We start from the raw sequence: 55,125 nt of genomic DNA on the forward strand, positions 1-55,125 counted from the left end.
AAGGCTGCTTCCTGTTCCTCTGTCTCCTCCAGCCACCTCTCCAGACGTTCCTCCAGCTTTACTGGCCTGCTTGGATATTTCCCGTTTAAGTACTGGCTCAGCATGGAGCGGGAGCACTTCATCCCTTCCTTATCAAACTGCCAGGCCAGCTCCGCCTTGTTCATGTTTATGATTCTTAATCTGAGGCACACACGTTCTGCCAGACTTTTCATTTACGATACCCTTCCTTTCCGTTTGATTGGTTTATGTGTTGGGACTTAACCCATGTTGCGCAGCTTCTCCAGCGCCTCGCGGCCCTGTCTGGCGATATATTCCGACTGCCGCGCCGCCTTCCTGTGTTCCCGGTAGCTCTCCTCCTTCGGCAGCGTGATGACCTTCCGGCTGTTCCCTGCCCCTTCTATCATCATGCTTCCTATGATACTGTTGGCCTGCGCTGCGCCGGCAATCCGTTCATCTAATGGGGTATTTGCCTCATCCAGGATATCCAGGACTTTCTTATACTGCCGTTTCTGGTTCCTTATGTGGCTCTCCACCGTCTCTTGTGATACCCTGTGGGCGAACTTCAGGAGCTCCTGGCATTCCGCTTCGCAGATTTGATGGCCGTCCTCCATATCAAACACCCATAAACGCTTAATGTCTGCCGGGTCATACTTGATGTTCACCATCTTATCCTTATAGTAAATCAGTTCCGGATGGTTATAAAACTGCCCGAACTTCTGGATTCCTGTATTGTAGACCCTCGCCTGGTCGGACTTCATCAGCTGCATGACGGCAAAATCCTTTGGCGGCAGCGCCTTCTCGTAATGTTCTTCTTTTTCAAACACTTCCAGGGGAGTGCAATAGGTTTCTCCCTGGGCCTTCAGCCCCCGGTGCAGCTTTACCGCATAGACGTTATTCAGGTAGTGGTTGAACCGTTCACAGAACTCCTCAAAGTCCAGCAGCTTCCCCTGTTCCAGAAGTTTCTTTATATTTTTATCAATCTTGTCCGATGTCTTGGAACCGGTCAGGGTTCCCGTATAGGAACCAAACCAGCGGGTAAACCGGTCACACACGGTTTTAAACCAGCGTTCAACCTCCCCCTTGTCCCATGGTTCATAGGGACGGCTCCTGTGGTAATCCGCAATGCCTATCGTATGGTAAAATCCGTTGATGACCTCATCAAAGCCCGGATACCGCTCCTTCCGTTTCACACCGGTCATTTCCTCAGCAGTGAAATCCTTTCCATTGTCGATATACAGAATCTGTGGCATTCCCCCCGGTGTACCATACAGGACCTTTAACAGGGATTCCTTCAGGACCTGGGCATTACAGTGGTGGCATATGACTGTCCCTAACGGCATCCGGCTCCTTCCATCAATCCAGGCCACCAGGGTGGGCCTGATGGCTGTCACTTTCCCATTCGGTAAGCGATAGGAGACCCAGCAGTCAAAGGTATGGGCATCGCCAAACAGGATTTCTAAAACTTTTAAGGACTTTGTATCCCGTCTCCCCTTCAGCATGTGTTTGTTTTTCCAGGACCGTGTTCCCTCCTCCGCCAGATATCTTGCACTGTCCAGATGCTCATGCTCCATCAGATGGGTAATGTAGCGGCACACGCTTTGGTAAGATGGGACTGACCATCCATTCCCCGCACTGATTTCCAGCAGCTTGTCATACAGCATCTGGCGGTTGCCCTTGTTCTGGGCAAACCCCTTATGCATCCATATCTTGGGGATGGTTTCCTTTATTTCTGGACTGAAGGTGGGGAAGGTATTGGAATCCTTGGGCTTGCGGCACAGACACAGGACCTTGTAATAATCGTAGTTGGCCCCGGTCTCCCGCAGCATCTTTAAGGCCCATCCTGCTGCCTCCAGGTATTTGTCCATGTGGCGGTACAAAGTCCTTTGGCTCATTCCCAGCTCCGCCGCCTTCCGGATGATGTACTCCGTCTTGTCCTCTCCCTGATAGTTGATGATGTCCTGCAGGAGCCGGGACAGCTCCACCGCCTTGTAATATGCCTGGCTGTGGTTCTCTATGTACCAGTTCACATCGGTATCCAGGTACCAGGGTTCCTCTGGGGGCAGGTTCTCCATCACGATATCACCTCCTGTTACTTCTTCTGTAATCTTGCCTAATTTTCTATATTTTCTCTGAGCCGCTGCTGTAAGGGAATCCAGGGCAATCAAAACACGTTCTTTTCCACCGGTATCAGGCTTTTCAGTCTTGATATCAAACGCTTCTGGATTTCTTCCCATTTTTTTAGATAATGTTTTATATTGTATTCCCTCCAGTTCGGCAGCCTCACTAAGCGTTATATATATCTTCATAAACTACCCCCTACGACACATCCTCTAGTTTTAATATCCTTCGGATTTCATCTATATACTTAACTCCTGGACGGATTCCATATATTATCTTATAGAGGTATTGCTTATTGATTCCCAGTATGGAAGCTAATTCCGTTTGTGTCATTTCCTGCCGAATCAATTCAATCTTTACCCTTTTTCCAAAAGCGGTAGGCTTTGGTTTCTTTATGCCCCTTTTCACAGCCATCACTCCCTGTATAATCTTCTGGTCCGTTTCTTTCCTGTTCCAATCCGCTTAAGTTCCATTCTGCTTACCACTTCCAAAAACTCTCTGGTGTCCTTTACCACCAGCCAGTTCTCTGGTTGCAGTCCATGAAGTTTCATCTCCTTTTTCTGGATTAAGGTTGGCTTCTTGCCATTTTTCATGAGAATTATCACCTCCTCTTTTCTAAAAGAACATCCTTAGCAGGCTCACCATCACCTGAATCAGCATCATATCAACAAGTGATAATCTTTTTGTGTAAAAGCCCATATGTTTTTTTCCCATCCCCTTTTCAATCCGGTTCACCCCTGCTTCTTATTGCTTTTATTTTCCTGTTACTTTATACTATATATACAGGCTATATCATGGCCGAGTACAAACCCAAGGAGGGGTCTTATGTTTTCTGATTTTGTTAGGAATTTTACTATCACTTGTCCAGAATGCAAAACCTCTGTAACATTTAGCATTGACATGGACAATACTCATGCACTATACAGCGCTGTTCATGATTTTAAGTGTCCTAGATGTGCAAATGAACTGTCCTACGAGGCTCAGAATATGATAAGTGCAATTCGCGCATATAACGATGCTCTTTCAGAGCTTCAGAACGCGGCTGAACAAAATTATGTAAAACTTTCCTAATCTTCATTCAAACGAGCTCTGGCTGTAAGAATCACTCCAAGTGCTTCTGCCAGAGCCACCATTTTGTCTGAGTTAACCATCTTCATCTCTTCACATATTTTTATAACAGTCTGGTCAATGTGTTCCAAAGTCTCTTTTTTCATTTTCAACTCCTCCTCTTTCTTAAGGTCTTAATTTTTAAATAATCACACGACAAAGCTCCCAACGTAAGTAAGCAGAATGTAAGCTAAAATTGATAATACAAGAAAAATACGTTCAAGCATTGTATTACCCTTTCCAAATACCCCCCAATCTCTCCACCAGGAATCAATCCAGACCACAATGGAAAGAGCCATGGGCCATAATAAAATAGATAATATTTCACGAACTGTCATATTTACCTCCTGTTACATCTTACTTAATTTCTTAAAATACGTTGTATGACTATTCATAATCATGTGTTATAATTTACTAGCCAGCATAGATATGAGCGGACAGATACATTTACTTTGCAGAGTTTGGGTATCTGTTGCTATGGCAGTTTCGAGGGGAGGCGCTGGTCCCTTCCCTCTTTGGCGATTGCCAGGACAAACTTGATGTTTGGCCTGATGTGCATTTGCTTAGAATATTAAAGAAGTTTCAAACGAATGTTCCTGATTGTGAAAATTAGGATGACGTGGTATTCTATTGTTACTTGGTGTGTTATTTGTAACACTGTAAATATTATAGTTGCTTTCATGCAACTTGTCAAGCAGTAAGTTGTTTATACGCAACTATAGTATTTACATTTATGAAAGGAAGGTTTTAATGAATTTGTTAGCAATAAGATTGCAAAGTCTACTTGATAAGAATAATATAAAGCCCACAGTATTAGCTAAAGCCATAAATGTGAACAAATCAACCATCAGCAGAATCCTCAATGGTTCTACTATTCCAAGTGTAGATACTGTTTACAGAATCTCCCTTTATTTCAATGTGAAGATGGAATATTTCATGAATAGCGAAAGTTGTTTATATGCAACTAATGATTCTGATGAATTAAAATTACTCGATGCATATAGACAACTTCCACCTTCAGACCAAAATGAAATTTTTGAACTTATCCAATTTAAACTTTATCGTGTCTCGCAAGAGAAAATACACATGGGAAAAACAAAGTTATCAGAATCACTGACTACAGAAGAAAGCGCGACCATTGAGAAAATGGCTTAATTTTTTACAAATTTGTGTTACAAGTAACACAAATTTGTCGAATTGCTTTTGTTTGAATATTATTATTCAAAAGCCGAGAAATCCTTATATTTACGGCAATTCGACAATCCCCAAACACTTTTTCATCTTTGTCGAATTGCTAATTTTTATTTTTTATGAAAAAATCCTTATTTTTCGGAGTGATTGTAACGCGTCAATTCCTTGATTCTACGTACTTTTTATATTATTTTATAACATTGATTAACGTTAATTTTTAACGGTGCAGAAAAAGGACCTTTCCATCAATTTTCTTGGAAAAGGTCCTTTTTCTATATTATTCTTATTTTATTTGTCAATAGCAATTTTCCTCTAAAAACCGCCGAAACCCTTGATATACCGTCACTTCCCGCCATATCCCACTCACTCCTCCTCTGTCTCGGTTTTGTCAAATATCTTGGTAACCTACAATAATCATTTGATACATTATATAGTGTATAAAGCTTAATTGCTTTTTCATTATTCTTTTTCATCGGGACCGGCGGAAACTGCCGGTCCCATTTTGTTACTTTCCCCGTTCTTCCTGTATCTTTTTCCAAATAACTTCAAACTCATCCGGAGCCGGCTTGGGAACGGCATCATCCGGGATGTGTTCCTTGGCCCATTCATATTCTCTTAAAAGTTCCTCTTCGTCAGGTTCCTCCGGTGGTTTGTCCTTTTGTTTTTTCTCCATGGCCTATATCCTCCTTATACAGCCATTGTACGACTTTAAACCGGAAAGTGTATGTGGTATATTATGGTATTTATTATGTAAACCGCCGGGAGAGTCATTAATGTCCTTACTCGGGCAGCCGTGAGGGAGGGCCATTCGTTCTGAATCTTGACAGAAAGGATGGTTGCTTATGAGTACATATGAGGAGTTTCAGCTTATATTAGGCGTTGCCTTATTAATCATTGCAATCCTGAACATAAAAAATAAGTAAGCCGCCCTGTTCCTTGGCCGGATGGGCGACTTACTATATTCAGCCCATTGCAAATTCAATTAAACAGGCATCAAAAAACCTCGTAAAACCAATGTTTACGAGGTTATATAAATATATTAAGCAATTTTGGACTTAGCCAGTTCAGCTAACTTTGCAAATCCCTCTGCATCATTGATAGCCATATCGGACAGAACCTTACGGTTTAAATCCACCTCAGCCAGCTTTAAGCCGTACATGAACTTGCTGTAGGACAGACCATTGATACGGGCTGCTGCGTTGATACGGGCAATCCACAGCTGTCTGAACTGTCTCTTTCTCTCTTTTCTGCCTGCGTAGGAGCTGGTCAGCGCACGCATAACGGACTGCTTTGCTACTCTATACTGTTTGGAACGGGCGCCTCTGTAGCCCTTTGCCATCTTTAAGACTCTATTGTGTTTCTTCTTTGCATTTAAACCGCCTTTAACTCTTGCCATCGGTATTTCCTCCTTCTACAATTCAACTTACAGATATGGTAAAATCTTCTTCATTACCTTTGAGTTGGTAGCATCGGTAACGATATCTTTTCTAAGATTTCTCTTTCTCTTAGTGGACTTCTTAGTTAAGATGTGAGACTTGTAAGCTTTATTGCGGACTAACTTACCGGTTCCTGTCTTTTTAAAGCGTTTTGCTGCTGCTCTGCTGGTTTTTAACTTTGGCATTTTAATTTCCTCCTTAAAACTTTCTATTTTAACGTTTTGCAGTTAAAAACATTACCATGCTTCTTCCTTCTACTTTGGAGGGCTTATCGACCACTGCAATATCTTTAAGACTCTCAGCGAAATCATCCAAAATATACTTGGACTTGAACATATGGGCCATCTCACGGCCACGGAAACGAAGGGTTACCTTCACTTTGTCGCCCTTTTCCAGAAACTTTCTGGCAGCCCCTACTTTGGTATTCAGGTCATTGGTATCAATGTTGGGGGACAAACGAACTTCCTTTATTTCGATTACCTTCTGTTTTTTCTTGGCTTCTTTTTCTTTGCGTGCCAGTTCATAACGGTATTTCCCGTAGTCGATAATCTTACATACCGGCGGCTTCGCGGTAGGTGCGATCTTAACCAGGTCCAGTTCTGCTTCCTGAGCCATCTTCATCGCATCCTTCAAAGGCAAAATGCCTAACTGCTCTCCGTCTTCACCAATCAGTCGTACTTCTTTATCCCTGATTTGTTCGTTAATCATTAAATCGCTAATAGTCGTACACCTCCATAATAATTCATAATGTTTAGGAATCAGCACACCCCGGCTTCGCTCCCCAGGGCAAAAAATAAAGCGGACAGTCAAACCATCCACTCTAACACACATAAAATCATCTGCTGCTCCATCTCCCACAAGGGAAATGCCACAGCACATCATTCCATCTATGAACCCAGGTCACTTACTCGTGCCAGGGTGAGGCGGATACCTGCTTTCCTGTCAGTCGTTCTCACAACTTATATTACATTACTATATTTGAGGAGATTTGTCAACTGTTTTTTTGAAATTACATTTACTAAAGCATACACCTTAAAGCATACACAGAAGAAACGGGCTTAATACGCCCGTTTCACGATCTCCTCCATATGGATCTGAGCCTCATGCCGTATCCTCTCCTCGTCCAGGGTGAGGACCTCCCTGTTTTTCATGACGATCCTTCCATTGATAATGGAGTCCGTCACATCATGTCCATTGGCCGCCTCCACAATGGTGTTAATAAGGTTCTGTGTCGGGGTCAGGTGGGGCTGGTCAATATTCAAAAGGATCACATCCGCTTTTTTTCCTTCCTCCACGGTTCCCAGGACATCTTTCTTTCCCAGGGCGCAGGCTCCGCCCAAGGTCGCCATTTTCAAAAGGGTGGGGCAGGGCATGACCACCGGATTAAAGGAGGGAGGCAATTGGCAGGGAAATGAAAATGGTCCCCAGGTTGCCGAACTCCTGAAGGATCAGCGCCGGGCCAACGGCTGCCAGCTTTGCCAGGTTGGCTCCTGCGGAAACTCCCATCTTGGCCATAAAGGGTGCCAGTGCCGCTAGCACCAGGCTGCCTCCCAGTTTGGACTCTCCCTGATTAAACAGCCTGATGGCATCCGACCCCAGGATTCCCCCAAGTTTCTTCTTAATTCAAGATAAATTGTAACGGTTCAGGACATCCGGTGTGAAACCGGGTGCAAAAACTGTTACGATAAATCCATCATATCACAAGCCTGCAATGTGCTGTAGACAGAAAAAAACGATGGAAACCCATCGTTTTTACTGATACTCCCGCCTATAAAGACTTGCCTTGTCCGCCAGGCCCCGCACACAGCCGTGTATAGCGCTGCAGCGGCCGCGTAGTTCCTGCATCATTTGGCCTTTGCTCTGCTCTGCCAGGAAAATGATCCCCAGGTCTGCCAGCCCCTTCTCCACCTGCTCAAACACCTCAGATGTCTTACTCTCCCGAAAACCAACGTGATATTCCTCTGCCTCCACTGACTTAAGGATGGACACAAAGGAATCCATCCCGCAGATATGGTGCTGGGCGGATACATAGAGCCCGTGGTTATTTTCCTTCCTGCCCTCATACCGCTCATCCAGATAGTACAGGCGGTTTAAGATCCCCTTAAACTCAATGAGAAGCTGCAAACAAGCGCTTGGCCGCCTCACTGATCGAGCCAGAGTCTGCCACCGCAACAAAACACTTCATCTGCTGTAATGTCATAATCCCTTATCTCCCCTTGTCCTTTTCCTTCCCCTCCGCCCGTCCCACATGGAAACAGGGGATACCCCTGAGCCACGGCATCCCCTGCATCCCTATCTTGCCTTAAATGTATTGCACTTTGTCTCTGCACAATCACAGGCCCCATCCCCGCTGATGTCAATGCGCTCAGCAGAACAGCGGTGCTCCTCATTGTAGACACATTTAACAGCATCACATGCGATCTCAAGCCTTGTCTCAGGAGTCTTGAACAGGTTGGTAAACCTGGCGCCCTTGTTTTCGTCAAAGCTTGCACAGCATGTCTGTTCGGATGATTTAGCCTTGTTTCCGTCCACGGCAATGGCAGCTTTACAGCAGCAGTTGTCCGCATTGTGCACACAGTTCTTTACACTACATTCCAGCTTAGTCATAATCCCATTCTCCTTTTCACCGTTTAAAAATTTAAAGGAACCTTTGCCTGAAAAACAGGCACAGGTGCTTAACGCACAGGGATAGTATGTACTAAGTTATAATTTTTGATTCATGGAGCGAAGGGCTTCAATGCAGCTTCCCTCCGTGCCGTCCATGGCGTAAAGCTCGCCCTGGGTCACAAAGGTAAACACCTGGATATCATCTACATAAACCGTTCCGCCTTTTGCCTCAATAGAGAAATCGGCCGCATGGCAGTTGGTAAAATTAATATCCACGATCCTGTTTTTTCCAACCTCCACGGTCCTGGTCTGGGTTCCTGCGCGGATGGTCAGTTTACATTTCCTGTCTCCTTCTACCTTAAAACGCACATGGGTATCATCTCCCGTGTTTCCCGTCATACGGTTGCCGATATTCTGCTGGATTCCTGATCCGTCCTTGAGCATAGCCATCTTGTTTCCGTCCCGTTCCGCCACGGAACTGTCTCCGAAAAACCGCCAGCCCTCCTGTCCCAGGCCAAACTGGGCATTATAAAGTTTGTTGTCCCCGTAATCCCGATAGGTCCATATCCCATAACCCATGGTCATATTTTTTAAAACAGGCACCACGCCTTCCAGGTACAGGGCCTTCTGGTCGTCACGCAGCTGGGCATTGTGCTCAAATCCCACGGTGTTATCCGTGAACAGGAACTGGTCCACATAGATGGGCTTTCCTCCGCTATACACATGAAGCCGGTTCAGGAATACAGGGATCTTATCCAGGGCTTCCTCTGCAGTGACCCGCTCATGTTCATTGATAAATCCCATGGGCAGGCTGTACATGGTGCTTGTGTACGCCGCATCCCCGGAAGGAAAGGTGGAGGAATGCATAAATCCCTCCTGACTCCCGTCCCAGTGGTCCACCGGGTCCACATCCAGCCTTACCTCCATGGAAAGGCCGGGGAATACGGTCTGGCTCTCAGCCAGAAGGTCATTTAAAAACTGGTCGTAAAACTCATAAAACACCTTTCTTGCATAGGAATCCTTTTCAGGAAAATACAGGTCGTCATAGGATTCCAGGGAGTGGTCATACATTTCCTCCAGTTCTTCCAAGGTGTAGTTTTGCTCCGCATAGTCCGTATAACCGCACTGACGGGCCATTTTCTTACCGCTGCTTCCCTTTCCCAGGGATGCGCTGCTGTCGGTAAAATTCCAGAAATCCTCCCAGGTGAGAAAGCCACCGCAAAAATTTTCATGGGCCACGGCCCGCTCGTAAAGGCGTCCCACATATTCCAGCCAGGCAGACCGCATGTTCTTGTCATACATTAGTCCCCTGTAGCGGTTCAGCACATTGTCGCTGCCATAATAATCCCAGGTATAACCTACCCGCAGCATAACGCTCAGATCCTGGTCTGCAGCAGTCTCCATGACCCGGTCCAGCTTGTCCCATGCATAATCATTATAGGTACAGGGTGCGGTTTCCGGCTGAAACTCCCTCCAGGGCACTACCAGTATGATATTGTTAAAACCGTCAGCCGCAATCCGGGCCAGTTCCTCCTCCATGTGGATGCTCTCACTGTTCCAGAAATTGATGATCCAGTCATCGGAATAATAAGTGGCTGACTTTAGATATCCCGCTTTCCCCGATGCATGGTCCTCGGCCCTGGCAAATCCTGTGGCAAACAGAAAGGCAGCAGCCCCCAAAGCAGCAGCGGTCCTCAGCATTCCATTTCTCATTGGTCTGTCTTCTCCTTGTTTTGTTTTAACTCCGGCCATACGGTGAAAAGCATGGTGCCAAAACAGGCAACGCCTCCGATAAAGTTGGATATAGGCTCTGCCATCAGTATACCCGTTGTTCCCAGACCAAATACAGTGGGCAGCATCAGGATCAATGGTATCACAATAATCACCTTACGGAAAATGGAAAAAAACACAGCCTTTTTAGATTTCCCCAGTCCTACAAACACGGCCTGTCCCGAGAACTGAAGGGACATCATAAAAAATCCAAAAAAGTATACGCGCATGGCCGGGATACCGGCCTCCACCAGTTCCCCTTCCCTGTTAAAAATACGGATAAAAAATTCAGGGCACTCATGGACAAACAGCCACATGATCACCGTATATATGATACAGGCCACGGAAACGAACACAATGGATTTCCTGACCCGTCCATACTCCCCTGCCCCGTAATTAAAGCCCATCACAGGCTGGGAACTGTTGGTCATACCATTGACAGGCATGGAGATCACCTCCCGCACTGAGTTGATCACGGTCATGATCCCCACGTACAGATCCCCGCCAAACCGCTGGAGCATGGCATTGTACATGACCTGGACCGAACTGTTGGTGATGGCCATGGTAAATCCCGACATTCCCAGCCCCACGATACGCAGAATACGTCCGCCCTCCAGCTTCATGGCGGAAGGTCTCAGTTTCAGAATGGCCCTCTTTCCCGTGAGGAAGGTGAGGATCCATATGGCGGATAGGCATTGGGACAAAATGGTTGCCAGGGCAGCTCCCCTGACTCCCATGTGGAATACAAAGATAAAGATGGGATCCAGAATGATATTGGTAATGGCTCCTAACAGTACGGTCATCATCCCCACGGTCCCGAATCCCTGGGAATTGATAAAGCTGTTCATCCCCAGACCGGTCATGACAAAGATATTGCCCAGAAGATAGATGGTTATGTAGGAATCCGCATAGCTGATGGTTGCATCGCTGGCGCCAAACAGGTACAGCATGGGGCGTTTGAATATCAATCCCAGTATGGTGAGAAGGATACCCACTGCCACCATCATCACAAAGGCATTACCCATAATGGCCTCTGCCTCCTTTTTATTGCCCCTTCCCCTCTCAATGGAGCACAGGGGCGCGCCGCCCATACCGAACAGGTTTGCAAAGGCAATGACCATGGAGATGATCGGAAGGCAAAGGCCCAGCCCTGTAAGGGACAGGGTGGCGTTCTCAGGGATCATGCCAATGTAGACCCGGTCCACGATATTGTACAGCACATTGATCAGCTGGGCCAATGTCATGGGAAGGGCCAGTTTTAGGATATTGCTGATCACACTTCCCTTTGAAAAATCATTTTCCTTTTTTGCAGCCTGTGGTTTTTGGCCTTCTTCTATCACATCACTCATTGTTCCACCGCTTTCCTGCCTGCATTTTCGCCGGCTGCTCCTGTTCCCGGTCCAGATCTGCCTGCACATCAATATCCTTTAATTCATTCTCGGAAACCTCCATGGACCACACGTCCATGGGATGTTTCTTCATGATCACGCTGCCGCCCTTATCTCCCCGGAGCGACAGCAGTTCCTCCCTGTACAACCGGGAAAATGCTGCAGGATTTCCTCTCTTTCCCATACTGCACACACATCCCATGCCAAAACCGCTTTTTATAAAGCCACGGACAAATTCCGTCAAAGTAGCGCTTTTCATATAGGGCTGGTCAGCCACAAAGAAGAGGAATATATCCCCGTCCTCTCCCCCCGCCTCTGTCCCCAGCCGCAGGGATGCCGTAATCCCCTCATCACTGGCGCCATTGTACACGGTCTCAAGTCCAAGGCGCTCCCCGTCCTCAAGGATCTTCCGGTACTGGCTCACCACCACCAGGCGGACCTGGTGCCCGTCCTCCTGCCTAAGCCTTACGGCCGTTTCCATCAGGCATTCCAGGCCATGGCGGTACAGCGGCTTTCCCTCCAGGGGTACATACAGCTTATTGGCCCCAAACCGTTTTCCAAAACCGGAAGCCATAAAAACAAATGAAAGATTCATATAGATCCCCCCGCACATAGATTTTCATAACCCTTTGTGTATGTCCGGAATATCATACATCTTAAAAAAGGGATGCCGAGACATCCTGGTGGAGTCCCCCCAACGCGATCCCCAAGTCCTCGTTCATTTCCCTGAGCAGCCTGAGTGACACCTCTGCCAGTTTTAGGGTATCGGCCTGGTTAAACACAGGAATGACCGGAATACCCATATATCTGGACCGCAGGGGATTCAGGTACCCATGGAGCATCAGACATCCCAAATCCTCCGGCCCTATGATCCACTGTCCCCCGTCCATGTAATCCCTGCGCCCATGTTCCTCTATGATTTCCAGGGCGAAGTCCAGACGGCAGCACTTGTCAGCGGCAGGGAATCCCAGGGCTGTCAGGCCGCTGACGCACAGGATCATATCCGTATTCCCGGGTATCACCGGTTCTCCCGGCCTGGGCACCTTCAGGGGAAGGCGTTTGGATCCGTCCGCCTCCACCAGGACCAGGTCTGCCTCAGGGCAGATGGACTCATAAAAGTCAGGTTCCAGGGATGAGATCTTTCCTTCCCCTGTCAACCGCCCTGCCACGGCCACGGATTCCCGGTCCAGCATGGACTTCACATCCCTGACCTGCTGTGTAAACACTCCCAGATGCTCCGGCCTGGCCATGTGGGTGGTGGTGGTCACCAGGACCCGGCGGCCCAGTGATGCTCCCTCCCACGCCAGGCGGCGTATGAAGGAGGTCTTTCCCCCCGCGCCGGTAACCGCCATCACATAGGGCAAAGTCCCCTTTTTTCCCATCTGCTCCTCCAGTCCCAATCCGTCCCACAAGCCGGCCGGACAACCCCATTCTTTTCTTTTATAAGAATAAACATACATACGCACACACCTGACATGCCTTCACAGGCACTCCTTCCGGATCCCGTCATTTTCCTTTTATTGCTCAAATAATCTTATCATAAAATACAATTTAAGGAAAGCCATAAACGCACAAAAACAGCCCGGAGCACACGGATCATCCCTGTATTCCTGGCTGTTTTTCCTATCTCACTGTCAAATTCCCTGTTCTGCTTTTCCTTTATTTCTGACCATCTATTTTACTTTTTAAACCCATTCCCGCAGCCCTCACACTGATCAGTTCCCCGGCAATGCTGATGGCGATCTCCGCCGGTGTCTCTGCGTGGATCTCCGTTCCAATGGGCATGTGGCAGCCTTCGATCTCTTCCCTGGAAAAACCGTCTCCCAGAAGTTTGTCGGTGACCACACGTATCTTGTTCCTGCTTCCCATGATTCCGATATAGCAAGGCTTAAAGGTCATTGCCTGTTTTTGGACATAGTAGTCAAACTGGTGCCCCCTGGTCATTACGCATATATAATCGCAGGGCCTGATCTTAATATAGTCCCCAATTCTCTCCAGATCCCCCACAATGGTGTCCGCCGCTGTTGGAAATACCTGGGGATTGGCAAATTCCTCCCGGTCATCCATAACCACGCACCTGAACCCCACATGGGTAAGCACGGGAACCAATTCCTGGGCCACATGTCCCCCGCCAAACACATAGACTGTGCCGGCCTGCACCAGGGGCTCCACATAATAGCGGCGTCCTTCTGCTTCCCTTTGAAGTGTGCTGCATCCAAACAGATCCAAATCCGTAAAACGTTCCGGCATATTCATGCCAAGAAGGCCTGTACTCTCGCTGTAAAGTCCCATTTGCCAGCAGGTCTCATCCGTGATATCCAGCAGCAGCCAGCTGTCCTCATCCCTGGAAAGGGCCGTTCGCACATCCGCGCAAAAGCCTGCGAATTCCTTGTTATCCGGACTGATATACTGGAAATAGACCACCACATTTCCCCCGCACACCATGCCGATGTCAGCCACCTGGTTCCTGGTCAGGGTGAATCCCTTTGTGTGGGATGATTTATGTTTTATGGCTTCCACGGCAGTGAGGATAGCCTGGTACTCCACGGCGCCGCCGCCCACGGTACCTTTAATGGTGCCGTCTTTTTTAACCAGCATCCTGGAACCTGCGCCTCTTGGCGTGGAACCTGAGCTGGCAATAATGGTAACCAGCACAGCCTCCTCCCCTTTTGCCAGTACATTTGATAGTTCTTCAAATAATGCTTTCATTTCCCTGCCTCATCCTCCACATAAAAATATTTTTGATACAGCCTTTGTGCATCCTCCATTAATTCCTTCTCCATTTTCAGGAACCGGTCCAGAAAATCCTTTGCCTTGGGCGTAAGCTGGGAAGATCCTCCCTCCGCACCACCGGACTGGGTGATCAATAGAGGGTATCCCAGTTCCCGCTCCGCTGCCTTAAGGATCTTCCAACCCTTGGTATAAGACATATGCATCTGCCTGCAGGCAGTCTGCATGGAACCTGTATGGTCGATCAGAGACAGAAACTGGGCCACGGACGGGCCGAAAAATCCCTCGTCCCTTTCCAGTGTCAGCTGGATCTGGGGATAAATATCCAGCTGTTCGTTCTTCAGATCCCCCCGGGAACAGTCCTCATCCGTTTCCACGGAAAAGATGATCCCCTGGTCTTCCACTGCGATCTCCTCCGCACAGTTGTCCACGTCCACCTGCCTGACCGCCCCTCTTAGTCCCCTGTCTCCTTTATAGCTTAAAAGTTTCCCTATGATATTACTGGATACCAGCACCGGATGGCCGCGCCTTCCCTCAAACACAGGGCAGACCACCGTGGCATCTGATTCCAGCATACGCTTTATAGTTTGGGGCAGAAACAGGGGGAATTTTGCCGGAAGGATAAATACCCGGTCACATAGATCCTCAATGTAGTTTAAACCCATGCAGATGCTGTTATACATCTGTGTATGCTCATATTCCTTGTTGCGCAGGCAGATGACCCGCAGGCCCGCAATATGCTTTTCCACCTCATCCCCATTTTCCCCGGTCACCACCACCACCGGGTCCACCCCTGAGCGCTTTAACGTAATAATGATTCTCCGGATCACCGTGCTGTCCCCAACGGGAAGCATGGGTGAAAAGGTGCTCACCGAGCTTTTGTGCCCTGCTGCAACTACCACTGCTCCTGTCTTCATCTTTCCCTCCGATTGAGACTCCCACCGCTTTAGGTGGTGAGTAATAATACCCTTTACTCCAGATTTCCCGTGAGCAAAAGCAATGCCGATGGTTCCACCCGAAGCCAGGCCGGAACCAGACCTGCCGTGTTATGGGTGTGGATATCCTTTTCCTTTTTCCACCACAGACCGTTGTCCAGGGTGATATACCATTCAAAGGGCATCTCGGTAATACTTGGTGTTCCCACCTGTATCAGATTTCCGTTCTCAGCCTGTCTCCATGTGTCCGCCTCCCCGTCTGAGAGGGGTTCAAAATCATGGGCCCTGATGCCCACTGCCGTGATCGTGTCATCCACCTTTCTATCGGTCACCAACTCCAGTCCTCCCCAGTCCAGGGCCTTGATGCGCCGATCGCCCAGGCGTTCAATTCTGGAAATGTTCTTACAGCCCGTGAGCCTGGCTGCCTGACATGTGACCGGCTCCTGGAAAATATCCCTGGTACGCCCCCCTGACAGAACCCGCCCCCGATCCAGCAGCAGCAGGTTGTCGCAAAGCTGGTAGGCCTCGTCCCTGTCATGGGTCACCATCACGGTCACACCATCATAATCGCGGATCACCTTGGCCAGCTCAAGCCTGAGCCCTTCCCTCAGATATGTGTCCATGGCGGAAAACGGCTCGTCCAGCAACAGCACCTCCGGTTCATAGGCAAGGATCCTGGCCAGCGCCACGCGCTGCTGCTGTCCGCCGGACAGCTGGGACGGGTACCGCCTCTCCAGTCCCTCCAGACGAAACCGGCTGATCATCTCCCTGACTTTATCTCCTTTTTCCGAGACCGTAAGGGGCTGACGTTTTCTGGCTTCCGACAGCCTGCCGCCTGTTGCATTCAGCCCTGTTGCAATGTTCTGCTCCACTGTCATATTGGGAAACAGGGCATAATTCTGAAACAGATAACCCACGCGCCGTACCTGTGGCTTTTGGTTTACCTTCAGTGACGAATCATAGAGCACTCTTCCCCCGGCAGCCTCGCCCTGGGCATACTGGATGGCGATCCGGCCTGAGTCCGGCCTGACAATTCCTGCAATGGACTTTAATGTCATGCTCTTGCCGCATCCCGATGGCCCCAGGATCCCCAGGCATCCCTTACCGGCCTCAAATTCCATATCCAGGCTGAACTCTTTCAGCTTCTTCTTTATATTCACTCCCAATCGGAGATTATGTTCTGAACTCACGATCATGTCTTATACCCTCCTGCTCCCGGTCCTGAGAGCCGCCCAGTTCATCAGTATGACTGAGATAAATGCAATTACCACGATAATTGCCACATATCTGTAAGCCGCGTCCATGTTGCCCGCCGCCACCTCTGAATAAACCGCCATTGGCAGGGTCCTTGTCTTACCTGCAATATTGCCCGCGATCATAGCTGTTGCACCGAATTCACCCAGACCTCTTGCAAATGCCAGCACGCCGCCGCTGACCACTCCGGGCACTGCGTTGGCGATCAGTACCTTCCAGAAAATACTCCACTCACTCATCCCCAGGGTTCTGGCCGCGGCCACCAGGTTCTGGTCCACCTGTTCAAAGGCGCCTCTGGCTGAGCGGTACATAAGCGGAAAGGACATGACAACCGCTGCGATCACGGTCGCCGCCCAGGAAAATGCGATCTTAATACTGAAATATTCTATGAAAAACTGTCCGATGGGCCGTTTGACCCCAAAAATATAGAGCAGGAAGAAACCGGCCACAGTTGGAGGCAGCACCAGGGGAAGAGTCAGCACTCCGTCCCAGAACAGCCTCCAAGCCTCATTCTTCATGCTCACCACTGCCCAGGCAGCAAAAATCCCGAGGAAAAATGTTATGAAAATAGACAGACCGGCTGTCTTCATTGAAATCAGTATGGGTGACCAATCCATATACGTACCCTCTTTCCCATTCTCATACCTGCCCGGCCGCCCTTTTCATGGGAGCCGGCCGGGCAGGAAGCTTATCAGATTCATCAAATCCGCTTATTCACCCTTGGTAAATCCGTATGCCTCAAATACTTTCATTGCTTCATCTGTCTTTAAGAACTCTACAAAATTCTTAGCCTGCTCCTCATGAGCGGTGTTCTTTACCACTGCCACCGGATAGATTACCTTTTTTGCAAGGCTGCCTTCCGGAGCCTCTGCAACCACCTCAACTTTGTCTGCCATGCTTGCCGCGTCTGTGGCGTACACAATACCTGCATCAGCGCTGGCTGCGGCCACCTGGTTCAGCACTTCCGTCACATTGGTTCCAAAGCTTACCTTATCCTGAATTTTATCCCAAATTCCCAGATTCGTCAACGCTTCTTCCGCATACTGTCCTGCCGGAACACTGGCCGGATCTCCCAGGGCAATGCTCTCTGCATTTTCAATGTCCTCAAACTTGGCAAGCTTGGAGTCACTTCCTGTGGGTACGATCAGCACGATCTTATTTTCCAAAAGATTGGTTATGGTGTCCGAAGCGATCATTCCCTCCTCATCCAGCGCAGTCATCTGCTTGGTGGCAGCTGACATGAACACATCTGCTTCCAGTCCCTCTTCAATCTGTGTCTGAAGTTTGCCTGAACTGTCATAGGTACCCTTTACGGTAACGCCGGGATATTTATCCTGGAACATGGGGATCAGTTCTTCCTCATAGGCATTTTTCAGGCTGGCTGCTGCTGCCACCAGGATTTCCGTCTCTTCACCAGCTGCCTGGGCTGCCTCGGTTGTTGATTCAGTCTCCGCTGCTGTGGTCTCTGCTTCAGTCTCCGCCGCTGTGGTTGCCGCCTCAGTGGGGGCTGCTGTGGGGGCTGCTCCTCCCGATGCCCCGCATCCTGCCAGTACAGTTGCCGCCATCATGGCTGCCATCATCATGGAAATGTGTTTTTTCATAATCTTCTGCTCCTTTTTATTTGATTTATTGTAAACGGATCATATTCGTTCCGTTATACTCATATAGCTATATCGAAGTTCAAACAAATACCCGCCTTGAACAGGCGGGCCTGTTCTGCCATATCTTTACAGCGATCTGTTCTGCTATGGCTTTCCCTCCAGGATTCTCCCGGCTACTTCCTGGCGCACTCGGATGCGCTTCCTCTTAAAATCTTGATCCCGTGCTCCAGGGAGTCCATAATAAATCCAAGGCTTTCCCTTACCGCCTTGGGACTGCCCGGCAGGTTTACAATCAATGTCCTGCCCCTGATAACGGATGCGCCTCTGCTGAGCATGGCACGGTCTGTTATCTGCAGTGATTTAAAGCGGATGGCCTCCGCAATTCCGGGAGCATTCCGATCGGCAATTGCCAGGGTGGCTTCCGGTGTCTGGTCCCTCAGGGAAAAGCCGGTTCCTCCGCTTGTAAGTACCAGGTCCAGCTGGCGTCCATCGGCCAGACGGATCAACTGAGTCTTAAGAAGTGCTGGTTCATCAGGGATCAGCAGGGTTTCAACCACCTCATATCCCGCCTGCTCCAGCATTTCCTTTGCCGCGGGACCGCTCTCATCCTTTCTCTCCCCTCTGGCTCCCTTGTCGCTGAGGGTTATGATCGCTGCGGTCAGCGGACGGTCCTGGGCCGGCAGTTCCATACGCATCACATCTCCGGGGCGGATGATCCCTTCCTTTACAACTTTGGCAAACACGCCTTCCTTCGGCATGATACACTCGCCCATGCGCTTGTATATGGCGCAGTGGCTGTGACATTCCTTGCCGATCTGGGTCATCACAAGTTCAGCGCTTCCCGCATACAGCCTGGTCCCCACTGGAAGTGATCTGAAATCCAATCCTTCCACCACCAGGTTTTCTCCAAAAGCACCGTCCCCTACATTGGCCCCTCTCTCGTTAAATGCTTTTACCTTGTCATAGGAGAGAAGACTTACCTGGCGGTGCCAGTTGCCTCCGTGGGCATCCCCCTCTATTCCAAAATCCACCAGAAAATGGCCTTCCTCAATGGCCCTTTTCTCGATTCCTCTCACATCACTGATGCATATGGCCTTTACCACGCCTGTGGGAAGTCCTTCCTCCCCCCCTGCCGGCTGTCCTGCCGCAAAACATTCCCTGTTTTCTATCCTATCATCCATAACCCTTGCTTAACCTCCAATGGAAATCATATTATGCGATTCCGTAATCTGTCCCGGGCGCTCAAAACAGTGGGCGGCGGGCTTATGTTCTATGGCCTGTCTCATAGCATAGGACAGGCGCTTTTGCAGCATCTCATCATCCGGACAGTCCTTAAGGGGCCAGCGGTAATGGCCTTCCCCCTCCGGCATATCCATCCCCTCCCGCAGGATCGCGCGAAGGTCGGTCCCGTCCTCATAGCACAGACAGGTCTTTAAATATCCCTGGGAGGTCAGGCGGATCCGGTTACAGTCATTACAGAACTTTCCATGGATGGCGCTGATCAGCCCTACACTGCCCAGTGCCCCCGGTATCCTGTAATAAACGGCAGGTCCGTACCCATGCTGCCTGTGGTCTTCCTCCAGACCGGGATATTCCCTGTACATTTCCTCCAACAGGTCTTTGTGATTCATTGTCTTAAACTGTTTTCCGTATCCAATGGGCATCATCTCTATGAAACGCACGTCAATGGGATACCTTCCGGTAAGGTCCACCATCTGTTTCCAGCCGGTGCTGCCTGAGACAGCTGCCGGTTCCCCGGATTCATCCATAGAACTAAAATCAATGGAAACAGCGTTGATCTTCACCGGAACCGGCTGCCCGGCCGCCAGTTCCATTGTCTCCATCACCCTGCCCAGACAGTCAAATCCGGTGATCTTCTTATACAAAAACGGATCCAGTGTATCCAGGCTGATATTGATCCCATCGATCCCAGCCTCCAGCAGGGGGGCCAGACAGCGGTCCAGCAGCACCCCGTTGGTGGTGATAGTCACCTTCTCGATCCCAGGAATGGATTTTAACATCTTTACCAGCTGGCAGCAGTCCCTGCGGACCAATGGTTCTCCGCCGGTAACCTTAATACGGCTGATACCCAGCCTGGCCGCGCATATTGCAACAGCCTCGATCTCCTCCAAGGTCAGAATCTCCCTGCGGGCCAGACATTCCACCCCGTCAGGCATACAGTACCTGCACCGCAGATTGCACCGGTCCGTGATGGATATCCTCATATAGTCAATGGATCTTCCAAATGAATCCTTCATACTGAATCCCTCCCATTCCTACATCTCTGTCCTGGGATTGTGGAAGTCCCCGCTCTTGCCGCCGGATTTGCGGTCCAGATAAATAGTTCCTAGTTCCATGGTCTTATCCACTGCCTTACACATATCATAAATGGTAAGAAGGGCTACTGTTACGCCTGTAAGGGCCTCCATTTCCACTCCTGTCTTTCCCGTGGTCCTGGCAGTGCAGGATGCCTGGATCTCGCAGTTCTCCTCCACAATTGTAAAATCAATGGAGAGCTTTGTCAGATTCAGGATATGGCACAGAGGGATCAGGTCAGAGGTGCGCTTGGCGCCCATGATCCCCGCCACTCTGGCAACTCCCAGCACATCCCCTTTTGCCATGGTGCCCTCCACAACCTTTTTCAGGCACTCACTGCTCATGAAAATGCTTCCCTTTGCCACGGCCTCCCGCTTTGTATCCGCCTTCTCTCCCACATCTACCATAAGGGCGTTGCCCTGTTCATCAAAATGCGTAAATTCCATTCTGTCCATTTCCTCCCTACAGCCCTTTGCCGAATCCGCAGTTGGGGAATGTACAGACAGGGCAGTTAAGGCACAAGCCGCCCTGGCCCAGTGCCGCCAGGTCCTCTGCCGTCACCTCATCATCAGCCATGACCCTAGGAAGCACCAGATCAAAAATAGTGCGCTTTGCATACATGACACATCCGGGCAGGCCCATGATGGCAGCCGTGCGCCGGTCCTCATCGGCCGTCACCTCATAGTAGGCCAGAAGAAACATGGCTCCCGGAAGCACCGGCGCGCCGTAAGACACGATCCTGGCTCCTGTGTTCTTAATAGCAAGAGGCGTCTTGTCGTCAGGGTCAACGCTCATGCCGCCTGTACAGATCACCACATCCGCACCTTTTTGGATCATGTCCAGAATGCTGGCAGTCACCTTGGTATCATCATCATCCCAGATCACATGGTCAATGACCTCAGTGTCAAATTCACTGATTTTTTCTTCTATGACCGGGGTAAAAGTATCCTTGATGCGCCCGTGGAACACCTCGTTGCCCGTGGTCACAATGCCCACCTTTTTATGTACAAACGGCATCAGCTCCAGGATCGGCTTCCCCCCTGTTGCACGGGATGCGGCAGTCCGGGCTGCCTCCATCTTCTCTTCCTCTATGATCAGGGGAATGATCCTGGTTCCCGCCAGTTTGTCCCCCTTTTTTACAGCAAAATTACCGTGACGGGTTGCAATCATCATCTGGCCGAACCCGTTGACAGCCTTCAATCCCCTGTTATCCACCTTCAGAAGACCATCGCAGGAAGCAGTGAGTTCAATCTTCCCTTCCTTTGCCTGTGACCGGTCCATATGATCTCCCCTGCACATGGCGCACAGGACTTCGGCCGCCTCGTTCTCGTGAAGCATGCCCTCTTCCTTCTCCCACACATAGAGCTGGTCTTTTCCAACACTGAGAAGGACCGGTATGTCCTCCTTTGTCACAACATGCCCTTTACGGAACACTGCGTCCTTTGTAACTCCTTTGATGATCTGTGTAATATCGTGACACAAAACCGTTCCTTCTGCGTCCACTGTCTTGATCAGTTTCATTTTATTTAACCTCCACCCGTTATTTATTACGAAAAATAACGCCATTTACAGAATATCACTAAATACACGGTTTGTAAACACTTTTCAACCAATTTTTATCTCCCCTCCCCTCGTACATTGACGGCATCGTTCTACCATGTCTTGAATGGCCTTGGCCTGCCTGTAGCGGCGCTCATGTGCATCCATGGCCTGCGCATTCCCCTGGCATTTGGCCCTGCTTCCTGTAAACCGCTCATCCAGGGACACTTCTCTCTCCCCCTGTATCAGTTTATCGGCCAGATACACAACTGCCGTCTCGTCCAGTATCTCCTCCGCCAGGTCGTGGTGATGCCTGATGACATCGGCCACCATAGGGTAGCCTTCCCTTACAAGTATCCCGGCCCCCTCCGCTGCATGGTCCTTCTTTTCTCTGACCACATCATGCAAAAGTGCCGCACTGCGGATCAGGCCCATATCCATGGGATATCCCGCCTTGGAAAGAAGGGCTCCCAGTCCCACTGCATGACAGGCCACTGCCACACAGTGACGCCTTACGCGTTCAGGCGTGCCATAGTGGTCCCAAATATCCCTGCATTCCCTGTCACACGGTGAGATCCTGGGTTTTCTTCCAAATTCCGTTGCAAAAATTCTTCCATTATCATCTATGATGATCCGGCTGATCCCGCCATAAGGCTGGGTCAATGCCCTGGAGGTTGCAAGGGGCTGACCTGTGAGACCTGCCAGATAACAGCAGTTGATCCCTCCATGGGCTACCACCACCACGTCTCCGGACGTGCGGGCCAGAATATCCCTAACAGCCCGGTCCATCCGCCGCACTCCCTGTTTACGTCCCTCACCCAGGATTGGTTCTGATTCCAGGCCCTTCTTTAAATCGCAGAGAGGAACATTTTCCCACTCCCCCATATACAGTTCCATAAGACCTTCCGATTCCTGTACGGGAAGCCGGTCCCCAGCCAATATACGGGCCGTTTCCAGGGTTCGCTCCAAAGGACTGGTAAACACGGCCTCTATGGGCCGGCTGCGAAAATACTCCCTCAGATCCTCCGCCTGCTTTCTCCCCACATAATTAAGAGGCAGGTCCGTGCGCCCGATACACCGTCTTTTTCCTCCGGGAAAGTCCACCATTCCATGCCTTACCAGATATACCGTCCTCATATATCCTCCTTCTGCTTTCTGCAAGAACATTCCATACGGCAACGTCCCCAACAGTCAGCTGCTGATACCTTTTCCAAAATACTTGAGAAAAATCTGTTCCGTGCTTTGCCGGACTTCCGCCACCATCCGCGCGTAACTGTCCATCAGCTTTTTACCCTCATCTGTCAGGCTGGAGCCTCCTCCGCCCATTCCTCCGGTCCTGCGCTCCACCACAGGTATTCCCAGCTGGCGCTCCACTTCCCGTATCATGCGGCTGCCCTTGCTGTAGGAGAGACCGATTCTACAGCAGGCCTCCTGAATGGAGCCGGTTTGGTGTATCATATCCAGAAGCTGTCCGGTACCCGGCCCAAAGAATACATCCCCGGCCTTTAACCGCACCTGTACCAGTGGGGTGATAGGATGGCCCCCTCCCCTTTTATAATTCCATTCAACCAGTTCCCGGTATTCCTCCCTGGTATCCACATCCCGGTAAATCCCCTCATCCTCCACCTCCAGGTCCGTGATACCGCCATCAAAGTCCTCAATAGCTCCCCGAAGCCCTCCTTCTCCCTGATAGGCGCACAGCTGTTCAGCGATCCGGCTTTGGAACATAATAGGGTGTCCCGGCTCTCCCCTGCATATGGTCCGCACAATCCCCCCATCGATCATCAGTACCTGACGGATGGTATCCGGCATGATGGCCGGTATGTCCATGGGCAGGACCATAATCCGCCCACACTCCTTGGCAGCAGCCTCTATCCCCAGTTTCACAGAGTCAAACATCTGAGTTTCCCGGAACCGTTCGTTCCTCACGAACCGAACGCCTGCATGTGACAGATGTTCCTCCAGCTCCCCGGCCCTGTACCCGGTCACCACCACCAGCGGAGACACACCCAGACGCTTTAGCATGGTAACCATATGCAGAGCAATGGTGGAATCGCCAAAAGGAAGCATTGGTTTAAATTCCCCCATCCGGGATGAGAGTCCTGCCGCCACCAATACGGCTCCTGTCTTCTTCATCTTTCCCTCCGTTTGAGCCCCCACTGATTTAGGTGGCGGGCCCGCCTTTATGATGGCTTAATTATACCTGGGGCAGGGCAGGGATTACCAGTAGTGTGGGATACACCCTTTGCATGTGTAACATATAAAATATTGTAACAGTTCAGGACGGCGGGAAAATGGGTGCAAAAGCGGACGTTAAGCTTGCTTATAAGGCAGATAAAATGCCGGGAATCGGCGCAGAAAAAGGCCTGCCGGAAGGCGGCAGGCCGGGATATATCTATTCTTTTAAATACTCTTCATTATATCTATCTCCCTTTTTCCCAACTTTCAAACCAGTTTAAAACCGTATCCTTGCTTTCCTCCAGGAGGCCGGCTGTATCCTCGGCTGAAAAACCTCTGGCATACATGTTTTTTGCTGCCGTATATGCTTTCTTTTCCTGGCCTTCTGCTACCCCTGCTGCCCGTCCCCGCTCAATCATCCCGCGGATTGCTTCACACATATTGATCTTACCTCCTTCTTCACGGTATATCTCCTTTACCTGCGCCAGTTCCGTGGAACCGGTCATGGAAATAATGACATCATACGCATCCTCATCCATTTTCCTGAACTGTTCTTCATTTTCAAAAGTAAATCTCTTTTCTGCATCCGGATCACCGGAACGCTGTACAAATCCAAAGACTTCCCTTAAATCTGTCCTGAAAAAGTCAATGTCCTGAAAATCCCTGATTTCCAAAACATGTATTTTGTAGTTATTCAGCAGTTTTCTAAACTCCTCCGGCAGTTTTTCATAATCCATCATATGATACAGTTCCTTTGCCCCATCATAAGGCATTTCCCCGTAATAGATACAGATGGTGACAACCGGATAGAGCTTATCTATTCTGGCAAATCCACTTAGGAATTCATCTCCGCGCAGATCACGCCGGTTACGGTGATCACGCTTGATCTGCCGCATCTGTTGATCGTAGCTTACCGCATCCTCCACCATAATCCGGACCGGCATGCCATGGTGTACCTTGTCCTGATGTTCCAGGCCCATGATCACAAATCCCATGTCAAATATGATACGCCTCACACAGTCGCGGTACTTCTGGACCATCAAGCGCCGATGCAGTTTTCCAAACGCTCCCGCCGCCCGGGAATCCATCTCCTGTACATCCTGTTCAGAAACGATCTGCTTTCCCTTAAATACAAAACCATTGATCAAATCCGCGTAACGCCTCTGATCCTCAAAATAGGTGATCAGAGAAATATCCTTCTGCCCCATCAAACCTTCCTTTCCATCCTAAGGCAATGGAGTACGGCAGACATCCTCACCGGACATTTCCAACGGCAGAAAAAAGGCACTAACAACATTGCTGTCTCTGATACCATTATACCGGGACTGTACCTAAAATGCAAGAATTCCTCACTCTCCCCATTACCGCTGCTGTGATCTTACCAGCGAATCTGCCGGTGCTTGAAATTACTATGAAATGATAGACAGAGCAAATGAGTTGCCCTGAATTGGTGGTTTAAGCATAGCACAGATCGCAGCACAAAACAATGGTAAATTGTCTATCGTAAGACTGAAAAAGCCTGCCGGTTTCCGGCAAGCTTATAGAATGAGTATGACCCTATGGTTGTTTTCCAGTATCCTTTTATCCTAATTCCGCTTATTCGTTTACAGCAGATTCTGGCACATCCGTACTTGTCTCACCAGGCTCTGATTCACCTTCTTTCATTTCACCCGGTTTTGTCCCACCTCCTTCTTTCTTCTTGCTTCTTATCTCCTCATCACCTCTGTCTCCGGAATTTTGATTGCTCGTTATGGTAAGCGCCAAATCAGCGCCATCTGTCTCCACAGTGACCAGGTCACCTGTTTTTATATCAGATACTGTAAGGGCATTTCCGTCTTGGTCTATAATCTCCGTATCCGATGATAATTTTATGGTAACTGTCCTGCTTCTTTCCCCGTTGTACGGTGTATTTTCCTCCGGAACATCCCGCTGATCCGTCTGGCTTTTAGAGTTTTGGCCGCCAGGCTCCTGGCCCTCGGTCCCCTGCCGGTCCGGTGCCTGATCCTCTCCCAACCCTTTGTCTCCCTCCGAATCCGGCCTGCTGTCTCCCTCCCGTCTATCCCTGTCTCTTCCCGGTCCGTTCCCCGGTCCGCCTTCTTTTCCCCTGCTCCCGGAGCCTGGGCCGCCTGCCGATACAATGATCTCTGTTTCGGAAATCTTTGTTACCAAACCGGTGACCACCGTCACTTTATCGTCCTCATCCGTACTTACGGTATCACTGACTGTTGTCTCAGGCGCTGATGCATCTGTGGAGCTCCTTTCGCCTTTGTCTCCGCAGCCGGACAGTAGAAGGGCTCCTGCCAGAACGATCCCTAAAATCACATCTCTTTTCAATCCGATCTCTCCTTCATAAATGAAACATTCTAAATGCCCTAAGCGATCCGCCGAACACCCCACCTTATTCCAGAATGTCAATACTTACAACCGTGGTCCCATCCAGCACAAGCCTGACAACACTGCCCTCCGCCAGATGGGATACTGATGAAGATTCATGGTCCGTTCCTTTTGTAACAACAGTATCCGATGTCAGGGTCAGGGAGCTTTCCTCGTCTGAGAAATTCATCTCCTTTTGTTCCATTTGTCCCTCCTGACGCTGAGGCGGCGTTTCCCCGTCTGCCGGCTTCTCCGGCGGGTTTTCTCCGTCCGCCGGCTTCTCCGGAGGGGTCTCCCCATCCGCCGGCTTCTCCGGCATGGTTCCATCATTCTGCATTTCGGGTTTTTCAGCCATGACCACGGTTAATGTACTGCTGGTGACAGCGGTTATTTTCGCCATGACGCTTCCGTCATCCTGTCTCATCCCCCGGCCCTGCATCTGCTGCATATTCCCGGCTTCTGTTGTGTCTGCAAATCCTGTCAGCCCTGTTCCCGCCATGACTGCCGCGCACAATCCTGCGCACAGGAATACCCTTGCTGAATTTTTCTTCATATACATTCCTTCTTTCTGTCAGTTGTTTCAGATGATCATCTGATGGCATGAGTATAAAGGGCTATTCTGAAATAAAGCTTAAATTCACAGGATTTCACAGAATGTTCAAATTTCAGTCACCTTTCAGCATGGTATAATATACTGGTAAATAAAAACAGGAAGGAACAAAACGTACCCATGCGCATTTTAATTATTGAGGACGAAAAAAGACTGGCCGACACCCTTGCCGACATGATCGGGGAATCCGGCTATTGCACTGATATCGCATATGACGGGCTGGAAGGGCTGGACCTTGCAAAAAGCAGCATCTATGACGCCATTGTTCTGGATGTCATGCTTCCCGGGCTCAGCGGACTGGATGTCTTAAGCCGCCTGAGAGGCAGCCGTATTATGACGCCGGTACTTATGCTCACCGCCAAATCAGCCCTGGCCGACCGTGTCAGGGGCCTGGACGCGGGAGCGGATTATTATCTGACCAAACCCTTTGAGAATCAGGAATTCCTGGCCTGCCTTCGGGCGGTGCTGCGCAGGCAGGCCGACATCACCCCTGACTCATTTACATATGGTGATCTGCTCCTCACCCCCTCCACCTCACAGCTGTCATGCAACGGGCGGGCGGTTTCCCTAAGCGCCAGGGAACTGGAACTGATGCGTCTCCTGATCCAGAACTGCAGCCAGTTTCTTCCCAAAGAAATGCTGCTGATGAAGGTGTGGGGATATGATTCCAGTGTAAATGCAAACAGTGTGGAAGCCTATATCTCCTTTCTCCGCAAAAAGCTTTCCCTGCTGGATTCTTCTGTCCGCATTACCGTTGTCCGGAATATCGGTTACCGGCTGGAGGTGTCATAATGATAAGAAAGCTGCGTTGGAAATTCGTTGGCATCATGATGACCATCATCACCATTTTTCTGGTTCTTATTTTGACGACCCTTTATTACTCTGCCCAGCTTAACTACCGCAGTCAAAGCATGGACACCCTGCACTCAGCCATCAAGGAAGTCAAGGAAGCCTCATCCGGCAATCCCCCTCCTCCTGCCCCAAGATCCGGGCCTCCTCTGCCCGCAAGAGAGGCCTCCCCCATTCTGGTGGCGGATGTAAAAACAGACGGCTCCATTTCCATTGTAAAAAACAGGATCTTCAGTGTGGACAACAGTGAATTGGAAATGCTTATTGCCCTGGCTGATCAGCAGGAAGGATCATCCGGCACTATGAAGGACCGGCATCTTCGGTTTCTCTGTGATAAGAAACGGCCGGGCGGCGCTGTGCGGTACGCATTTGTGGATATTTACGCGGAGCAGAACTCCCTGTACTGGCAGGCCATTCATTCTGTCATCATTGGCGGCTGCGCCTTTGGAGCATTTTTCATCTTCTCCGTCCTCCTGTCAAAATGGGCGGTAAAACCTGTGGAAACCGCCTGGAAACGACAGCAGCAGTTTGTGGCGGACGCTTCCCACGAACTTAAAACCCCTCTGACCGTCATCCTGTCCAATGCCAATATGCTGGTCCACACACCCGATATCCCCTCAGGCAGGAACCACCAGAGAATCGAGCACATCCAAGCCGAAGCCATACGCATGAAGCAACTGCTTGAAAGCCTTCTCACCCTTGCCAAAAGCGATTCCGGTGAGCAGCCCTGGGAACACTCCCGCATAAGTCTCAGTTTCATTGTAAACAGCAGTATCCTTTCATTTGAACCGGTTGCATTTGATATGGGCAAATATATTTCCAGCCAGGTGGAGGATTCCATCGAGATGGACGGGGACGAAAAGAAATTAAGGCAGCTGACTGATATTCTTTTGGATAATGCCTGCAAATACAGTGCCGAAGGCAGCACCATCCTGGTAAGCCTATCACGCAGCGGCCCCAAGGAGGCCCTTCTCTCTGTCTCCAATGAAGGATGTCCCCTGTCCGAGGATGAAATGCAGCATATTTTTCTAAGGTTTTACCGGGCCGACCCCTCCAGGGGCGGTATCCCCGGCTATGGACTGGGACTATCCATTGCCCGCAGCATTGCATCGGAACACGGAGCCCGGATCGATGTGACAACAGACGGCGTAAAGAGAAACTATTTTTCAGTCAGGATCCCTGTACGCTTACCTAATACATTGGGCTGACGCTGCGGGACCATGGTATCAGATAAAAACACCGGACCAGCAGCGTTCACTGCATAAATCCGGTGTTCCATTTATTCATACTTTTTGTGTTTGTTTAATATCTGTTTTTATATCTGCTCACACTGATTGATTTTTACCTCCCCTGCTCCTCCGCCTCCTTGGGCAGCCAATCCGCTTTCACATAATAGATCAGCATACCGATGGCGCAGATGACCCAGGTAACCGGCCAGCCTGTAAGAACCACAAACATGTTGTGGGTCATGGGGACCGCGATCATGAGATAAATCTGTCTCAGGACCACAAAGCAGCCCAGCATAAAGAACATTGGGATCTTGGAAAGCCCTGCCCCTCTTAATGCACCGTTGAGTATCTGGATCACAGGAAGGATGATGTAGGCTGTGGAGAATATCCGGAGCATACCGCTTCCATTGGCGATCACCTGGGCATCATCCGTAAAGATGCTGATGAGGAATGATGCAAAGAAATACATACAGACAGAACCCACAAGAATCACCAGGGAACACATGGCCCAGGCGGCCCAGATTCCCTTTTTTACCCTTTTATACTTGCGTGCTCCTATGTTCTGGCCCACAAATGTTGTGATGGCCATATTAAAACTCTGAAGCGGAAGCTGCAGGAATCCATCGATCCTCAGCATGGCGGAATACCCGGCCATGGCTGCCGCGCCAAAGAAATTAATATAGGACTGCACCACCACATTGGAAAAGGATGTGATGCTCTGCTGAAGGGCTGCGGGAAATCCCAGGGACACGATCCGGCGGACCATTTTTTTATGGAAACGCACCTTGCGCAGCTCGATCCTGTAATCCTCCTGAGTGTGCATCAGTTTATACAGGACCATGGCCGAGCTGACTGCCTGGGCAATGATAGTGGCAATGGCCACACCTGCAATCCCCATGTGGAACCCACATACAAACAGAAAATCCAGGGCAATATTCACGAGACTGGCCACAGCCAGATAGATCAGGGGATGTTTTGAATCCCCCACTGCCCGCAGGATGCCTGCGCCCATATTATAGAATAGGGAAAATGTGATTCCGCCAAAATAGATCAGCAGATACAGGGAAGAATGGGGCAGCACCTCTTCCGGCACCCCGATGGCCCGCAGCAGAGGTTTGGTGAGAACCATGCCCGCTCCCGTGAACACTATGCTGAGAAGCGCTGTGAGAGCCACAGAGCTGTGAACCGCCCTGCTCATCTCCTCTTTTTGCTTTCCCCCAAAATATTGCGATATGACCACGCCGGCGCCTGCTGAAAGCCCCATAAAGAACCCCACCAGCATGTTGATCACCGGCGTGGACGCCCCCACAGCGGCCAGCGCATTGGTATTCACAAAATTTCCAACCACATAGGAATCCACTGTGTTATAAAGCTGCTGAAAGAAGTTTCCTATGAGCAGTGGAATTGAAAACCATAGTATGGACTTAAATATACCACCCTCAATCATATCCGTATCTGACTGTTGCAATACTACACCCCATTTCCCCGGTCTGCCATGCCTATGGCCTACCTGTCTTTCTGTTTTTGCCATTCCTTTTATCATACATCATTTTTCCAGTATTTTCTATCCCCATCTTACTGTTTCAGCCATACTTCCCGCTATTCCTAGCTATTTACAGAGAAATTCAGCCCTCTGCATTTCCCCCTATTCCACTTTGATCGCATACTTGATCACATGATCCTTTTTGTTCTCAAATACATCATATGCTTCCATTATATGATCCAGCGTTGTCCTGTGGGTGATCAGGCAGCCGGTATCCAGGCGGCCCACCCGGATCAGCTCCATGATCTGTCCGCAGCAGGACGCATCCACGCCGCCTGTCTTAAACACAAGATTCTTACCGTACATATCCGGCAAAGGCAGTGTCTGGGCCTCCCCGTACATGGCCACCACACACACCACTGCGTTAGGTCTGGCAATCTTCCAGGCGGTCTGGAATGTGTCCCTGCCTCCGGCCGCCTCTAAAACAGCATCCGCCCCCCGTCCATCTGTCAGCCGTAGGATCTCCTGCTCCACATTCCGGCTGAGGGGATTTAAGGTCACGTCCGCAAGCCCCCGGGCCTTGGCCAGCTCCAGACGCTCATCCGACACATCCACTGCGATCACCCGGGCCGGGCCATACAGCCGGGCGCACATAAGGGTGCACAGCCCCGTGGGTCCTGCCCCTAAGACGGCCACGGTATCGGCAGGCTTGATCTCAGCCAGGGCAGCGCCCCAGTAGCCGGTAGAAAGCAGATCCCCGGTAAACAATGCCGCCTCATCCGTCACAAGGTCGGGTATCTTTGTCAGCCCATTGTCGGCAAAGGGGATCCTTACATACTCCGACTGCCCGCCGTCTATGCGGCATCCCAGCGCCCATCCGCCGTGTTCGTCCGTGCAGTTGTTCACATAGCCCCTTTTGCAGAAATAGCATTCCCCGCAAAAAGTCTCCACATTGACAGCCACCCGGTCTCCCGGCCTGACCCCCTTGACCCCTGCTCCTATCTTCTCCACGATCCCCACAAACTCATGTCCCAGAATAGTACCCGGCACAGCCTTTGGCACGGCTCCGTGTTTGATATGTATGTCGCTGGAGCAGATGGTGGTAAGGGTTACTTTGATAATGGCATCCTGGGGATGCAAAAGCCTTGGAACCGGGCGCTTCTCCAGGACAATATTCCCTTTGCCTTGATATACGGCTGCTGTCATTAATTGTTCTGACATATGTCTCCTTTCATGGTGCTGCACTCTGTTATTACAGATACCCCGTCCACAATCACAGTGATCAGGGAATCCTCCCGCCCCAGAAGGCGGTCCGCTGTGCGGATCCCTTCCTCCACGCTTCCCGCAGGTATCATGTGCATTTCCCTGACCAGCTGACCGGGCATATCAGAAATATATACCACCCTGGCCTTCTTAAGCACCCTGGCAAATATCTGTGACTGCCACTGGTCAACAATGGTCCGCTCTGCCGGCGTTTTCAAAAATTTTTCCAGAATCCTGTCCTCGTCCGCTTCCTCCCTGAAGGTGCAGTAAAACGCCTCCCCGCCATGGCCGTCCTCTGATCTGGCTGCCATGATGATCACTCCGCCTTTCTTTACAATGGTCTCTGCCGCCGTCATTCCCTTTACAGCCTGATACATGTTCTGATCCAGGGGATACCCGCCATTGGTCACGATCACAATATCAGACGGATCCGCACTGACCTTACAAAGCGGCAGCAGCCATTTCCTCCCCTCAATATGGGCCTGGTCGCAATCCCCGCTAAAGCAGTTGAGAATGATATGATCTGAGTTAAGGACCACATTAACAATAAAAGCCAGCCCTGCCCTGCGGGCAGCGTAAAGCATGTCACGGTGCAGGGGATTGCCCTGGATCCGGCCGGTCCTGGCACAGCTGTCAGCAATAAAGGCGGAATTGTGGTTATACAGTACTGTTTCCCTGGCCGCCACGCCGGGAAGCACGCTTTTTCGTCCCCCTGAAAATCCGGCAAAGAAATGGGGTTCAATGAACCCCTCAGCAACCAGCAGATCCGCCTCCGCTGCCAGCCGGTTCAGAATCAGACGCCCTCCTGAAGGAAGATAACCCAGATCCACCAGCTGTTCCCTGTCGTCACAGTCATGGACCACGATCTTTTCCTTTCCCACAATGTCCCCGCCGAATTTTGCGCTCATCTCCGCCTCCGTCATGCCACGGTGGCAGCCGGTGGCCACCAATATGGTTATATCCGCCCCGGGATTCCCTTCCCGGATCTCACTGAGGATCAAAGGCATGGTGATCCTGCTGGGCACCGGCCTTGTGTGGTCCGAGGTAATGACCACGATCCTCTGCCTGCCCCGGGCCAGTTCCCTTAACCGTTTGCTCCCTATGGGATGCTCCAGGGATTTCCTGACCAGCTCCTCCTCAGAAAACTCCGGCACATACCGGTTAAGCTTTGTGTTCAGCACAGCCCTGATCCGTTTCTTGGAAATGTCTGCCTGCAGCAATCCCCTTCCATAGGGAAGGCTGATCTGTTCTGTAATTTCTTCCATACCTTCCATACCCCTTTTCCTTTATTGCGGCGATTCCCGGACCGGATCTCACTCCTGCCCTTTCCAAATTCATACCTGTGTTCAATTATAGCATTAAATCCCGTATTTTTATAGATGATATGTCATCAGATTACATCCGTTCCATCCCTATGGCGGGAAAGACAGGGACAACAAGATTGCCGGATCCATATCCTGAAAGGGATATGAACCCGGCATCCGCAATATCTGTATCAGCTTATCTCTTCTTATAAACGCTCCATCCGGCTTTACACCTTAATGCGCGCCGCGATCTCACTTCCGATGGCAAGGCGTACATCATCCCGTCCGATGATGGTGCTGTTCCATCCCTGGCCAAACACGCTGATGGTGCTTCCTTCCTTTATATCATATTGGTTCATGAGCTCCATCACCTGGGGCGCCCCAAACATCCACTTAATGGTGCATTCAGTTCCTGCCTTAACTTCTGTCAATGACTGCATAGCCCTACCTCCATGTATCTTGATCTGTCAGATTTATTGTGCCCTGCTTTTCCGGTATTATCCTGGTCTGATTATAGTTTAATTCTCACAACGGCTGTTAGTCAATGGCAATATGGGTTAGGCGATTTTAATCTTTTTTTGGATATCTTGGCGGCAAAAAGGCAGCGCCTTCCGGCTGGTTTTCCAGCCATTGGGCGCTGCCTGTGTTTTATTTCACTCCATGTTTGATTCCATTTTTACCGATTATCAGGACTCTTCTTCCTTCCGCTTCTTGCTTATGGCTGTCAGCATCAGTAAGATACCGGACATCACCATGGTTAATGTTGATTTGGCATAACCCTGACCGGTTTTGGGCAGTGGTGCCAGCGGTACTTCATCATCCTCGATGGTAGTAAATGGTGTTTCGGGAAGTGGTGCCAATGGTACATCCTGGGGATTAATGCTTACTACTCCCGGTCCTCCGTCTGTCTGAGTATAGCGTCCGGCTCCGCCGGAAGTGCTTCCGCCTCCACCGCCGCTGCTTCCGCCGCTTCCACCGGTGGATCTAAAGTTTGCAATAAATGTGGTATCCTGTACAAATGAATCAGCTTTCACTGCATCTGTATTAATGTAGGTCTTACCTGCATTTCCATCAATACTCCAGTTGTTGAACGTGTATCCGCTGTTGGCGCCTGTGGTAACATCTGCCCTTGGGTGAGCCGGTGTTACACTGCCAACCTTGATGATCTCATTGGTCTCCGGATCCCTGGTGATCTGCTGGATGGTGTGAACCTCACTGGTGGTCCCGCTGACGGTTCCGTTATTGCCTGCCACATACGTAAAGGTGATCTGATATTTATCAGGTATTCCATCCGGGGTCTGCGGGTCCTTCCCGCCAATATCATCTAATACATAATATACCTTCACAAGATTGGCGTTGCTGTCAGAACCTGCTGTCCTGGGGCCGTTGGCGCTTTCAAAGATATAGTTCCTGCCGTTAAAGTCTCTTGGCACTGTGGTAAATGGAATTTCTGTTCCGAATGTTACATTGTCCTTGGTATCAACTTCACCTAAGACTCCGTCATAGTAGTATTCAACCCTGTAGCTTAAATCGCCTCTCATGGCAAAGTGGGCTGTATAGGTATCTGCTTCAAATACCTGAGTTTCAGAATTCTTCTTTGGAATAAAGGTTTCATCCACTCCTACCTTCTCACCGGCCTCATTAGTCCAATGGGTAAATACATATCCATCTTCCGCAGCTGCCTTTGCGCCTTCCGGTTTGCCGGTTGCTTTTCATTTTTTTGTAATATTATCAGACAGCTTTTCTTTGGATTTTTCCATACTTCTTCCGCCTGTTTCTAACGTCAATTCTTAAGATTTCTTGCGAGATTTTTCCTCATTCCATCTTGCATTTTCTCCCCTCTCCATGGTACAATGAATCCAATGGATTATTATGAGTTTTTTTCTCGCAGATATGGAGGTGTCTTATGCTGGTTCAGCTGATTTTAAAGAATTTCAAGATTTTCAAAGAAGAAACTTTATTAGATTGTTTACCTGGTCCCATAAACGAACACAAAGCATCCCTGATCAAGGATGCTTTGGATGGGGAACAGTTTCTCCCGGTTATTGCTATCTACGGCCCCAATGGAGGTGGCAAATCAACGGTGCTGTACGGCTTACGATTCCTAACAGATCTTCTTACCGCCGCCAGGCCGGAAACCGTTGCTTCCCGGCCAGTCCATCACCGCATGTCACCGGTCTGCTCGGGCATGCCCTCTGAGTTTGATGTACTGTACCGGCACAGAGGCTTCCTGTTCCGTTATCAGCTTCGCCTCCTAAAGGGGATCATTGCAGAAGAGACCCTTTTTTACGGCCGTGTTGGAAAGGATGATGCCGGAATACTTTTTAATAGGAAGGAATCCGATTTTCATCTGGGCAAGATCGTATCATCCTGTCCGGTTAATCACGTGTCTCCCTCAGAGCCGCTGCTCTCTCTCCTGGCACGTTCATCCCAGTCCGAAACCATCCAGGCCGCATACTCCTGGTTTGAGGAGACGCATTTTCTTTCCTCCTCTCCTTCGGATGCTCCGTTACCAAAATCAGCGGAACAGGCCGGCAGGATCGGAAGCAATATATGTGATGCTATAGGCGGCAATACATACGGCGATATCAATGGCAATGCATATGGCCATATCGGTGACGGTATCTCCGGCGGCATCTATGACGGCATCTGCAAAGACATCTGTACCCTGCTCCAGTCCATGGGACTGGATATCACCGGTATCAGGTCCGTTCCCCAGGGAGGCGTAACCGCTTCCGGGCTATGGCTGACCCATACGCCGGAAGGTTCTGAACCTTACGAACTCCCATATGAGGATGAATCAGAGGGCACAAAAAAACTTTTATCCGTCCTCCCCCCTGTCATCGCCAGCTTAAAGCAGGGCAGCCTGATCGTGGCGGATGATCTGGACAGCCGGCTGCATCCCCATCTGCTGCGTTATATCATAAGCCTTTATACAAATGCAGAGAAAAATCCTCACGGTGCTCAGCTTATATTCTCCAGCCATAATACCGCTGTTTTGATGCCCACTGTTCTCCGCCGGGATGAGATCTGGCTCTGCTGCCATCCATCAGGAGAGGATGCGCAGCTCTATCCTCTTTCCTGGTACAAAAAAGAAAACGGCCTCATCCCAAGAAATGATGAGGCCTATGGCAAGCAGTATCTGGAAGGCCGTTATGGGGCCAGTCCCAAGATAACCGGTTAATTCTTAGCGGAATATCCTATAGCAGACTTTCAGGCATTACCTGATAGTTCAGTTTCACCTTGCGCCCTCCGTCCCACAGATGGAGGGTGCGGTCTATCCGTTCAAATATCCTGAGACAATACTCCTGGGAGGTGCCGTTGAGCATTACCAGGTACTGGCTTGGATTGTAGCAGGTAAATAAATCTCCCTTTCTCACGGACGTTCCGATGGCCTCATGAAGCCTGGCCGAAGCTGTCTTCAGCAAATCCCCAGCGGCATCCAGGGGTTTTCCCTTTGCATCCAGCAGCGTACAGCACAGCATCACGCTGGTGAAGTCGATCCGCTCCGACATGCGTACCAGCAGTCGGTAGCAGTCGATAAAGGCAGGATAAGAACAATAGTAAGGTCCATTGACCCGGTCCCGCTCCTGCAGGCTTTCCCTTACGTCCTTAAGGGTGTCTGAAGTATAACGGATCTGGCCGCTCATGGTCCTAAACCGCTCCAGCATCTTCTCAGAGGGAGGAAGACCCTGTTCCTCAAAATACTGGGCAACCGCCTGGTCGTAAACCTGCATGGCGTCCTTAAAGCGTTTCATGGCGATCAGGCAGTCGATCTTCATGATCTGACACTCTTCATAGGGATAAAGATTACAGGCAGCGGAGCACAGCTCCAGCAGTTCCGTGTACTCGCGGTTGGCCTTCATCAGATGGCTGGCCACCCTCAGACACTGGAAGTACAGTTCCTGGCACCGCACCTCGATAACAGACACCCACTTTTCTCCTGCCAGCTGGGCCATAAATTCCCCCTGGTACAGGCGGCAGGCCCTCTTTAACAGGTTTTCATCCCTTGTCTTCAGCGCTTTCCTGGCAGTTTCCTCAAAATCCTTTGCATCTATGTACACAGAAAGGCTGCCCTTGTCAAACCGGTACACCCCGCCCTCGGTCCGGATATACTCATGTTCCGGCAGACCGCTGCCCTCCAGTATTTTGCGGAGCCGGAACACAGCCGCCCTAAGGCTTCCCGATGGGTTGGTGTTCTCACCGTTTCCGTAGAGCATATCCAGCAGTTCTTCCCTCAGAACCCCCTTCTCACCGGCATATAAAAGGATAAGAAAGAGCTGAAGCATCTTACCCAGCGGATTTGCCATAACGGACAGCGGTTTCCTGTTATACTCCACCATAACCGTTCCCATCATAAATACATTTAAGCCTTCACTTTCGCCCAATATACGGGCATTCCCCTGATCTGCGTTCATCGTTTCCCCTACCCCCGTTGCAAGAGCGTTACACGCCTCATAACGCTATTTTACAACATTCCATCTGATATTTCCACAGATTTTTCCAATTTTCCACATATTCCCCACAGACTTCCTATGGACTTCCCATAAATTTCCCATGGACTTCCCCACAGACTTCCCATGCCCCATCACTTTCCTCTCATAAACCAGAAATAGTACGGAATCTCCACCAGGAGCATTACACTCCACCCAACAGCGCAGGCATAGGCAACGCCCTGCATTCCCATAACAGGCGCCAGAAGATACACAAATACCACACGAAGGCTGGTCTGTACAAAGGTTCCCAGAAGGGTTATGCTCATATTCCCCATGCCGCGGAAAAAGCCCTGTATTCCATTGGTAAAGGCCGGAAAAATGTAGAATAGGGCCATAAGTCCCAGATAGCTGCTGCCCAGTCCTATGATGCCCTGGTTCCCGGCAGTAACAAACAGTCCCATCAGCGGTTTTCTAAACAGCAGGATCACAAGAGCAATGCATACCCAGTAGCAAAACTCCAGGGTCAGCCCATGGCGAAAGCCCTTCCGGATCCTCTCCTTTTTTCCGGCTCCCCGGTTCTGTGCCACGAAGGTGGTGATGCCATGGGAAATGCTCTGCTCCGGCGTAAAGGCATAATCATCAATCCGGTTCACTGCGTTAAAGGCCGCGATCATATCAACCCCCAGAGGATTGACCGCTCCCTGGATCAGCAGCTTTCCAATGGGCTGGCAGGATTGCTGCAACGCTGTGACGCTGCCGTAGCGCAGTGTCTGGCGCAGCAGCTGGCGGTCCATGGTGAACTCCCCTTTTCTCAGCTGCAGCATGGGTATCTTCCTATATACATAGGTGATACACAGAATCGCAGAGGCCGCCTCTGCGATCACCGTGGTGGTGGCCGAGCACACGATGCCAAAGCCCAGGCCGCCTATAAAGATCAGATCCAACAGGGCATTGAGAACAGATGAGAATGCCAGGAATTTAAGGGGCGTCTTGGAGTCCCCCACACTTTTTAAGGCAGCGGAAACTGCATTGTAAAAATATGTAAATGGAGCTCCCAGGAATATAATGGACAGATAGGTGGAAGCCATGCCCAGTATTTCTTCCGGCACCTGAAGCGCTTTAAGCAGCGGTCGTGAGAAAAAAACTCCGAGAAGCGCAACAATAACCGAGAAATAACAGCCGAATATCACGGTGGTGGACATTTCCCTTTTCAGTTTATCCTGGTGGCCTGCGCCAAAAAACTCACTCATCAGGACGGAGGCCCCCATACAGATACCGGAAATGCCCAGGATCACAATATTCATGACCGGGCTGGCAGTCCCTTCCGCCGCCAATGCCTGTTTTCCGATAAACCGCCCCGCTATGATGGAGTCCACAGCATTATAGGTGAGCTGGAACAGGTTTCCAAGGATCAGCGGTACCGAGTACCTGACCAGATGATTTGTTATTTTTCCTTCTGTCATATTTACAGCAGCCATAATGATCTCTCCTTATACCGGTACTGATTTTTTCCTGTCAGAAGCTGCGGAGCTTGTCGTCCTCATCTGCCGCAGTCTTATCAATGGAGCGTATCTCCACTTCATACCCAAAGCGGTCGTCCACCTTAACGTGGACCCGGTCCCCCACTTTATGGCCCCTGATGGCCTTTCCCAGAGGTGAATCTATGCTGATCAGGCCCTGAAGGGAATTTCCCCGGACGGTTGTAACCAGTTTGTATTCCTCCGTCTCGTCATCATCCGGAATGTATATGCTCACCCGGTCTCCCAGCCCTACCTCATCTGCCCCGGACTGGTCGGAGATGATCCTGGCCGTCTTTATCATTTTCTCCAGGTAACGGATGCGGCTTTCATTGCGGTTTTTGTCCTGCTTGGCTGCTTTGTATTCAAAATTCTCGCTCAGGTCCCCGTGGGCTCTGGCCTCCTTCACCGCTTCCAGCGCTTCTTTTCTCACCACCAGTTTCCGGTACTCTATCTCCTCTTCCATTTTCTTAATATCACTTTTCGTCAGATTATCATACATGATTTGCCACTGCCTTTCCCCAAAAATGTTTCCATCAGTTTTTATTGGTATTCCCGGTACTGCCATCCGCCTTTTAGCTGGTATACGGCTCCGGGAGCCAGACTGTCGTATTGGATGTGTTTGATGTGAGGATTTTCCTCATTATAATATGCTTTCATGATCCGTTCCACCTCCTGGTTGGCCATGTCAGTAAAGCAGCGCCTTACCATGGCCTGGGGGGCCAGGCCTGTAACGGACAGATCCACCTTGTACCAGTTTCCATCCGCCTGTACATAGACAAACATATGGTCCTTGTCCTCATCATCCGGAGCACAGAAGCAGTTCAGTCCCATGGACCTGGCAAGAAGCTGGTAGGCCACGGAGATCCCTTCACACACCGCCTTATGGTTCACAAGGCACCCATATGCCGTGAAGGAGGGATCGCCCGTGGTGTCTTCTCCCGCCACAAACCGGTTATAAAGATCCTTATCATAGGTACAGCCGGAGGCAATATAAAAGGCCGCATTCCTGGCCCGCTCCAGTTCGCTTGCATTTCTCCACTGATAACTGTTAAGATACTCCCGTATCACCAGGGCAAGACGGTTGCGCTGCTGCTTATAGGTATCGCTCCCCACCCCTTCCTGGTAGAGGGGCACCCCGGCCAGCACCAGAAGGCTGTCGCCATCCACCGCCATTTCCCCGGTCCCGATCTGGTCGCTCTCCCCGTATAACGCTTTGCACAGGTTATCGGAAAGGCCGAAGTAGTTGTACAGCCCATAATTGTAGTCCTGTCTCAGGCGGCGCTCCATCACGGGATCCCCCTTTGAGTTATAGCTCATGATCACATCCACATACTGCAGCCCGGCCTTGTCCGCATAATCCTTTAGGGGATAATCCGCATCGTACGAAGCATATGGGTCATGGTTCACCCAGGCTCCGTCCTCCCCTACCTGGTATCCGTCCGGCGTGGCGGTATTGGAAAGCATCCGGCCGTTGGCATCAAAATAATACCACCGCCCATCTGTGTCCTGAAGCCATCCCTTTGCATAGGTCCCGTCATCCTGTCTGTATTTCCACTGACCAGATTCCGTTGTCCAGGTTCCGGCATACGCTGCGTTTGAAATAAAGATACTCAATGCCGCTGATACGGCAAGGATTTTTAAAAAATGTCTTTTCATAGCAATTCACTCCTGCCTTTTATAAATTCTTTATTTTCACTTTAGTTTCTTTATCGATTCTTTAGCGTGTGCTCAAACTTTGGCCACATTTTCCCTGTATAGTATTACTTGTAAGGTGATAGACCTTTTAAATATACAGGAAGACACTTTTTCATACCTATTGGCCGGCAGTTCCCCTTCTGCCGGCCCCCTCCATTTTATAAGCCGGATGTGACCAGGACATGCTATGGCAGCGCATGTTTGGTCACATTCTTTTTTTATCTGCATATGCTGTAAAGAATAAACTTTTTTAGGAGACCATTATGGATAACCAATCTGTCACTCCTGCTGATATCTTCGCAGATCTACTGCGCTTTCGGGCCCCTTCCGCCGTTGCCTGGGTAAGAGGCGGGGCATCCGCTCCCGCAATAAGCGGCCTTGTGAAATTCTATCACACACCTTACGGCGGTGTGCTGGTGGAAGCTGAGATATTCAACCTTCCCAACAAGAATATGCCTGGCGCCACGGATTTCTACGCCATGCACATCCATCAGAACGGCGACTGCTCAGACAATTTCGCCAACACGGGAGAGCATTATAATCCCACCAACGCCGCCCACCCCAACCATGCGGGCGACATGGTCCCCCTTCTTGGAAATGAGGGCTATGCATGGACGGCGTTCTATGACAAACGCTTTAAAATAGAAGATATCCTGGGGCGGTCCGTTGTCATCCACAGCCATCCCGATGACTTTACCACCCAGCCCTCCGGCAATTCGGGCGGAAAGATCGCCTGCGGCACCATTATGAAAGCGGATTATACGGATCAGGTCTGATTCTTACATCTGGGGGCCGTTTTTCCGGAGTGTGTACGGAACTTCCCGGAGTATGCACAAAGCTTCCCGGAGTATGCACAAAGCTCCCCGGAGTGTGTCTGAATACCACCTCCAGACACACTCTGGAGTATAACACAAATTCCAGTTTAATACAATTTGAACCCGGCCCCTTCCACAATATCCAGATCCCTGAACACCTGGCTGACCGCAGCTTCGTATTCGCCGAGCCGCTGGGCCTTTTTTATCTTTTTGCCGTATTTCCCGTCATCAGAGAATATCCGGATCATGGATGCCCATATCTCTTTCATTTTAAACAGCACATTCCTGTCCCCGGACATGATCCCCCTGTATCCCTCATAGATTCGCTGGTGAAATTCCTCTAACCGGACCTTATCCAGAGGTGTCCCTGTCTCTATGGCTTCCACAAGACCGGGATTGGCTATGATCCCCCGCCCCATCATCACATACCCCAGTTTCGGGTATTGCTGACTCAGCCCCCTGAAATCCTCTGCCGTGAACAGGTCCCCGTTATAGCATACCGGGCTGCTGCCGTGTTCCAGGCCATAGCCGAACATTTCCCTGTCAGGGGTATTCTTGTAATAATCCGTGCGGACCCTGGAATGGATGATCAGCTGGGTCAGGGGATATTTGTTATAGATTTCCAAAAGGTGGTAAAACTCATCTGAGGAATAGATGCCCAGCCGTGTTTTGACCGACATTTCCATCCCCATCTTATCCAGTTCTTCTGTCACGGTTTCCAAAAACATATCCAGCGCATGGGGCATACTGAGAAATCCCGCCCCTTTGTTCTTGGATACCACAGTCGGCGAGGGACACCCCAGATTCAAATTCACTTCCCTGTAACCGTATTCTTTTAATATCAGGGCCGCCCTCAGGAAGTCTTCCGCCCTGTTTGTAAGGATCTGAGGTATCACGCAAAGCCCCCTGTTGTGTTCGGGCAGTATATCGTTTATCTCCCGGGAGCTCAGTCCGCCCTTCATCCCTCCCTGTGCCCTGGGCGATACAAAGGGTGTAAAGTACCGGTCCATGGGCCGGAAACAGGCGTGGTACGCGTTCCTGTATATATATCCTGTAAGCCCCTCCATGGGAGCCATGTAAAATTCCATTCTATGAGATCCGTCCTGTCTTTGGTTTATGGTCCCCCGGCATCCTGCCGGGCGCATAGCAAGTATAGCATATCCGGACCCCAAATGCAAAAATATGCCCGGACTGTTTTAACTTTACAGCCCGGGCACGGATTTTCTTTTCTCGGTTGTCTGTTTCCTTACTTACCAACATCCCTTCCCAGCGTGATCTCCACCTTCTCAAAATTTTCTACACTCTTTGTCTTCTCGAAAAAGTGGGGCATTTCCCGGATCATGGTGGATTTGCTGTAAAACGGGTCATCGCAGGCCAGCGGCAGTTTTACGGTCCTTTGGGTGGCCGCTGATTTATAGATGGCGGCAATGAGCTCAATGGATTTCCTGCCCTCCTCACCGCTGGTAAGAAGCGCTTCCCCGCCCTGGATGGCTCCCAGGAAATTTCCGATCTGGGCCTCATGGCCTTCACGTTTAAGTTCCGGTATGCTCAGGTATGCCTGCTCCAGCATCTTCAGCCCTTCCTCATCCTGCTCAGGGAAACCGTTGGGCAGGGGCTTGGAGGCAGCCGGTTCCCAGGGAATGGAGAGACGTCCCTTCTCTGTCTGGAAGATCAGTTCCTGCTCCTCCCCGTGGTCCACAATGGAGGTGGTCAGCTGGGCCATTGCTTCCGGGTAATTGAATACGGCTACCCCCACATCCTCCAGTTCCGAATTGTGGTGTCCCACATTTCTCATACATGCCATCACTGATTCCGGCATTCCCATCATCCACTGGAGAAGGTCGATGTGATGGACCGAGTGGCTGGTAAAGCTTCCCCCGCACTCGCTCTCCCAGGTTCCCCTCCACCACAGGTCATAGTAGTTCTCTCCTCTCCACCACAGGGAGTTGACGATCGCATGGGTCACCCTGCCGCCCGTCCCTTCCTCCAGCATGCGGTGGACTCTCTCCATAGGCGTCTTAAAGCGGTTCTGGCACACCACGCTTAAAAGCCTGTTGTTTTCCCCTGCAGCGCGGATCATCTTATCACATTCCTCCAGGGAGCTGGCCATGGGCTTTTCCACCAGCACATGGCACCCATGGTTTAGGGCATGGATGGCCGCCTCACAGTGGGCCGAAGGAGGAAGGCAGACAGATACCACATCGATCCCCCCCTGATCCAGGGCTTCCTCCTGACTCTTATACGCCCGGGCGTTCTGTATTCCTTTTTTTTCCAGAAGTTCCTCCGCCTTATTCACATAGAGATCGCAGACCGCCCTGATCTCGCAGTCCCCGACAAACTCTTTGTACGCATCAATATGGACGCCTGCGATAGCTCCGGCTCCCACGATTGCAATACCTAACATCCGCTCACCCCTCAATTCTCTCTGCCGCCAATTCCGCCTCAATGGCCAGTTCAATGGCTTTAAATTCCGTATCCTGGTCAAAGGCCGTATCTGTCCTGTCCAGACAATCCCTGATCAGTCTTCCAAAGAATGGGAAGCCGATGAGTCCGGCTGCCTTTATGTGCCGCTCCCCTTCGTGGTTGACCAGGTACAGGTGATCCCCCTCCCTGTCATTTGCCACATCCAGGTATTTGCGTATCTCAATGTATCCGTCCGTTCCCACGATCAGGGTCCGCCCGTCTCCCCAGGCTCCCAGGCCGTCCGGCGTAAACCAGTCCAGACGGGAATAAGCCGTGGTCCCGTTGTCGCAGGTCAGCATCATGTCCCCAAAATCCTCAAATCCGGGAGTCTCCTTATGACCATAGTTGGCAACCCTGCTCTTTTCCACCACCGCGTCCCTGGCTCCCGCATAAATCAGGATCTGTTCAATCTGATGGCAGCCGATGTCCATCAGGATCCCCCCATACCTGGATTTGTCAAAGAACCAGCCCGGCCTGGTGGAGACAGAGGCCCGGTGAGGTCCCCAGCCCATGATATTGATCACCCGTCCGATGGCCTGTTCCTTCAATAGCTTTTCAGCATATACCGCGGCCTCCACGTGACGCCTTTCGCTGTAATACACCGCGTATTTCCTGTTGTATGCTTTCACGGCCTGTCTGGCCCTGTCCAGCTGTTCCCTGTTGATCAGGGGCGGTTTGTCCGTGAAGTAATCCTTTCCCCTGGCCATGGCCTGTATCCCCAGGTCACAGCGCTCTGACGGCACGGAGGCCGAGACGATCATCTTGATCCTCTCATTGTCCAGGATCTCCTCCAGGGAGGAAGCGGTCCTGGCCCCAGGGTATCTTTTGCAGAATGCCTCTGCTTTTTCCGTGTCCGGGTCATAGACCAGATCGATCACAGCACCCGCCTCAGTGAGTCCGTTGCTCATTCCGAATATATGTCCGTGGTCCAGTCCCACTACTCCCACATGAAAATCATCCTTGCCGCACACAGGGGCCGCATGTCCCCTGGGCGCATAATTTTGTCCGTCTGCTTTTATCTGCATGATGTCCTCCCTTATCCCATTTCTATCTCATAAGTCCGGGCAGGAATGTCACAATGCCCGGCACAAATATCATAAGTGCAATAGCCGCAAGGATCACCAATATGTATGGCATCAATGGCTTAACGCTCTTTTCCAACGGCAGGCCCGCCACTCCGCAGGCGATGAACAGGAAGGTTCCCACCGGCGGCGTGATGGCGCCGATCTGCATCACAATGACCATGATAACGCCGTAATGGATGGGATCAAACCCAAATGCACCCCCAACCGATACCACGATTCCCGCAAACATGGCAATGAGTATGGTGGGATCCAGAAAACATCCCAGGATCATGAACACAATGATCAGGAACAGGGTGGCCAGATAGGGATTGCCCAGCGTGTTCACCGCAAAGTTCAGCACTTCCTGCTGAAGCTGCATGCGCACCAGCACATTGGCAAGGACGCCTGCGGCTGAAATGGTCATGAATACCACGGCGGTGGTCACAGCGGAATCTACAATGATCTTTGGAAGGTCCCCTACCTTCAGCTTCCTGGATACAAAGAATCCGTAGATCAGGCCGTAGGCAATTGCCAGGACTCCCGACTCAGTGGGGGTTACGATACCGAACACAATACCCAGCAGGATAATGAGGGGCATGATCAGGGCACCCAGGGACTTCCAAAAGGTCTTTATGAAATGGATCATGGAAAAGCGGGTAATAGGAATGTCATATCCCCGTTTCCTGTAGGATACATAGTTGACACCGCACTGCATGATACCAATGAGGATTCCGGGCACCAGCCCTCCCAGGAACAGCTTTGCAACCGGTGTCTCAGTGTAAAAGGAATACAGGATCATGGCAATGCTGGGCGGAATGATGGGGCTGAGCATGGATGATCCCGCTGTAACAGCAACCGCATAATCCTTGTCATATCCCTGTTTTTCCATGGCAGGAATCAGCATTCCCCCGATGGCCGAGGCATCCGCGGCGCCGGAGCCCTGGATACCGCCAAAAAGCATGGAGGTCAGGATATTTACATATCCCAATCCGCCCTTAAACTGCCCCACGGCCGCATTGGCAAAGTCCACCAGCTTATCCGTGATCTGGGCCTTCATCATGATATTTCCCGCCAGTACGAAAAAGGGAATGGCCATCAGGGAAAAGGAGTTGATGCTTCCAAACATGCGGATGATCACCAGCGAAAAGGGGATGTCCATGGCTACGATAAAAATAATGGCCGTGATAAGGGTGGACATAAAAATGGGAAAGCCCAGAAATATAAAAAATAAAAGCACTAAAAACACAAGCGTGGCCTGGATCATTTTCCCACCTCCTCTTCGGCGCCGTCCTTCCATCCAAACAGCTGCACTGCATACTCCAGTATCAGGTAAAATCCTCCCACGGGAACAGCCGCATAGAACCAGGCAATGGTTATGTCAGGAAGATTTTGCAGCATGTTTGTGGTATTTTTCATCACATGCATGGCCCCGGCATAGGTCACCGCAGCAAGGGCAGCGATCACCACCGCGGTGGCGCACTTCTTGGCGATCTTCATCTGGGACTCCGAGAGAAAACGGTCCAGGAAAAACTGTACGCTTAAGTGGGATTCCTGCTTTACTCCCACGCTGGCCGCCAGAAATGCCACCCAGATGGCCATAAGCCGTATGATTTCATCCCCCCAGGCAAAGGGCTTTAAGTCCGCGGAAGTAAAATACCGCAAAACGATCTGCACAAAGCTGAGGATCACAATGTATCCCAGCATACCGATAATTGCAACGGACCGGATCTTATCCAATATCCAGTATATTTTCTTAAACATGTCCTGCCTCCCATACATTGAGCACTGTTTTTAAAAATTGCCGCCCGGTATCACTGGCCAGAGCCAGCCGGGCGGCAATCCATTAAAGTCCACTCCTTACTTCTGCGCTTCCAGGATCATATCAATAAAGGAATTCCAGTTGTCTCCCTTTGCCCTGTATTCTTCCAGCATTGGTGCGCACGCTTCCTTCCACTTGTCGATGTCCTGGATCTCAGTGATCACAACGCCCTCTGCCTTCATCTCTTCCAGCGCCTTATCATTGTCCTCATCATCAATACGCGCCTGATAGGCAACCGTCTCATCCACCGACTCCATGATGATCTGCTGCAGATCCTGGGGAAGGCTATCATACCAGTCCTTATTAAAGAAATACATGATACAGGCCATACAGTGGTTGGTCACGGCCAGGTTTTTGGCGTTGTCCTGGAATTTCATAGAGTTGATCATGGACGGAGACGCCTCCATCCCATCCATTACCTTTGTCTGAAGAGCTGTATAAACTTCGTTCCAGTCCATGGTGGTGCCGGACGCTCCCAGGCAGTCGAACATGGAAATGTAAATGTTGTTGGGACCTCTCATTTTAAGCCCCTTCATATCCTCCAGCTTGGTAACAGGGGCAACGGTAAGCATGTCCCTTGCGCCCATGGACTGTCCGCCGCAGGCTACAAATCCATGCTGCTCCAGGCGTTTGGACACCTCCGGCTCCATGGCCTTGATAACTTCGCGGTATTCCTCATTGTCCTTGAACAGGAATGGGAACTCAAACATCTGAAGCTCAGGCACCCACACTCCTGGTCCGGTTCCCGGCGCTGCCGCCACCATCTCCAGAGCGCCTGCCTGGCACATTTCCACCTGCTCGGACTGGCTTCCCAGCTCATTCCCAAAGTTAGCCGTGGTCTTGATCCTTCCCCCGGATTTCTCCTCCACTGTCTTGCAGAAAAACTCCAGGGCACGCCCTATGGTTCCTGACTGGGCCTGGTTGGATGAGGTGCGCAGCTCATAGACCTTGCCGTCATCCGCCTTTGCCTCTGTTTCCTTGGATTCTTCCTTTGGCGCCTCCGACTGACCGGCCGCCTGGGTCTGTGCCGCCTGGGTCTGCGCCGCAGATGTCTGGGTCTGTGCCGGCTTGGATGCGCATCCAGCCATCATGGCTGCTGTAACGGCCACTGAAAGTGACAGTAATACTGCTTTTCTCATAATGTCCTCCTTTGTTTATGTTGCATTCAATTGTTTGACATAATTATAACAACCCAATGGAACGAATCCCATAGTTATTAATGCGGAAAACATTGTGATTCGTGCTTTGATTTTTAGCCAAGTTCTATAGTATTTAGTTGTATTTGTTGAGATTAAGTGATAAATTATATAATAAACAGGGGGTTCTTATGAGATGAAATTTGAAAAGCATCCATTTTTAGCACACTTATATGAATTAGATTGCGATTATCGGGTCATGCTCTACTCCGATACCAGCAACAAGAATATCTACAGTCATTCCCATAACTTTTTTGAAATGTTCCTGCTGATCTCCGGCAGAATCGTATACAATACGGCGGGAACTTCCTTCTATCTGAAGCCCGGTGATTTTCTGTTTATCAACAGGCATCAGGAGCATTTTCCGGAAATGCTGGATTTCTCCATTCCCTACGAAAGGATGGCGCTCCAGGTGTCCCCCCAGGTACTGAAGGAACTGTCCATGGACGGGGTGGATCTGTCGGAATGTTTTACAACAGACACCTTCCGGGTCTACCATTATCCCCATCCCATCCGTTCCCGGCTCAGCAGCCTTCTGGACCAGCTGGCCTTCCTGTACAACAGCGAGGATATTTACGGTAAACGGATCCTGGGCCGCAGCTGCCTTGCCGAATTCTTTGTGGAAGTCAACAAACACAACAACGACCCTCACATCTTCTCATTCAGCCGGGACAACAAGGAGATGGGCCTTATGGCCCTGGTGGACCAATATTTTAAGGACCACATGGACCAGCAGATCACCGTGGCCCAGCTGTCTGAATATTTTTATATGAACCGGTACTACTTCATGCATCGGTTCAAGGAGATTTCCGGAATGACCATTTACCAATATATCCTGCGCCTTCGTTTAAATGAAGCCGAGGCCATGGTCCGCGGCGGAGCCTCTTTTATCTTTGCCAGCCAGCAGTGCGGGTTCGGGGATTATTCCAATTATTACAGGTGCTTTAAAAAGGAATACGGGGTATCCCCGCGGGAGTATTTTAAAAGCGAGCCGGGATAAGGACAGGGAAGGGATCACATGGGGGCAGCAAAGGAAATCTGCTGTGCATGAACGCTGCAAACCCGCTCCTTTAAAACACCGGTCCGGGGATCCCGCGCAAACACAGCCAAATCCCCGCTCCGCTCATTCGCAGCCAGCAAAAAGCGCTGCGACCGTGACAGGCAGATGTTTCTCGGCCAGTGTCCGCCGCTGTCATACGTTTTAACGTGCCTCAGGTCTCCGGTTTCTCTATCCCGGGCGAACAGCGTGACCGTATCCGGCCCACGGTCAGATACATAAACACAGCGCCCATCATCACTGATCTTAATATCCGCCCCGGCTGCTGCTTCCTGTGAAAAAAGCTCATGCCCAACAGGCAATACCTGCCGCTGCTGTGCATTCCGTTCTTCGTCCATGGAAAATGTAAAAACATGGTTGTTTAGTTCCGTGACAACATAAAGATTTTTTCCGTCCTTTGAAACGGCCATGTGACGGGGCCCCTCACCCCAAGGAAATATGATCTGCCGCTTTTTTTCCAGAAGCTTTATGCCTCCCTGCTCATGGACTCCGTAACAGAAGATCCGGTCAAGCCCCAGGTCCGCGACATATAAAAAACAATTGTCAGGGCTTAAAAGCGTGGAGTGGACATGGGAGACCCTTCCCTCAAACCCGGGTTCAAAATAATCTTCCCCGGGAAATTCTTCCCTGTCCAGATATAATTTTCCATGTTCCTCCCGGCAGAGCAAAAAGCTTCCGCTGTTATAGCCGGATACGGTGAAATACGGCGTACCCGGCCAGGGGGTAATATGGCAAAGCGATGCGCCCGGAACATGGAGATGATCCACAGGCAGCAAGCGCTTTTCATGTTCCAGCCAGCGGTACAGAGTGATCTGGCTGTCGCGGCTGACTTCGCTCACCCCAAGGATCATGCCGTCCCGGATTGCAAGAAAAGAAGGATTGATGTCCCGTCCGCCTTCAAAAAGCGGGGTCAGTTCCCCGCTTTTTTCATCCAACTCATAGATCCGTATCCCTCCAGGCTGCCCCGGAGCAGTGTAGGAACCGGTTATGATCAGTTCCTTTTCATCAGCTCCATAACCGGTCATGCGCAAATGTGGAATCCCATTCATCCGTTGCCTCCCATAATCCAGGAATACGGTCATTGTCAATGTGTTCTTTAATCACTTCGTCATTCAGCCCTTCAATCCCCAGTCCCGGAAGATCCGGCACTTTAATATAACCATTGTTTACAATAGGTTTATAGGGATACTCAACCAGGTCCTGCCACCAAGGAATGTCATTGGAGTGGAACTCCAGCGCCAGAACATTCTCCGTAGCAGCCGTGCTGTGGACTGCAGCCAGGCAGGCAATAGGCGTCTCCGCCATGTGGACGATCATTCCTACCCCGTATTCCTGGGCCAGGTCTCCAATCTTCTTGTTTTCCAAAATGCCTCCTGAAGTGAGGATATCCGGATGGATCAAAGACACTCCGCCGGCTTCCAGAAGCGGTTTAAAGTTCTCCTTTAAGTAAATATCTTCGCCAGTGGCGACCGGCACATTGACCGACCTTCTTAAGATCGCATATTGATCCGTATAATGCCAGGGAAGCGCATCCTCCATCCAGGCAATGTTATATTTTTCCAGCATTCTTCCCAGCTTAATGCACTCAGTCAGTCCGATATGCCCCACGTGGTCAACCGCCAGCGGTATCTCATAACCGATCTCGCTTCTCGCTTCCGCCACATAATTCTCAAGCCACTCCATTCCTTTTTGTGTGATCTGGATCCCGGTCCTGCAATGCTCCACACAGGTGATCTCCCTGCGCTTCTGGGCTGCAACGCGCGTATCCATGGTTCCGTGCATATGCTCGTGCTGTTCTCCTGCCGCTGCAAGCTGCTCCACAAACCCCAGCGGCGCGTTCAGGGCTCCCGGGACATCATAGAGAAGGTCAATGCCCAAATCCATCTTAAGCATTGTAAAACCTTTTTCCATCCTTGATTTTAATGCCTTCCCCATCTTTTTTCCGTCCGGTTTTCCAGCCACATCCGTGTCGCAGTAAAGGCGGATCTCATCGCGGAATCTGCCGCCTAAAAGCTGGTATACCGGGACCCCGTATGCCTTGCCTGCCAGGTCCCACAATGCCACCTCGATCCCGGACACGCCTCCGCCCTGGCGCGACTGCCCGCCAAACTGCTTGATCTTACGGAAAATCCTGTCTACATTACATGGGTTCTCTCCGATCAGGCGGCTTTTCAGCATCAGAGCATAACGTTTGTCGGCAAAATCCCGCACTTCTCCATATCCCACCAGTCCCTGATTGGTGTATACCTTCACCATAATACACTGCATAGGAGCTTTCCAGATATCCGCAAAACGGATATCCGTAATCTTTAAATCAGATGGCCGCGATCCTGTCTTCACATGGTCTAATGCCTCTCGCTCGTCCAACATAGTTTATTAACCTCCCAATTCTTTTTAATCTCTCACATTGATCTCTCACAACAACATGGCGGCATCATCCAGACGCAATGCAGCGCCATTGATGCAGTCTGCCCCCTCCGAAGCCAGGAACATGACAGCAGGAGCCACCTGCTCCGGCTGGATGATACGTCCCCACGGCCGTTCCGGCCGGTAGGGAAACAGGGGTTTTAGGCCCGCCTGTTCACCAGTGATCACTGATTGCGGGTTCCCGCTTTTAACTCCGATCTCCACTGCTCCAAGTTCAAGGGAATTGACTGTAATTCCCGTCCCTCCGCACTCCAGCGCCAATTCCCGGGTCAGCATTTTGATCGCCCCCTTTGTCATGGAATAACAGAAGTCAAAGGTTGTTGGCCGCTTTGCGTGTACGGAAGAAATATGAATGATCCTTCCCCAGCCCTTTTGCCGCATAGGCGAAAGCACCCTCTGGCTCATCCGCAGGTATCCGCCCAGGTTGACCTGGAAAATCGTGCGGATCTTAGCCGCGTCATAACCTGAAAAGTCAAGATTATACTGCAATGCAGCATTATTCACCAGAATATCAATTTCCCCCAATGCCCGGACCGTCTCCTGGTACAGGCGCTCGGCTTCCTCCGGGATGGACAGATCGGCCCGTATCAGGGTACAGTCCTGACCGAAGGCCCTGACTTCCTCAAATACCTGATACGCGTTTTTCTCACTTGACCGGTAGTGGACCGCAACCTTTGCCCCCTGCCGCGCCGCCTCCACTGCGATGGCGCTGCCCAGTCCTTTTCCCGATCCGGTCACCAGTATTGTCTTCCCTTTCAGGCTCTTAACCTCCACATCCTTCATCGCTCATCCTTTCATAAGCCCGTGCATTGGCCAGTTTGTCTAAATATTCCAGGACCAATCCGCTGTCCGCCCGGATTGCTTCCCCATTGACGGCAGCAGCATCCTCGGCCAGGAAACATACAATTTGAGAAATATCCCGAGAGACAGGGATATGTCCGTTGGGGATTTTGAAGGAATATCCGTCATAAAAATGAGAAATTTCATTTTGGTACAGCCGGTCTTCTCCTCCCATGGCCCCCACTTCAATGAGGTTGCAGCGGTTTCCTCCGGTCCCAAAGCTGACCGCCCCTTCCCGGACCATGTTTTTTAACGCTCCCATGTACATGCTGTTCAAAGGCGCTGCAGCACTTGGTTTGTCAGAATGGACCGACCCCAGAAAGATCAGGCTGCCGTTTTTCATCAAAGAGCCAAACACCTTTGCAGTTGTAACAACTGATGTAATATCCTCCTCCACCAAGCGGCCAAACTCCTCATGGGAGATTTGGCTCACCGGTCTGCACAGGATCTCGGGCAGGTTATTATAGAAAAGCACCCGAACTGATGTAAGGCTTTGAAACAGGCGCAGCACCTCTGCCTCATCCGCAAAGTCAACCTCCTCCGTTTGACAGAAACAGCTCCTTTCCCCAAACCGGTCCTTTGACTGAAACCGGTCCTCCAACTGAAACCGGTCCTCCGGTCTAACATTCTTTCCCTTGGGGACGCAGAGCATTAACCGATACCCATTTTCAGCCAGCAGCATTGCGGCATCCCTTCCAATTTCAGTTGTAACATCTGTAATAACCGCCGTCTTCAGACGCTGATCATCCATTATGTCCTTTCCTCTCATAGGGTCAGTGCAGTTTATAGTCAACAAGCCCATTTGACTGCTTGGGTCTTTCCGGGTTTTTCGCAATCCCCAGTTCCTCTGTCCAATCCAGTCCATAGCCGCGATATTTTTCAGCCTCCTCAGACTTCCCGTACCACCCCAGGAAATCCTCCATCATCTCCATGGTCCATGCATTATCGATCTGGGCGGATGTATACACTCCCTGCTTTAACCGCTCAAAACCAAAGATATCCTTTACATGGGACTTTTCCGCCGTTGCCGCCACATGCTCCGCCAAATGGGCCGGGATAAATGTGATCCCGCTGATGGTTCCGTGCACCACATCCCCCGGAAGGCACACCGCACGGCCGATCCGTGCCGGCGTGTTCATCCCGCTCATCATGACATCGCCAATGGGCGTGGGATCAACCCCGCGGTAATACACCTGGAAATCATCCATCTCCACAATCTGCTCCAGATCACGGATCCCTCCCCAGATCACAGCGCCGCCTGTTTCCGTCCGGGTTTTGATTGCCGTGGAAAGGTTCCCTCCCACATAAGTTCCAAATAAGATCTGGTCGCACATATCAACCACGATCACATCCCGCTTTACCAGGGTTTCAATCACCCATTGATTAAAGAATCCCCGTTTTCCCTCTACATTGCGCCCCTCGTCAAGCAGATTGTTGTGGACATCAATCCTTGTGGGGACCATAACCGTTGTCACCGCGCGCCCGATCAGACGGCCCTTTTCTTTGTCCTGATTGCTTCTTTGCAGATCGCCCTCAAACTGATGCATGTAACCCTTATTGATCAAGGCCATGACAGCCTCCTCGGTTGTCACTTCCTTCAGGCGGTCTAAAAGCTGGTCGCTGACCTTTGGACGGCCGTCCTCAAAGCGCTCCCCCTGCCAATCCTTTGTGAGAAACTCAATATCCTCTTTCCTGTTAAATCTCATACCTATTACCCTCACTTTTTTTATTATGCGTTCCGGAGGATAATCCCTCCGTCTACCAACAAAGAAGTCCCCGTTATGTATGAAGCGTCATCTGAGGCCAGAAAACAGACTGCTTTTCCGATTTCGTCCGGCTGTCCCATTCTGGGGATCGGGATCCCTTTTCCAGCCGCTGTCTGTTCTTCTTCCGTCTTTATTCCCGTTAATTCCGATACCACCGCGCCGGGCGCCACTGCGTTTACCCGGATCCGGTAAGGGGCCAGCTCCCAGGCGATCCCTTTTACCAACCCCTCCAGAGCACATTTGATGGCTGAATAGAACGACTGCCCGGGAAGAGGGGCATAGGCGTTGCATGAGGTGATCATAATAATCGTCCCGCCCCTCTTTTGGTCAGTCATAAGTCTGGCGGCCTGCTGGGTGCAGTAAACCGCCCCCAGCAGATTTGTCCGGCAAATGGATTCGATCTCATCTGATGTATTCTCCAGGAAATCCTTTACCGTGGTAATTCCTGCATTATTTACAAAAATATCAATACCCGTTTCCTTGACAAAGGTATTAAAAAACCTGAAAATCTCATCCTTGTCAGTGACATCCAGAGGGCATCCCCTTGCATCCCCTCCCATTTCCCGTATCATCCGGATCGTTTCCTGGATCCGCTGGTGTCTGCGTCCTGTCACCAGAACATATGCCCCCTGTCTGGCCAACTCCAGGGCGATCCCCCGTCCGATCCCGGACGTGGAACCTGTCACCAGAGCAACCTTCCCCGACAAATTTTGTCCGTCCATTCCTTCTCCTTTTATTTTGCCTCT

At 50.6% G+C, this 55,125-nt stretch carries 62 protein-coding genes and 1 pseudogene (1 of these 63 only partly in view); 8 read left to right on the forward strand and 55 right to left on the reverse strand.

Translation table 11 applies throughout. The features are described 5' to 3' along the window. From HMPREF9469_RS24600 to HMPREF9469_RS24615, 4 genes and pseudogenes are all read right to left on the reverse strand, one after another. Nucleotides 1-212, reverse strand: a pseudogene (locus HMPREF9469_RS24600) (AAA family ATPase); the annotation flags it as partial. A gap of 45 nt (nt 213-257) precedes the next feature. Further along, entirely contained in the window at nt 258-2,306 is a 2,049-nt protein-coding gene (locus tag HMPREF9469_RS24605; protein WP_007868452.1) for a Mu transposase C-terminal domain-containing protein, read from the reverse strand. 10 nt (nt 2,307-2,316) lie between these two features. After that, nucleotides 2,317-2,532 (reverse strand): helix-turn-helix domain-containing protein, encoded by a 216-nt coding sequence (locus HMPREF9469_RS33915; RefSeq protein WP_007868455.1) that lies wholly within the window; start codon nt 2,530-2,532, stop codon nt 2,317-2,319. Continuing rightward, nucleotides 2,532-2,711 carry a DUF6906 family protein gene (locus tag HMPREF9469_RS24615; protein WP_007868458.1) on the reverse strand — a complete coding sequence of 60 codons (180 nt, stop codon included), beginning with the start codon at nt 2,709-2,711 and terminating at the stop codon, nt 2,532-2,534. The genes HMPREF9469_RS33915 and HMPREF9469_RS24615 overlap by 1 nt, the downstream gene beginning before the upstream one ends. 232 nt (nt 2,712-2,943) lie before the next feature. Here HMPREF9469_RS24615 and HMPREF9469_RS24620 point away from each other — a divergent pair, with 232 nt between their 5' ends. Next, the gene (locus HMPREF9469_RS24620) at nt 2,944-3,189 is read left to right on the forward strand and encodes a hypothetical protein (protein WP_002592999.1); all 246 of its coding nucleotides are present in this window, start codon (nt 2,944-2,946) and stop codon (nt 3,187-3,189) included. Here HMPREF9469_RS24620 and HMPREF9469_RS32510 read toward each other — a convergent pair. Together HMPREF9469_RS32510 and HMPREF9469_RS24625 are read right to left on the reverse strand one after the other, a co-directional pair. Continuing rightward, nucleotides 3,186-3,332 carry a hypothetical protein gene (locus tag HMPREF9469_RS32510; protein ID WP_007868461.1) on the reverse strand — a complete coding sequence of 49 codons (147 nt, stop codon included), beginning with the start codon at nt 3,330-3,332 and terminating at the stop codon, nt 3,186-3,188. The two genes, HMPREF9469_RS24620 and HMPREF9469_RS32510, sit on opposite strands and share 4 nt — an antisense overlap. 42 nt (nt 3,333-3,374) lie before the next feature. After that, nucleotides 3,375-3,563 carry a hypothetical protein gene (locus tag HMPREF9469_RS24625; protein WP_007868462.1) on the reverse strand — a complete coding sequence of 63 codons (189 nt, stop codon included), beginning with the start codon at nt 3,561-3,563 and terminating at the stop codon, nt 3,375-3,377. A 412-nt stretch (nt 3,564-3,975) separates the two neighbouring features. Here HMPREF9469_RS24625 and HMPREF9469_RS24630 point away from each other — a divergent pair, with 412 nt between their 5' ends. Then, the gene (locus HMPREF9469_RS24630; protein WP_007868465.1) at nt 3,976-4,380 is read left to right on the forward strand and encodes a helix-turn-helix domain-containing protein; all 405 of its coding nucleotides are present in this window, start codon (nt 3,976-3,978) and stop codon (nt 4,378-4,380) included. Nucleotides 4,381-4,921: 541 nt separating this feature from the next. On the opposite strand, the gene HMPREF9469_RS32170 is transcribed toward HMPREF9469_RS24630, so the two are convergent. From HMPREF9469_RS32170 to HMPREF9469_RS24740, 24 genes are all read right to left on the reverse strand, one after another. After that, nucleotides 4,922-5,089, reverse strand: coding sequence for a hypothetical protein (locus HMPREF9469_RS32170; RefSeq protein WP_007868468.1), 168 nt, complete (start codon nt 5,087-5,089; stop codon nt 4,922-4,924). Between the two features lie 366 nt (nt 5,090-5,455). Continuing rightward, nucleotides 5,456-5,812 carry a 50S ribosomal protein L20 gene (gene rplT / locus HMPREF9469_RS24635; RefSeq protein ID WP_007868471.1) on the reverse strand — a complete coding sequence of 119 codons (357 nt, stop codon included), beginning with the start codon at nt 5,810-5,812 and terminating at the stop codon, nt 5,456-5,458. Between the two features lie 27 nt (nt 5,813-5,839). After that, on the reverse strand, nt 5,840-6,037 hold the full coding sequence (rpmI, locus tag HMPREF9469_RS24640) for a 50S ribosomal protein L35 (protein WP_002565216.1): 198 nt from the start codon (nt 6,035-6,037) through the stop codon (nt 5,840-5,842). Between the two features lie 28 nt (nt 6,038-6,065). Beyond that, a complete protein-coding gene (gene infC / locus HMPREF9469_RS24645) occupies nt 6,066-6,560 on the reverse strand; it encodes a translation initiation factor IF-3 (protein WP_040417281.1) in 495 nt (164 codons plus the stop codon). Nucleotides 6,561-6,910: 350 nt separating this feature from the next. Beyond that, a complete protein-coding gene (locus HMPREF9469_RS24650) occupies nt 6,911-7,225 on the reverse strand; it encodes an amidohydrolase family protein (protein ID WP_007868478.1) in 315 nt (104 codons plus the stop codon). Nucleotides 7,226-7,235: 10 nt separating this feature from the next. Continuing rightward, nucleotides 7,236-7,475, reverse strand: coding sequence for a DUF3100 domain-containing protein (locus tag HMPREF9469_RS31565; RefSeq protein ID WP_227884584.1), 240 nt, complete (start codon nt 7,473-7,475; stop codon nt 7,236-7,238). Between the two features lie 129 nt (nt 7,476-7,604). Continuing rightward, nucleotides 7,605-7,976: a hypothetical protein gene (locus tag HMPREF9469_RS24655; protein WP_007868482.1), complete on the reverse strand. Its 372-nt coding sequence runs from the start codon at nt 7,974-7,976 to the stop codon at nt 7,605-7,607. Beyond that, nucleotides 7,960-8,052 carry a LysR family transcriptional regulator gene (locus tag HMPREF9469_RS33920; RefSeq protein ID WP_007868483.1) on the reverse strand — a complete coding sequence of 31 codons (93 nt, stop codon included), beginning with the start codon at nt 8,050-8,052 and terminating at the stop codon, nt 7,960-7,962. The genes HMPREF9469_RS24655 and HMPREF9469_RS33920 overlap by 17 nt, the downstream gene beginning before the upstream one ends. A gap of 92 nt (nt 8,053-8,144) precedes the next feature. After that, nucleotides 8,145-8,459 (reverse strand): DUF1540 domain-containing protein, encoded by a 315-nt coding sequence (locus HMPREF9469_RS24660; RefSeq protein ID WP_007868484.1) that lies wholly within the window; start codon nt 8,457-8,459, stop codon nt 8,145-8,147. A gap of 96 nt (nt 8,460-8,555) precedes the next feature. Further along, a complete protein-coding gene (locus HMPREF9469_RS24665; RefSeq protein ID WP_007868486.1) occupies nt 8,556-10,172 on the reverse strand; it encodes a hypothetical protein in 1,617 nt (538 codons plus the stop codon). Then, complete coding sequence (locus tag HMPREF9469_RS24670; protein ID WP_007868488.1) at nt 10,169-11,578, reverse strand: MATE family efflux transporter; 1,410 nt, start codon at nt 11,576-11,578, stop codon at nt 10,169-10,171. Before HMPREF9469_RS24670 ends, HMPREF9469_RS24665 begins: the two co-directional genes overlap by 4 nt. Further along, nucleotides 11,571-12,212 carry a nucleotidyltransferase family protein gene (locus HMPREF9469_RS24675; protein WP_007868491.1) on the reverse strand — a complete coding sequence of 214 codons (642 nt, stop codon included), beginning with the start codon at nt 12,210-12,212 and terminating at the stop codon, nt 11,571-11,573. Before HMPREF9469_RS24675 ends, HMPREF9469_RS24670 begins: the two co-directional genes overlap by 8 nt. Before the next feature lie 61 nt (nt 12,213-12,273). Then, the gene (gene yqeC, locus HMPREF9469_RS24680; RefSeq protein ID WP_040417282.1) at nt 12,274-13,077 is read right to left on the reverse strand and encodes a selenium cofactor biosynthesis protein YqeC; all 804 of its coding nucleotides are present in this window, start codon (nt 13,075-13,077) and stop codon (nt 12,274-12,276) included. A 199-nt stretch (nt 13,078-13,276) separates the two neighbouring features. Then, a complete protein-coding gene (locus HMPREF9469_RS24685; protein WP_007868512.1) occupies nt 13,277-14,326 on the reverse strand; it encodes an XdhC family protein in 1,050 nt (349 codons plus the stop codon). Next, the gene (locus HMPREF9469_RS24690; protein WP_007868515.1) at nt 14,323-15,264 is read right to left on the reverse strand and encodes an NTP transferase domain-containing protein; all 942 of its coding nucleotides are present in this window, start codon (nt 15,262-15,264) and stop codon (nt 14,323-14,325) included. The genes HMPREF9469_RS24685 and HMPREF9469_RS24690 overlap by 4 nt, the downstream gene beginning before the upstream one ends. Nucleotides 15,265-15,317: 53 nt before the next feature. Beyond that, nucleotides 15,318-16,472: a sulfate/molybdate ABC transporter ATP-binding protein gene (locus tag HMPREF9469_RS24695; protein ID WP_040417344.1), complete on the reverse strand. Its 1,155-nt coding sequence runs from the start codon at nt 16,470-16,472 to the stop codon at nt 15,318-15,320. Nucleotides 16,473-16,481: 9 nt separating this feature from the next. Then, nucleotides 16,482-17,153, reverse strand: coding sequence for a molybdate ABC transporter permease subunit (gene modB / locus HMPREF9469_RS24700; RefSeq protein WP_007868521.1), 672 nt, complete (start codon nt 17,151-17,153; stop codon nt 16,482-16,484). A gap of 93 nt (nt 17,154-17,246) precedes the next feature. After that, complete coding sequence (modA, locus tag HMPREF9469_RS24705; protein WP_007868524.1) at nt 17,247-18,137, reverse strand: molybdate ABC transporter substrate-binding protein; 891 nt, start codon at nt 18,135-18,137, stop codon at nt 17,247-17,249. A gap of 173 nt (nt 18,138-18,310) precedes the next feature. Next, nucleotides 18,311-19,318 carry an MOSC domain-containing protein gene (locus tag HMPREF9469_RS24710; RefSeq protein WP_007868525.1) on the reverse strand — a complete coding sequence of 336 codons (1,008 nt, stop codon included), beginning with the start codon at nt 19,316-19,318 and terminating at the stop codon, nt 18,311-18,313. Between the two features lie 9 nt (nt 19,319-19,327). Next, nucleotides 19,328-20,395 (reverse strand): GTP 3',8-cyclase MoaA, encoded by a 1,068-nt coding sequence (moaA, locus tag HMPREF9469_RS24715; RefSeq protein ID WP_007868528.1) that lies wholly within the window; start codon nt 20,393-20,395, stop codon nt 19,328-19,330. Nucleotides 20,396-20,413: 18 nt separating this feature from the next. Then, the gene (gene moaC, locus HMPREF9469_RS24720) at nt 20,414-20,899 is read right to left on the reverse strand and encodes a cyclic pyranopterin monophosphate synthase MoaC (RefSeq protein ID WP_007868535.1); all 486 of its coding nucleotides are present in this window, start codon (nt 20,897-20,899) and stop codon (nt 20,414-20,416) included. Between the two features lie 16 nt (nt 20,900-20,915). Beyond that, entirely contained in the window at nt 20,916-21,974 is a 1,059-nt protein-coding gene (locus HMPREF9469_RS24725; protein WP_007868537.1) for a molybdopterin-binding protein, read from the reverse strand. Nucleotides 21,975-22,058: 84 nt separating this feature from the next. Next, the gene (locus HMPREF9469_RS30810) at nt 22,059-23,129 is read right to left on the reverse strand and encodes a histidine phosphatase family protein (protein WP_007868541.1); all 1,071 of its coding nucleotides are present in this window, start codon (nt 23,127-23,129) and stop codon (nt 22,059-22,061) included. A gap of 54 nt (nt 23,130-23,183) precedes the next feature. Then, nucleotides 23,184-24,128 carry an NTP transferase domain-containing protein gene (locus HMPREF9469_RS24740; protein WP_007868544.1) on the reverse strand — a complete coding sequence of 315 codons (945 nt, stop codon included), beginning with the start codon at nt 24,126-24,128 and terminating at the stop codon, nt 23,184-23,186. Between the two features lie 158 nt (nt 24,129-24,286). Here HMPREF9469_RS24740 and HMPREF9469_RS32175 point away from each other — a divergent pair, with 158 nt between their 5' ends. Beyond that, a complete protein-coding gene (locus HMPREF9469_RS32175) occupies nt 24,287-24,451 on the forward strand; it encodes a hypothetical protein (protein ID WP_007868546.1) in 165 nt (54 codons plus the stop codon). Here HMPREF9469_RS32175 and HMPREF9469_RS24745 read toward each other — a convergent pair. The 3 genes from HMPREF9469_RS24745 to HMPREF9469_RS24755 form a co-directional block, all read right to left on the reverse strand. Continuing rightward, a complete protein-coding gene (locus tag HMPREF9469_RS24745; protein WP_007868548.1) occupies nt 24,416-25,378 on the reverse strand; it encodes a hypothetical protein in 963 nt (320 codons plus the stop codon). The genes HMPREF9469_RS32175 and HMPREF9469_RS24745 overlap by 36 nt on opposite strands. Nucleotides 25,379-25,766: 388 nt before the next feature. Further along, the gene (locus HMPREF9469_RS24750; RefSeq protein WP_007868549.1) at nt 25,767-26,504 is read right to left on the reverse strand and encodes a hypothetical protein; all 738 of its coding nucleotides are present in this window, start codon (nt 26,502-26,504) and stop codon (nt 25,767-25,769) included. Between the two features lie 64 nt (nt 26,505-26,568). Beyond that, on the reverse strand, nt 26,569-27,096 hold the full coding sequence (locus HMPREF9469_RS24755) for a hypothetical protein (protein ID WP_007868551.1): 528 nt from the start codon (nt 27,094-27,096) through the stop codon (nt 26,569-26,571). A 177-nt stretch (nt 27,097-27,273) separates the two neighbouring features. Between HMPREF9469_RS24755 and HMPREF9469_RS24760 the strand changes: the two genes are divergently transcribed. Together HMPREF9469_RS24760 and HMPREF9469_RS24765 are read left to right on the forward strand one after the other, a co-directional pair. Next, nucleotides 27,274-27,945, forward strand: a complete 672-nt coding sequence (locus tag HMPREF9469_RS24760) for a response regulator transcription factor (RefSeq protein ID WP_007868555.1) — start codon at nt 27,274-27,276, stop codon at nt 27,943-27,945. After that, nucleotides 27,945-29,210 (forward strand): sensor histidine kinase, encoded by a 1,266-nt coding sequence (locus HMPREF9469_RS24765; RefSeq protein WP_007868558.1) that lies wholly within the window; start codon nt 27,945-27,947, stop codon nt 29,208-29,210. Before HMPREF9469_RS24760 ends, HMPREF9469_RS24765 begins: the two co-directional genes overlap by 1 nt. Before the next feature lie 133 nt (nt 29,211-29,343). Here the strand turns inward: HMPREF9469_RS24765 and HMPREF9469_RS24770 are convergent, their stop codons facing one another. The 5 genes from HMPREF9469_RS24770 to HMPREF9469_RS24790 form a co-directional block, all read right to left on the reverse strand. Beyond that, a complete protein-coding gene (locus tag HMPREF9469_RS24770; protein ID WP_242827941.1) occupies nt 29,344-30,699 on the reverse strand; it encodes an MATE family efflux transporter in 1,356 nt (451 codons plus the stop codon). Between the two features lie 177 nt (nt 30,700-30,876). Continuing rightward, entirely contained in the window at nt 30,877-31,920 is a 1,044-nt protein-coding gene (locus HMPREF9469_RS24775) for an alcohol dehydrogenase (RefSeq protein ID WP_195415740.1), read from the reverse strand. After that, a complete protein-coding gene (gene larA, locus HMPREF9469_RS24780) occupies nt 31,920-33,251 on the reverse strand; it encodes a nickel-dependent lactate racemase (protein ID WP_007868568.1) in 1,332 nt (443 codons plus the stop codon). Before larA ends, HMPREF9469_RS24775 begins: the two co-directional genes overlap by 1 nt. A gap of 257 nt (nt 33,252-33,508) precedes the next feature. Further along, nucleotides 33,509-33,721 carry a ferrous iron transport protein A gene (locus tag HMPREF9469_RS24785; RefSeq protein ID WP_007868571.1) on the reverse strand — a complete coding sequence of 71 codons (213 nt, stop codon included), beginning with the start codon at nt 33,719-33,721 and terminating at the stop codon, nt 33,509-33,511. A gap of 246 nt (nt 33,722-33,967) precedes the next feature. Beyond that, nucleotides 33,968-34,900 carry a doubled motif LPXTG anchor domain-containing protein gene (locus HMPREF9469_RS24790; protein WP_007868574.1) on the reverse strand — a complete coding sequence of 311 codons (933 nt, stop codon included), beginning with the start codon at nt 34,898-34,900 and terminating at the stop codon, nt 33,968-33,970. 287 nt (nt 34,901-35,187) lie between these two features. Between HMPREF9469_RS24790 and HMPREF9469_RS33125 the strand changes: the two genes are divergently transcribed. Next, complete coding sequence (locus tag HMPREF9469_RS33125; protein ID WP_007868580.1) at nt 35,188-36,465, forward strand: AAA family ATPase; 1,278 nt, start codon at nt 35,188-35,190, stop codon at nt 36,463-36,465. Nucleotides 36,466-36,481: 16 nt separating this feature from the next. On the opposite strand, the gene HMPREF9469_RS24800 is transcribed toward HMPREF9469_RS33125, so the two are convergent. From HMPREF9469_RS24800 to HMPREF9469_RS24815, 4 genes are all read right to left on the reverse strand, one after another. Beyond that, nucleotides 36,482-37,699: an AfsR/SARP family transcriptional regulator gene (locus tag HMPREF9469_RS24800; RefSeq protein ID WP_007868583.1), complete on the reverse strand. Its 1,218-nt coding sequence runs from the start codon at nt 37,697-37,699 to the stop codon at nt 36,482-36,484. 170 nt (nt 37,700-37,869) lie between these two features. Beyond that, on the reverse strand, nt 37,870-39,195 hold the full coding sequence (locus HMPREF9469_RS24805) for an MATE family efflux transporter (RefSeq protein ID WP_007868585.1): 1,326 nt from the start codon (nt 39,193-39,195) through the stop codon (nt 37,870-37,872). 37 nt (nt 39,196-39,232) lie between these two features. Next, nucleotides 39,233-39,736: a transcription elongation factor GreA gene (greA, locus tag HMPREF9469_RS24810; RefSeq protein ID WP_007868588.1), complete on the reverse strand. Its 504-nt coding sequence runs from the start codon at nt 39,734-39,736 to the stop codon at nt 39,233-39,235. Between the two features lie 41 nt (nt 39,737-39,777). Further along, nucleotides 39,778-40,893, reverse strand: a complete 1,116-nt coding sequence (locus HMPREF9469_RS24815) for a hypothetical protein (RefSeq protein ID WP_007868591.1) — start codon at nt 40,891-40,893, stop codon at nt 39,778-39,780. Nucleotides 40,894-41,195: 302 nt separating this feature from the next. Here HMPREF9469_RS24815 and HMPREF9469_RS24820 point away from each other — a divergent pair, with 302 nt between their 5' ends. After that, the gene (locus HMPREF9469_RS24820; RefSeq protein WP_007868598.1) at nt 41,196-41,708 is read left to right on the forward strand and encodes a superoxide dismutase family protein; all 513 of its coding nucleotides are present in this window, start codon (nt 41,196-41,198) and stop codon (nt 41,706-41,708) included. A 146-nt stretch (nt 41,709-41,854) separates the two neighbouring features. Here the strand turns inward: HMPREF9469_RS24820 and HMPREF9469_RS24825 are convergent, their stop codons facing one another. The 6 genes from HMPREF9469_RS24825 to HMPREF9469_RS24850 form a co-directional block, all read right to left on the reverse strand. Continuing rightward, nucleotides 41,855-42,835, reverse strand: coding sequence for a tRNA dihydrouridine synthase (locus tag HMPREF9469_RS24825; protein ID WP_007868600.1), 981 nt, complete (start codon nt 42,833-42,835; stop codon nt 41,855-41,857). A gap of 158 nt (nt 42,836-42,993) precedes the next feature. Then, nucleotides 42,994-44,151, reverse strand: coding sequence for a Gfo/Idh/MocA family protein (locus HMPREF9469_RS24830; RefSeq protein WP_007868608.1), 1,158 nt, complete (start codon nt 44,149-44,151; stop codon nt 42,994-42,996). A 4-nt stretch (nt 44,152-44,155) separates the two neighbouring features. After that, nucleotides 44,156-45,235, reverse strand: coding sequence for a Gfo/Idh/MocA family protein (locus HMPREF9469_RS24835; RefSeq protein ID WP_007868611.1), 1,080 nt, complete (start codon nt 45,233-45,235; stop codon nt 44,156-44,158). Between the two features lie 22 nt (nt 45,236-45,257). Beyond that, entirely contained in the window at nt 45,258-46,538 is a 1,281-nt protein-coding gene (locus HMPREF9469_RS24840) for a TRAP transporter large permease (RefSeq protein WP_007868615.1), read from the reverse strand. Continuing rightward, a complete protein-coding gene (locus HMPREF9469_RS30815; protein WP_007868617.1) occupies nt 46,535-47,035 on the reverse strand; it encodes a TRAP transporter small permease in 501 nt (166 codons plus the stop codon). Before HMPREF9469_RS30815 ends, HMPREF9469_RS24840 begins: the two co-directional genes overlap by 4 nt. A 96-nt stretch (nt 47,036-47,131) precedes the next feature. Further along, complete coding sequence (locus HMPREF9469_RS24850; protein ID WP_007868620.1) at nt 47,132-48,232, reverse strand: TRAP transporter substrate-binding protein; 1,101 nt, start codon at nt 48,230-48,232, stop codon at nt 47,132-47,134. A gap of 193 nt (nt 48,233-48,425) precedes the next feature. Here HMPREF9469_RS24850 and HMPREF9469_RS24855 point away from each other — a divergent pair, with 193 nt between their 5' ends. Beyond that, nucleotides 48,426-49,289 (forward strand): AraC family transcriptional regulator, encoded by an 864-nt coding sequence (locus HMPREF9469_RS24855; protein WP_007868623.1) that lies wholly within the window; start codon nt 48,426-48,428, stop codon nt 49,287-49,289. 14 nt (nt 49,290-49,303) lie between these two features. Here HMPREF9469_RS24855 and HMPREF9469_RS24860 read toward each other — a convergent pair whose 3' ends face one another. The 7 genes in view from HMPREF9469_RS24860 to HMPREF9469_RS24890 are tightly spaced (at most 45 nt apart) and all read right to left on the reverse strand, a layout consistent with a single transcriptional unit that may run on beyond the window. Next, a complete protein-coding gene (locus HMPREF9469_RS24860; protein ID WP_007868625.1) occupies nt 49,304-50,395 on the reverse strand; it encodes a lactonase family protein in 1,092 nt (363 codons plus the stop codon). Next, a complete protein-coding gene (locus HMPREF9469_RS24865) occupies nt 50,352-51,716 on the reverse strand; it encodes a mandelate racemase/muconate lactonizing enzyme family protein (RefSeq protein WP_007868627.1) in 1,365 nt (454 codons plus the stop codon). Before HMPREF9469_RS24865 ends, HMPREF9469_RS24860 begins: the two co-directional genes overlap by 44 nt. A 45-nt stretch (nt 51,717-51,761) precedes the next feature. After that, the gene (locus HMPREF9469_RS24870) at nt 51,762-52,556 is read right to left on the reverse strand and encodes an SDR family NAD(P)-dependent oxidoreductase (RefSeq protein ID WP_007868629.1); all 795 of its coding nucleotides are present in this window, start codon (nt 52,554-52,556) and stop codon (nt 51,762-51,764) included. Further along, nucleotides 52,537-53,364, reverse strand: a complete 828-nt coding sequence (locus HMPREF9469_RS24875) for an SDR family oxidoreductase (protein ID WP_007868631.1) — start codon at nt 53,362-53,364, stop codon at nt 52,537-52,539. Before HMPREF9469_RS24875 ends, HMPREF9469_RS24870 begins: the two co-directional genes overlap by 20 nt. Before the next feature lie 22 nt (nt 53,365-53,386). Next, complete coding sequence (locus HMPREF9469_RS24880) at nt 53,387-54,319, reverse strand: RraA family protein (protein ID WP_007868640.1); 933 nt, start codon at nt 54,317-54,319, stop codon at nt 53,387-53,389. Nucleotides 54,320-54,342: 23 nt separating this feature from the next. Beyond that, nucleotides 54,343-55,101: an SDR family NAD(P)-dependent oxidoreductase gene (locus tag HMPREF9469_RS24885; protein WP_007868641.1), complete on the reverse strand. Its 759-nt coding sequence runs from the start codon at nt 55,099-55,101 to the stop codon at nt 54,343-54,345. Nucleotides 55,102-55,112: 11 nt separating this feature from the next. After that, nucleotides 55,113-55,125, reverse strand: the end of a protein-coding gene (locus HMPREF9469_RS24890; RefSeq protein ID WP_007868643.1) for an ABC transporter substrate-binding protein. The gene runs 1,334 nt beyond the window's last position; only the last 13 of its 1,347 coding nucleotides appear in the window; its start codon lies off the right edge, out of view; the stop codon is at nt 55,113-55,115.

Origin of the sequence: [Clostridium] citroniae WAL-17108, from assembly GCF_000233455.1 — a bacterium.
In the GTDB taxonomy this organism is placed as follows: Bacteria; Bacillota; Clostridia; order Lachnospirales; family Lachnospiraceae; genus Enterocloster; species Enterocloster citroniae.

Excerpts from the sequence above, each read along its gene's own strand:
- HMPREF9469_RS24690 (WP_007868515.1), bottom strand. The coding sequence starts at position 15,264 with ATGAAGACAGGAGCAGTGGTAGTTGCAGCAGGGCACAAAAGCTCGGTG.
- rplT (WP_007868471.1), bottom strand. The coding sequence starts at position 5,812 with ATGGCAAGAGTTAAAGGCGGTTTAAATGCAAAGAAGAAACACAATAGA.
- HMPREF9469_RS32510 (WP_007868461.1), bottom strand. The coding sequence starts at position 3,332 with ATGAAAAAAGAGACTTTGGAACACATTGACCAGACTGTTATAAAAATA.
- HMPREF9469_RS24840 (WP_007868615.1), bottom strand. The coding sequence starts at position 46,538 with ATGATCCAGGCCACGCTTGTGTTTTTAGTGCTTTTATTTTTTATATTT.
- HMPREF9469_RS24760 (WP_007868555.1), top strand. The coding sequence starts at position 27,274 with ATGCGCATTTTAATTATTGAGGACGAAAAAAGACTGGCCGACACCCTT.
- HMPREF9469_RS30810 (WP_007868541.1), bottom strand. The coding sequence starts at position 23,129 with ATGAGGACGGTATATCTGGTAAGGCATGGAATGGTGGACTTTCCCGGA.
- HMPREF9469_RS24815 (WP_007868591.1), bottom strand. The coding sequence starts at position 40,893 with ATGAAAAGACATTTTTTAAAAATCCTTGCCGTATCAGCGGCATTGAGT.
- rpmI (WP_002565216.1), bottom strand. The coding sequence starts at position 6,037 with ATGCCAAAGTTAAAAACCAGCAGAGCAGCAGCAAAACGCTTTAAAAAG.
- modB (WP_007868521.1), bottom strand. The coding sequence starts at position 17,153 with ATGGATTGGTCACCCATACTGATTTCAATGAAGACAGCCGGTCTGTCT.
- HMPREF9469_RS33915 (WP_007868455.1), bottom strand. The coding sequence starts at position 2,532 with ATGGCTGTGAAAAGGGGCATAAAGAAACCAAAGCCTACCGCTTTTGGA.
- HMPREF9469_RS24830 (WP_007868608.1), bottom strand. The coding sequence starts at position 44,151 with ATGTTAGGTATTGCAATCGTGGGAGCCGGAGCTATCGCAGGCGTCCAT.
- HMPREF9469_RS24740 (WP_007868544.1), bottom strand. The coding sequence starts at position 24,128 with ATGAAGAAGACAGGAGCCGTATTGGTGGCGGCAGGACTCTCATCCCGG.
- HMPREF9469_RS24855 (WP_007868623.1), top strand. The coding sequence starts at position 48,426 with ATGAAATTTGAAAAGCATCCATTTTTAGCACACTTATATGAATTAGAT.
- HMPREF9469_RS30815 (WP_007868617.1), bottom strand. The coding sequence starts at position 47,035 with ATGTTTAAGAAAATATACTGGATATTGGATAAGATCCGGTCCGTTGCA.
- HMPREF9469_RS24785 (WP_007868571.1), bottom strand. The coding sequence starts at position 33,721 with ATGCAGTCATTGACAGAAGTTAAGGCAGGAACTGAATGCACCATTAAG.
- HMPREF9469_RS24765 (WP_007868558.1), top strand. The coding sequence starts at position 27,945 with ATGATAAGAAAGCTGCGTTGGAAATTCGTTGGCATCATGATGACCATC.
- HMPREF9469_RS24880 (WP_007868640.1), bottom strand. The coding sequence starts at position 54,319 with ATGAGATTTAACAGGAAAGAGGATATTGAGTTTCTCACAAAGGATTGG.
- HMPREF9469_RS32175 (WP_007868546.1), top strand. The coding sequence starts at position 24,287 with ATGGGTGCAAAAGCGGACGTTAAGCTTGCTTATAAGGCAGATAAAATG.
- HMPREF9469_RS24615 (WP_007868458.1), bottom strand. The coding sequence starts at position 2,711 with ATGAAAAATGGCAAGAAGCCAACCTTAATCCAGAAAAAGGAGATGAAA.
- HMPREF9469_RS24870 (WP_007868629.1), bottom strand. The coding sequence starts at position 52,556 with ATGAAGGATGTGGAGGTTAAGAGCCTGAAAGGGAAGACAATACTGGTG.
- HMPREF9469_RS24685 (WP_007868512.1), bottom strand. The coding sequence starts at position 14,326 with ATGAAAGCATTATTTGAAGAACTATCAAATGTACTGGCAAAAGGGGAG.
- infC (WP_040417281.1), bottom strand. The coding sequence starts at position 6,560 with ATGATTAACGAACAAATCAGGGATAAAGAAGTACGACTGATTGGTGAA.
- HMPREF9469_RS24825 (WP_007868600.1), bottom strand. The coding sequence starts at position 42,835 with ATGGAATTTTACATGGCTCCCATGGAGGGGCTTACAGGATATATATAC.
- HMPREF9469_RS24865 (WP_007868627.1), bottom strand. The coding sequence starts at position 51,716 with ATGTTGGACGAGCGAGAGGCATTAGACCATGTGAAGACAGGATCGCGG.
- HMPREF9469_RS24775 (WP_195415740.1), bottom strand. The coding sequence starts at position 31,920 with ATGACAGCAGCCGTATATCAAGGCAAAGGGAATATTGTCCTGGAGAAG.
- HMPREF9469_RS33125 (WP_007868580.1), top strand. The coding sequence starts at position 35,188 with ATGCTGGTTCAGCTGATTTTAAAGAATTTCAAGATTTTCAAAGAAGAA.
- yqeC (WP_040417282.1), bottom strand. The coding sequence starts at position 13,077 with ATGTATGTTTATTCTTATAAAAGAAAAGAATGGGGTTGTCCGGCCGGC.
- moaC (WP_007868535.1), bottom strand. The coding sequence starts at position 20,899 with ATGGAATTTACGCATTTTGATGAACAGGGCAACGCCCTTATGGTAGAT.
- HMPREF9469_RS24800 (WP_007868583.1), bottom strand. The coding sequence starts at position 37,699 with ATGAACGCAGATCAGGGGAATGCCCGTATATTGGGCGAAAGTGAAGGC.
- HMPREF9469_RS24805 (WP_007868585.1), bottom strand. The coding sequence starts at position 39,195 with ATGGCTGCTGTAAATATGACAGAAGGAAAAATAACAAATCATCTGGTC.
- HMPREF9469_RS24620 (WP_002592999.1), top strand. The coding sequence starts at position 2,944 with ATGTTTTCTGATTTTGTTAGGAATTTTACTATCACTTGTCCAGAATGC.
- HMPREF9469_RS24625 (WP_007868462.1), bottom strand. The coding sequence starts at position 3,563 with ATGACAGTTCGTGAAATATTATCTATTTTATTATGGCCCATGGCTCTT.
- larA (WP_007868568.1), bottom strand. The coding sequence starts at position 33,251 with ATGGAAGGTATGGAAGAAATTACAGAACAGATCAGCCTTCCCTATGGA.
- HMPREF9469_RS24820 (WP_007868598.1), top strand. The coding sequence starts at position 41,196 with ATGGATAACCAATCTGTCACTCCTGCTGATATCTTCGCAGATCTACTG.
- HMPREF9469_RS24885 (WP_007868641.1), bottom strand. The coding sequence starts at position 55,101 with ATGGACGGACAAAATTTGTCGGGGAAGGTTGCTCTGGTGACAGGTTCC.
- HMPREF9469_RS24650 (WP_007868478.1), bottom strand. The coding sequence starts at position 7,225 with ATGCCCTGCCCCACCCTTTTGAAAATGGCGACCTTGGGCGGAGCCTGC.
- HMPREF9469_RS24630 (WP_007868465.1), top strand. The coding sequence starts at position 3,976 with ATGAATTTGTTAGCAATAAGATTGCAAAGTCTACTTGATAAGAATAAT.
- HMPREF9469_RS24725 (WP_007868537.1), bottom strand. The coding sequence starts at position 21,974 with ATGAAACTGATCAAGACAGTGGACGCAGAAGGAACGGTTTTGTGTCAC.
- HMPREF9469_RS32170 (WP_007868468.1), bottom strand. The coding sequence starts at position 5,089 with ATGGAGAAAAAACAAAAGGACAAACCACCGGAGGAACCTGACGAAGAG.
- HMPREF9469_RS24755 (WP_007868551.1), bottom strand. The coding sequence starts at position 27,096 with ATGAAGAAAAATTCAGCAAGGGTATTCCTGTGCGCAGGATTGTGCGCG.
- HMPREF9469_RS24850 (WP_007868620.1), bottom strand. The coding sequence starts at position 48,232 with ATGAGAAAAGCAGTATTACTGTCACTTTCAGTGGCCGTTACAGCAGCC.
- greA (WP_007868588.1), bottom strand. The coding sequence starts at position 39,736 with ATGTATGATAATCTGACGAAAAGTGATATTAAGAAAATGGAAGAGGAG.
- HMPREF9469_RS24670 (WP_007868488.1), bottom strand. The coding sequence starts at position 11,578 with ATGAGTGATGTGATAGAAGAAGGCCAAAAACCACAGGCTGCAAAAAAG.
- HMPREF9469_RS24665 (WP_007868486.1), bottom strand. The coding sequence starts at position 10,172 with ATGAGAAATGGAATGCTGAGGACCGCTGCTGCTTTGGGGGCTGCTGCC.
- HMPREF9469_RS24660 (WP_007868484.1), bottom strand. The coding sequence starts at position 8,459 with ATGACTAAGCTGGAATGTAGTGTAAAGAACTGTGTGCACAATGCGGAC.
- HMPREF9469_RS24860 (WP_007868625.1), bottom strand. The coding sequence starts at position 50,395 with ATGAATGGGATTCCACATTTGCGCATGACCGGTTATGGAGCTGATGAA.
- HMPREF9469_RS24675 (WP_007868491.1), bottom strand. The coding sequence starts at position 12,212 with ATGAATCTTTCATTTGTTTTTATGGCTTCCGGTTTTGGAAAACGGTTT.
- HMPREF9469_RS24710 (WP_007868525.1), bottom strand. The coding sequence starts at position 19,318 with ATGGATGATAGGATAGAAAACAGGGAATGTTTTGCGGCAGGACAGCCG.
- moaA (WP_007868528.1), bottom strand. The coding sequence starts at position 20,395 with ATGAAGGATTCATTTGGAAGATCCATTGACTATATGAGGATATCCATC.
- HMPREF9469_RS24745 (WP_007868548.1), bottom strand. The coding sequence starts at position 25,378 with ATGGGGCAGAAGGATATTTCTCTGATCACCTATTTTGAGGATCAGAGG.
- HMPREF9469_RS24605 (WP_007868452.1), bottom strand. The coding sequence starts at position 2,306 with ATGAAGATATATATAACGCTTAGTGAGGCTGCCGAACTGGAGGGAATA.
- HMPREF9469_RS24875 (WP_007868631.1), bottom strand. The coding sequence starts at position 53,364 with ATGGATGATCAGCGTCTGAAGACGGCGGTTATTACAGATGTTACAACT.
- HMPREF9469_RS33920 (WP_007868483.1), bottom strand. The coding sequence starts at position 8,052 with ATGACATTACAGCAGATGAAGTGTTTTGTTGCGGTGGCAGACTCTGGC.
- modA (WP_007868524.1), bottom strand. The coding sequence starts at position 18,137 with ATGAAAAAACACATTTCCATGATGATGGCAGCCATGATGGCGGCAACT.
- HMPREF9469_RS24835 (WP_007868611.1), bottom strand. The coding sequence starts at position 45,235 with ATGCAGATAAAAGCAGACGGACAAAATTATGCGCCCAGGGGACATGCG.